General features: G+C 35.3%; 31 protein-coding genes, 1 tRNA gene and 6 pseudogenes (1 of these 38 cut by a window edge). 29 read left to right on the forward strand and 9 right to left on the reverse strand.

Annotation, left to right across the window (positions count from 1 at the left end; all coding sequences use genetic code 11):
- The 4 genes from ACFIL3_RS03325 to ACFIL3_RS03340 all read left to right on the forward strand — a co-directional run.
- Positions 1–129 carry the end of a hypothetical protein gene (locus tag ACFIL3_RS03325; protein ID WP_375681835.1) on the forward strand. 231 nt of this gene lie to the left of the window's left edge, so the window shows 129 of its 360 coding nt (coding positions 232–360); its start codon lies off the left edge, out of view; it ends in the stop codon at positions 127–129.
- A gap of 684 nt (positions 130–813) precedes the next feature.
- Positions 814–2,649 carry an outer membrane beta-barrel protein gene (locus ACFIL3_RS03330; RefSeq protein WP_375681836.1) on the forward strand — a complete coding sequence of 612 codons (1,836 nt, stop codon included), beginning with the start codon at positions 814–816 and terminating at the stop codon, positions 2,647–2,649.
- Positions 2,650–2,898: 249 nt separating this feature from the next.
- Positions 2,899–5,814, forward strand: coding sequence for an isoleucine--tRNA ligase (gene ileS / locus ACFIL3_RS03335; protein ID WP_375681837.1), 2,916 nt, complete (start codon positions 2,899–2,901; stop codon positions 5,812–5,814).
- A gap of 177 nt (positions 5,815–5,991) precedes the next feature.
- Positions 5,992–6,483 carry a hypothetical protein gene (locus ACFIL3_RS03340; protein WP_375612104.1) on the forward strand — a complete coding sequence of 164 codons (492 nt, stop codon included), beginning with the start codon at positions 5,992–5,994 and terminating at the stop codon, positions 6,481–6,483.
- 656 nt (positions 6,484–7,139) lie between these two features.
- Here ACFIL3_RS03340 and ACFIL3_RS03345 read toward each other — a convergent pair.
- The gene (locus ACFIL3_RS03345) at positions 7,140–7,586 is read right to left on the reverse strand and encodes a nucleoside deaminase (RefSeq protein WP_273790416.1); all 447 of its coding nucleotides are present in this window, start codon (positions 7,584–7,586) and stop codon (positions 7,140–7,142) included.
- 269 nt (positions 7,587–7,855) lie between these two features.
- Between ACFIL3_RS03345 and ACFIL3_RS03350 the strand changes: the two genes are divergently transcribed.
- The 8 genes from ACFIL3_RS03350 to lpxK all read left to right on the forward strand — a co-directional run bounded on the left by ACFIL3_RS03350 (position 7,856) and on the right by lpxK (position 18,129).
- Positions 7,856–9,256 carry a pseudouridine synthase gene (locus tag ACFIL3_RS03350; RefSeq protein ID WP_375612105.1) on the forward strand — a complete coding sequence of 467 codons (1,401 nt, stop codon included), beginning with the start codon at positions 7,856–7,858 and terminating at the stop codon, positions 9,254–9,256.
- Positions 9,237–9,803 (forward strand): 16S rRNA (guanine(966)-N(2))-methyltransferase RsmD, encoded by a 567-nt coding sequence (gene rsmD / locus ACFIL3_RS03355; RefSeq protein ID WP_375612106.1) that lies wholly within the window; start codon positions 9,237–9,239, stop codon positions 9,801–9,803. The genes ACFIL3_RS03350 and rsmD overlap by 20 nt, the downstream gene beginning before the upstream one ends.
- 543 nt (positions 9,804–10,346) lie before the next feature.
- A complete protein-coding gene (locus ACFIL3_RS03360; protein WP_375629733.1) occupies positions 10,347–10,796 on the forward strand; it encodes a hypothetical protein in 450 nt (149 codons plus the stop codon).
- Between the two features lie 1,191 nt (positions 10,797–11,987).
- Positions 11,988–13,319: a TldD/PmbA family protein gene (locus tag ACFIL3_RS03365; protein ID WP_375612375.1), complete on the forward strand. Its 1,332-nt coding sequence runs from the start codon at positions 11,988–11,990 to the stop codon at positions 13,317–13,319.
- Positions 13,306–14,112 (forward strand): 3'(2'),5'-bisphosphate nucleotidase CysQ, encoded by an 807-nt coding sequence (locus ACFIL3_RS03370; RefSeq protein ID WP_375612376.1) that lies wholly within the window; start codon positions 13,306–13,308, stop codon positions 14,110–14,112. The genes ACFIL3_RS03365 and ACFIL3_RS03370 overlap by 14 nt, the downstream gene beginning before the upstream one ends.
- 46 nt (positions 14,113–14,158) lie before the next feature.
- Positions 14,159–14,404, forward strand: coding sequence for a DUF4170 domain-containing protein (locus ACFIL3_RS03375; protein ID WP_375612377.1), 246 nt, complete (start codon positions 14,159–14,161; stop codon positions 14,402–14,404).
- A 1,372-nt stretch (positions 14,405–15,776) separates the two neighbouring features.
- Complete coding sequence (waaA, locus tag ACFIL3_RS03380; RefSeq protein ID WP_375638580.1) at positions 15,777–17,099, forward strand: lipid IV(A) 3-deoxy-D-manno-octulosonic acid transferase; 1,323 nt, start codon at positions 15,777–15,779, stop codon at positions 17,097–17,099.
- Positions 17,089–18,129, forward strand: coding sequence for a tetraacyldisaccharide 4'-kinase (gene lpxK / locus ACFIL3_RS03385; protein WP_375668557.1), 1,041 nt, complete (start codon positions 17,089–17,091; stop codon positions 18,127–18,129). Before waaA ends, lpxK begins: the two co-directional genes overlap by 11 nt.
- Before the next feature lie 19 nt (positions 18,130–18,148).
- Here the strand turns inward: lpxK and ACFIL3_RS03390 are convergent, their stop codons facing one another.
- Complete coding sequence (locus ACFIL3_RS03390; RefSeq protein ID WP_375608064.1) at positions 18,149–18,385, reverse strand: DUF2093 domain-containing protein; 237 nt, start codon at positions 18,383–18,385, stop codon at positions 18,149–18,151.
- A gap of 109 nt (positions 18,386–18,494) precedes the next feature.
- Entirely contained in the window at positions 18,495–20,363 is a 1,869-nt protein-coding gene (mutL, locus tag ACFIL3_RS03395) for a DNA mismatch repair endonuclease MutL (protein WP_375681838.1), read from the reverse strand.
- 238 nt (positions 20,364–20,601) lie between these two features.
- Here mutL and ACFIL3_RS03400 point away from each other — a divergent pair, with 238 nt between their 5' ends.
- From ACFIL3_RS03400 to ACFIL3_RS03410, 3 genes are all read left to right on the forward strand, one after another.
- On the forward strand, positions 20,602–21,690 hold the full coding sequence (locus tag ACFIL3_RS03400) for a 2'-deoxycytidine 5'-triphosphate deaminase (protein WP_375613513.1): 1,089 nt from the start codon (positions 20,602–20,604) through the stop codon (positions 21,688–21,690).
- Positions 21,691–22,843: 1,153 nt separating this feature from the next.
- Entirely contained in the window at positions 22,844–23,995 is a 1,152-nt protein-coding gene (gene lldD, locus ACFIL3_RS03405; protein WP_375632491.1) for an FMN-dependent L-lactate dehydrogenase LldD, read from the forward strand.
- 1,621 nt (positions 23,996–25,616) lie between these two features.
- A complete protein-coding gene (locus tag ACFIL3_RS03410) occupies positions 25,617–26,093 on the forward strand; it encodes a hypothetical protein (RefSeq protein ID WP_375681839.1) in 477 nt (158 codons plus the stop codon).
- A 1,659-nt stretch (positions 26,094–27,752) separates the two neighbouring features.
- Here ACFIL3_RS03410 and ACFIL3_RS03415 read toward each other — a convergent pair.
- Positions 27,753–27,980 (reverse strand): hypothetical protein, encoded by a 228-nt coding sequence (locus ACFIL3_RS03415; RefSeq protein WP_375612386.1) that lies wholly within the window; start codon positions 27,978–27,980, stop codon positions 27,753–27,755.
- On the reverse strand, positions 27,977–28,639 hold the full coding sequence (locus tag ACFIL3_RS03420; protein WP_375612387.1) for a lysozyme: 663 nt from the start codon (positions 28,637–28,639) through the stop codon (positions 27,977–27,979). The genes ACFIL3_RS03415 and ACFIL3_RS03420 overlap by 4 nt, the downstream gene beginning before the upstream one ends.
- 1,028 nt (positions 28,640–29,667) lie before the next feature.
- Between ACFIL3_RS03420 and ACFIL3_RS03425 the strand changes: the two are divergent.
- Positions 29,668–29,868: pseudogene (locus ACFIL3_RS03425) on the forward strand (helix-turn-helix transcriptional regulator).
- A gap of 87 nt (positions 29,869–29,955) precedes the next feature.
- Here ACFIL3_RS03425 and ACFIL3_RS03430 read toward each other — a convergent pair.
- Positions 29,956–30,031 (reverse strand) — tRNA-Thr (locus tag ACFIL3_RS03430).
- Positions 30,032–30,484: 453 nt separating this feature from the next.
- Here ACFIL3_RS03430 and ACFIL3_RS03435 point away from each other — a divergent pair.
- The 6 genes from ACFIL3_RS03435 to ACFIL3_RS03460 all read left to right on the forward strand — a co-directional run bounded on the left by ACFIL3_RS03435 (position 30,485) and on the right by ACFIL3_RS03460 (position 35,876).
- Positions 30,485–30,661 carry a SlyX family protein gene (locus tag ACFIL3_RS03435; protein WP_375668660.1) on the forward strand — a complete coding sequence of 59 codons (177 nt, stop codon included), beginning with the start codon at positions 30,485–30,487 and terminating at the stop codon, positions 30,659–30,661.
- 1,031 nt (positions 30,662–31,692) lie between these two features.
- A complete protein-coding gene (locus ACFIL3_RS03440; protein WP_375674747.1) occupies positions 31,693–33,120 on the forward strand; it encodes an amino acid permease in 1,428 nt (475 codons plus the stop codon).
- A gap of 40 nt (positions 33,121–33,160) precedes the next feature.
- Positions 33,161–33,841: an energy-coupling factor ABC transporter ATP-binding protein gene (locus ACFIL3_RS03445; protein WP_375613810.1), complete on the forward strand. Its 681-nt coding sequence runs from the start codon at positions 33,161–33,163 to the stop codon at positions 33,839–33,841.
- On the forward strand, positions 33,838–34,494 hold the full coding sequence (locus tag ACFIL3_RS03450; RefSeq protein ID WP_375681840.1) for an energy-coupling factor transporter transmembrane component T family protein: 657 nt from the start codon (positions 33,838–33,840) through the stop codon (positions 34,492–34,494). The genes ACFIL3_RS03445 and ACFIL3_RS03450 overlap by 4 nt, the downstream gene beginning before the upstream one ends.
- Complete coding sequence (locus tag ACFIL3_RS03455; protein WP_375681841.1) at positions 34,495–35,052, forward strand: biotin transporter BioY; 558 nt, start codon at positions 34,495–34,497, stop codon at positions 35,050–35,052.
- A gap of 257 nt (positions 35,053–35,309) precedes the next feature.
- Entirely contained in the window at positions 35,310–35,876 is a 567-nt protein-coding gene (locus tag ACFIL3_RS03460) for a biotin transporter BioY (RefSeq protein ID WP_375640985.1), read from the forward strand.
- 51 nt (positions 35,877–35,927) lie between these two features.
- On the opposite strand, the pseudogene ACFIL3_RS03465 reads toward ACFIL3_RS03460, so the two are convergent.
- Positions 35,928–36,074 (reverse strand): annotated as a pseudogene (locus ACFIL3_RS03465) (single-stranded DNA-binding protein); the annotation flags it as partial.
- A 726-nt stretch (positions 36,075–36,800) separates the two neighbouring features.
- On the opposite strand from ACFIL3_RS03465, the pseudogene ACFIL3_RS03470 reads away from it, so the two are divergent.
- From ACFIL3_RS03470 to ACFIL3_RS03480, 3 genes and pseudogenes are all read left to right on the forward strand, one after another.
- A pseudogene (locus ACFIL3_RS03470) lies at positions 36,801–36,851 on the forward strand (hypothetical protein); the annotation flags it as partial.
- A gap of 246 nt (positions 36,852–37,097) precedes the next feature.
- The gene (locus tag ACFIL3_RS03475) at positions 37,098–37,502 is read left to right on the forward strand and encodes a hypothetical protein (protein WP_375681842.1); all 405 of its coding nucleotides are present in this window, start codon (positions 37,098–37,100) and stop codon (positions 37,500–37,502) included.
- A gap of 110 nt (positions 37,503–37,612) precedes the next feature.
- A complete protein-coding gene (locus tag ACFIL3_RS03480; RefSeq protein WP_375629702.1) occupies positions 37,613–37,900 on the forward strand; it encodes a hypothetical protein in 288 nt (95 codons plus the stop codon).
- Here ACFIL3_RS03480 and ACFIL3_RS03485 read toward each other — a convergent pair.
- Positions 37,884–38,422 (reverse strand): annotated as a pseudogene (locus ACFIL3_RS03485) (hypothetical protein). The gene ACFIL3_RS03480 and the pseudogene ACFIL3_RS03485 sit on opposite strands and share 17 nt — an antisense overlap.
- 1,011 nt (positions 38,423–39,433) lie before the next feature.
- On the opposite strand from ACFIL3_RS03485, the pseudogene ACFIL3_RS03490 reads away from it, so the two are divergent.
- The 4 genes and pseudogenes from ACFIL3_RS03490 to ACFIL3_RS03505 all read left to right on the forward strand — a co-directional run.
- Positions 39,434–40,380, forward strand: a pseudogene (locus ACFIL3_RS03490) (DUF637 domain-containing protein); the annotation flags it as partial.
- Positions 40,381–41,144: 764 nt separating this feature from the next.
- Positions 41,145–43,718: a DUF6990 domain-containing protein gene (locus ACFIL3_RS03495; RefSeq protein WP_375629699.1), complete on the forward strand. Its 2,574-nt coding sequence runs from the start codon at positions 41,145–41,147 to the stop codon at positions 43,716–43,718.
- Positions 43,719–43,806: 88 nt separating this feature from the next.
- Positions 43,807–44,157: an HNH/ENDO VII family nuclease gene (locus tag ACFIL3_RS03500; RefSeq protein WP_375618707.1), complete on the forward strand. Its 351-nt coding sequence runs from the start codon at positions 43,807–43,809 to the stop codon at positions 44,155–44,157.
- Between the two features lie 270 nt (positions 44,158–44,427).
- Positions 44,428–44,898: an SMI1/KNR4 family protein gene (locus tag ACFIL3_RS03505; protein WP_375675818.1), complete on the forward strand. Its 471-nt coding sequence runs from the start codon at positions 44,428–44,430 to the stop codon at positions 44,896–44,898.
- 951 nt (positions 44,899–45,849) lie between these two features.
- Here ACFIL3_RS03505 and ACFIL3_RS03510 read toward each other — a convergent pair.
- Positions 45,850–46,291, reverse strand: a pseudogene (locus ACFIL3_RS03510) (type ISP restriction/modification enzyme); the annotation flags it as partial.
- Positions 46,292–47,103: the final 812 nt, after the last annotated feature.

Raw genomic sequence — 47,103 nt, forward strand, 5'->3', positions numbered from 1 at the left:
GAAAATCATAAATCAGACAACCTTCCCATTTGTCGTCCAGGTGCTGTCATGCCTCAGCGAAGTATTGAGAGACGCTTAAATAGCCCTTATTGTAAAAAGCATTCAGAACAACTTGAATGCAAACCTTAGGTCTTGCTTCAGCAGAGAAAGCCTTGTCCGTCCTTACGAAAATTTCGCTTGTAACGTGCAAGCAAGTGATTTTAATTAATACAACATGGAACAGATTTTAAATGATAGAATCCTACAGAATTAGTTTTTTCATTCAACATGAAAACAATAAGTTATCTTTATAAATCAATGTGATGTAGCAGGATGAAGATGTTTATGCAAAGAATCTAAAAGTTTTTTTGCGAGTGTTTGAATAATTTCTTTGTTTTTCTGAATTTTAGATACAAAATACTATTGCTAAAGTACTAAAAGTAGATCATGCTGGTAAATAGATGAAACTTTGATGGCGCTTGGTTTTAAAAAAGGCAATATTTGATTTCACTGTTTGCGCTGGTATTGATTTTGCAATAACAGATAATAGTTTATCGTATGCAAAATACTGTTATTTAGATTTTGGTAAAAGAAATTTATAAAGAATATTATCATTAACAGTTATGCGAAACTTTAATGAAAATGAATCCAACTTTAATACACATAATTTTAGTGTGATTTAGTTTACAAATTCTTATTGAATGCAAAATTAAAAGTTTAAGAAGCCTTATTTGCAAAAATTCTTTATTTTTTTGTGAGTGTGTCATTTTTGCTACAGATCTTTCAGAAAAGATGCTCTATATGAATTTCATTTTGGATATTTGGAGAGATTTTATGAATACAAAACGTTTAATAACAGCGTCTATTTTTTCTTTAATTTCAGCGTCTACAGCACTAGCTGCTGATGTTATGATTCCTCATCAGCCAGCATCATCGACTGCTTCTACCATTGTTGCACCTACTTTTTCATGGACAGGTCTTTATTTAGGTGTCCAAGCTGGTGGTTTTTCGAGCAAAGCTGATATGGCTCTTGTTGGTCAAGAAAAGAGTTTACCACTGGATAAAGAGTTTTCTCCTAAACTTTCAGGTTTTGTAGGTGGTTTTTATGCAGGTTCTAATATTGATCTCGGTGATAACTTTATTTTTGGCATCGATACGGATTTAATGATATCTGGAAAAAAACACACAAAGACCATTACCATAGGTGCGGCTGATAACACTACAGTAGAAAATGCAGTCGTAAGATCCCGCAGATCCGCAAGCCTACAAACACCTCAAGCACCACAAGCAGCAACATCAGAAGAAACACAAAGAATTGCCTCAGGAACTGCAGGTGCAGGAGCTACAACAGGAGGGACTCTAACAGCAGTATCCGCTTCAGAAAAATCTGCTGGAACGCGATCCAGTCAAGCACCAGCTAAACCAGTAACTGCAATTCAACCGTCACGAGCAGGAGCAGCACAATCAAATCAAGCAGCAACAACTGGAGATTCTAGCAATGTTAATGCAACACAAACAGTGGCTGTGGAGGTAAAAAATCCAGGAGTTTCAACAATATCATCACAAACACCAGCTGCATCGCCAGTAGCACAATCAGCCTCCTCTAGACAGACGGTTAGATTAGTGCAATTGCCATCGTCTTCATTGGGAAGATCAAATACAGGAGGGACATCGGTAGGTGTGGTAAGTCGATCACAGTCAGTTGCATCTAAATCTTCCTCCCCCGACGCAGGGGGTAGAACACCAGAGCGGTCAGCATCGCTCTCATTGGCAAGATCAGCTATAGGAGGTCAGTTATCAGGGGGAAGGGCAAGTGAAGGAACAGTGTCTGAAAAACCAGTTGCTATAAAAACCGCGTCTTCTACCTCATCAACAGTATCAGGTGCAAGTCAGCCAGCAGTAAAAGCACCTACACTGGTACAACCTGTATCACAACCATCAGCAGCAGAAAAAACAGTACCGAGTTCATCACTTGTACTCGCGAGATCAGGATCATCCAATGGTTCAGAGACAAAAGTTTCTAATGGAACAAGCGGAGCCCAACAGGGAGGTCATCATAGTTCTTCCCATAGTAGTGGAAATGCTAATGCACATGGTGCACCTCATGCAGGTGGGCATAGCTCTGGTGCTCATCCGAATGGTACTAATCCACATGCTTCTCGTTCTCATGGTGGACAGAATATGTCTGGACACGGTGCACAAAGTACACAAGCGGTGGATAAGAACGCTTCCAGTGTATATGGTATAGAACAAATAAAAAAGATGGCTTCTGAACTTGGTCTTGATCAAGAGGATGCAGTTGAAACTTTAAGTCATACTTTCAAACAAAATTGGGGTGGTGCTACACGGGTACGTATTGGTTTTGCTGCTGATCGCTTTATGCCTTATCTTGCTGGTGGTATTGCTTATGGACAATTCCAAGACACTGTATCAATATCCGTTAAGGATGAGGATGGAAGAGTCGTTTCTTCTAAGAACTTAGCTGATGAAACAAAAACTATGATTGGTTACACACTTGGTGGTGGCGTTGATTTCTCGCTTCTAGATAATGTGATTGTACGTGCAGAATATCGTTACTCTGATTTTGGTAAAAAGAAATTTGCAAAGGAAAAACTTGAAGTTAACTACAAAACCAATGATTTCCGTGTTGGTGTAGCTTATAAATTCTAATTTTTTAAAGAGTAAATTTCTAAGAGGCTCCACTGTCAGTGGAGCCTTTATTTTTTTTTAAGATCACTTTTTGGTTTCTTTTCTTGTGAATTTCATGATAAAGCCCATAGAGTGTGATGATATATTTTCCTGATCGCTGCTTAATACGAATGATAAGCTCGGCTTTCCCTATAGATAAAAACCAGAGTTGCAGGGTTCAGGGAAGTTATGCAAAAATGAAATCGTAAAAGTGGACAGGGATATTTCACAATGGCTGTGAAAAATGAAACAATAGATTATTCAAAAACTCTTTATCTCCCACAGACAAATTTTCCTATGCGTGCAGGGCTTCCGCAAAAAGAGCTTGAATTGATGGCGCGTTGGGAAAATATGGGGCTTTATGCGCAATTGCGTCAACAAGCAAAAGATCGTCCATTTTATATTCTTCATGATGGTCCGCCTTATGCAAATGGTCATATTCATATCGGGCATGCTTTAAATAAAGTTCTAAAGGATGTGGTTGTTCGTTCATTCCAAATGCGCGGTTTTAATGCAAATTATGTACCTGGTTGGGATTGCCATGGGCTTCCAATTGAATGGAAAATTGAAGAAAAATATCGAGCACAAGGAAAAAATAAGGATGAGGTACCTCTTAACGAGTTTCGTCAAGAATGCCGTGAATTTGCACAGCATTGGGTAACTATTCAAAGTGAAGAATTTAAACGCCTTGGTGTTGTGGGAGATTTTAACACGCCTTATACTACAATGGCTTTTCATGCAGAAGCACGCATTGCCAGTGAATTGATAAAATTTGCTATGTCAGATCAGATTTATCGTGGTTCCAAGCCAGTGATGTGGTCTGTTGTGGAACGTACGGCTTTGGCAGAGGCTGAGATTGAATATCATGATCATGAATCAGAGGTGCTTTGGGTTAAGTTTCCTGTTTTTGAAGCAAATTCTGATGATTTATATGGTGCTCATGTCGTCATTTGGACAACAACACCGTGGACGATTCCAAGCAATCGTGCAGTGAGTTATTCTTCGCAAATTTCTTATAGTATTTACGAAGTTGAAAGTGCTGAAAATGATTTTGGTCCTCAAGTGGGAGAAAAGCTTCTCTTTGCAGACGCTTTAGCGATGAGTTGTGGAGAAAAAGCCAAACTTGTTTTGAAGCATTTGCGTGTTATTTCTTCTGAAGAGTTGAAAGCTCTTGTTCTTTCTCATCCACTCAAAGGTTTAGCTGGAGGGTATAATTATAAAATTCCATTGCTTGATGGTTCGCACGTAACAGAGAGTGCTGGTACAGGTTTTGTCCATACAGCACCAAGCCATGGGCGTGAGGACTTTGAAATTTGGAATGATTATAAGTCCTTACTGGAGCAAGCGGGGATTGATTCATCTATACCGTTTCCTGTTGATGATGCAGGGTTCTATACGAAAGATGTTCCAGGTTTAGGACCAGATCGTGAAGGAGGACCTGCACGTGTTATTGATGATAATGGAAAAATGGGTGATGCCAATAAAGAGGTCATTAATGCTTTAATTAAAGCAGATCGATTGTTTGCACGGGGGCGTTTAAAGCATTCCTATCCCCATAGTTGGCGTTCAAAAAAACCCGTTATTTTTCGCAATACACCGCAATGGTTTATTTCAATGGATAAAGATTTTGGGGATGGTTCAACTTTACGTAGTCGGGCTTTGGAAGCTGTTTCAAAAACGCGTTTTGTGCCATCTTCTGGACAAAACCGCCTAGCTTCTATGATAGAAGATCGTCCTGATTGGGTTCTTTCTCGTCAGCGTTCTTGGGGTGTTCCTATTTGTATTTTTGCAAATGAGGATGGTGTTATTCTAAAAGATGAAGGTGTGAACGAGCGTATTTTACGGGCTTTTGAAGCAGAAGGGGCAGATGCATGGTTTGCTGAAGGAGCACGTGAACGTTTTTTAGGTGAGCGTGCACATGAGCCTTGGGTACAGGTTTATGATATTTTGGATGTTTGGTTTGATTCTGGAGCCAGCCATAGCTTTGTGTTAGAAGATCGGGCTGATTTGAAATGGCCTGCTGATGTTTATTTTGAAGGTTCAGATCAACATCGCGGATGGTTCCAATCTTCTCTTTTGGAAAGCTGTGGTACGCGTGCTTGTTCTCCCTATAAGTCCGTGATTACACACGGTTTTACTTTGGATGAGAATGGTAAGAAAATGTCTAAATCTTTAGGCAATACGGTTGTTCCGCAAGAGATCATTAAAACATCTGGAGCTGATATTTTTCGTCTCTGGGTTATGACAACCGATTATTGGGAAGATCAGCGTTTAGGCAAAAAAATACTTCAAACAAATGTGGATTCATATCGTAAACTACGCAATGCAATTCGTTGGATGCTAGGAACTTTAGCACATGATGATGGAGAAGAAGTATCTTATGGTGCACTGCCGGATCTTGAAAAATTTATATTGCATAGGCTTTTTGAACTTGATCAGTTGATTAATCGCGCTTACGATGAATTTGATTTTAAAAAGATTATGCGTGCATTATTGGATTTTTCAATCATTGAGTTATCGGCATTTTATTTTGATATCCGCAAGGATTCTCTTTATTGTGATGCGCCTTCATCAAAAAAACGCAAGGCCTCCTTGCAGGTTGTCCGTGAGATTTTTGAGCGTATGGTCACATGGCTTGCTCCAATGTTGCCTTTTACTATGGAGGAAGCTTGGTTAGAGCGTTATCCAGAAAGCCAATCGGTGCATTTGGAACAATTTCGCTCTGTACCAGAAGAATGGCAAAACCAATCTTTGGCTGAGCGTTGGAAAAAAATTCGGCAGGTCCGTAAAGTTGTGACAGGTGCTTTAGAGCTTGAACGTGCTAATAAGCGTATTGGATCCTCTTTGGAAGCTGCGCCTATTGTTTTTATTTCCAATCTGGTTTTACGAGAGGCATTAGAAAATGTGGATATGGCGGAGATCTGTATTACCAGTGCGCTCACAATTACGCAGGACACGATACCTTCTGATGCTTTTACTTTGAATGATGTTGAAGGTGTTGGTGTATATCCAGAGAAGGCATTAGGAAAAAAATGTGCTCGATCATGGCGTTATACACAAGATGTTGGAAGTGATCCAGCTTATCCGGATGTATCTGCTCGTGATGCAGCTGCTTTGCGGGAATTGCAGATTCTTGGCAAGATTTAAAGTTTTAGATCAAAGGAAAGAAATGCAAGTAAATTTCTCATATTGATGAATATAGTTTTTTGTGGTACGAAAAAAATTCCGTTGTTTTATCTGCAGGGGGGAAATTTGTGTATGGACCGTTCTCTCATAAATAACGGGAATATTAATCAGCCATACACCTAGGAAATGGAATAGGCAGTGAGAAAACGTGAAATAAAAATATTTCCAATAGGAATTTTAGGGATGTGCTTTGTTTTAACGGGATGCAATTTATCCGCTCCTACCTATGGTACCAATAAACCAGTTTCAATACAGTTTTTTGAAGATGTTGCTAATATCACTTCATTAACACCAACAAATAACAGCAGCCAGATTGTTATGAAACCTCATCCAAAACTTGTAATACCAAGCCCTAGTTCACGCAGATTTTTGCCGGTACCACAACAAGATAGATCTGTCAATGAAATGGCAGCATCGAAGAAGCATCAAGGAAATACTCCTTTTCCTCACAAAGGATCGTCAGTTAATGGCGTTGGTTCAGAAAATCCTTCACAGTTGAATGCGAAGCAACGACAGGAATATTTACGTCGTCAGAGAGCACAAGTTGGAAGTTCAAAATACCGTCGCTATCTCACTGAACCACCTTTAAGTTATCGCCAACCGGCAAAAACCGCACCTATTGGTCGATAGGGAAAAGACAAAACATTTAAAGTAAAGTATTTTTCCAATTACTTATGATACCAAGCTCTCATTCGCGCGCAGTTATAATGCTGCTGTAGGAGGGGGGTATTCTCATGAAATAGCAATATGACAACAGCATCGAGAGATTCCTTATGCGTTTCCTTAACACGAAACATTTCTCAAGCTCATTTTACAACATTGCTCATGTGGCTAGTATAACGTAAAATCTATTGTGCTCCAATACTTTATGCTTAGGAAGGAGAAAGTGGATACCATCATTTTATTTTACAGACTCCAATGTTGCGATAATTTTTGCATTTGAGAGCTTTCATAAGAGACATTTTTAGTCTTTTCTAAAACGTTCTTTATCCAGACGATAATTCCGCTTATGATGTGCAAGAAAGTGATTTTTACTGTTTCAATGTAATTTGAAATGAGAGCATATCTACGATATTTTGGACTTTATATTTTATATACAAAATAATGAATTATTCTTTTGAATGAATGTACCATCTAATAGAAACAATATGCAGAATTAAAAGAGAGAAAAAATGCTTCGAAATAGCTTTTGCTATATATATATATATATAGCAGAAGAATTAACAGTCTTTTTTGAGAAGTAGGATAGTTTTTAAAGAGTGAAAGTTATGGAAGAAGAATTATTTTTAGTATCGCTTTTGTACAAAAAAGTCTTTAAGTAATTGAGCTGCTTCTTTTTCCTTGAAACCAGAATAAATCTCAGGTTTGTGATGGCAGGTTGGTTGCTGATAAAAACGTGGGCCATTTTCTATAGCACCTCCTTTGGGATCATTTGTTGCATAATAGAGACGTCGTATGCGTGCAAATGAAATGGCAGCGGCACACATAGCACAAGGTTCAAGTGTTACATAAAGATCGCAATCAGGAAGCCTTTCGTTTTGCAATGTTTCGCAAGCCATACGGATTGCGCGTATTTCTGCGTGTCCTGTAGGGTCATATGCAGATTTTATAAAGTTACCAGCGCGTGCAATGATAGCTTTTCCACGTGTAATGACAGCACCTACGGGAACTTCATCTTTTTTTGCAGCCTCTTGCGCTTCTAAAAGGGCTATTTCCATGGGCGTCAAAGTCATAATATTCTTTCTACTGAAGGTATAGAAAATCTAAAGGTTATCTCGATAAGGAATGCTATGGAATGAATAATTTATTACGCTTTTATAATGAAAAGAATACCTCTATTTTTTAAAGAGTTTAAAACAAACTTGCAAGTCGACAGATACATTATTGTCGTTAAAGGATAGAAAATGATAAATGATTATGCTACTTCCTTTTTCAGGATAAGCGGTATGGTGCATGTGAATAATTTTCTGAACATACTTGCAAAGATTGGTTTGAAACGCAAATGAATGAAAATAATGAGAGTGAACGAATTGCTAAAAGGTTAGCGCGTGCTGGTATTGCTTCGCGTCGAGATGCAGAAATGATGATTGTTGCAGGTCGTATTTCTGTGAATGGTAAAGTCGTGACAACGCCTGCTTTTAATGTTAGCCGCTCTGATGTTATTAAAGTTGATGGCAAACCTTTACCTCCTATAGAACGAACGCGTTTATGGCTTTACCATAAGCCAGCAGGTCTTGTCACCACGAACCGTGATCCTGAAGGCAGACCTACAGTCTTTAGTAATTTACCAAAAGGAATGCCGCGTGTTCTTTCTGTTGGAAGGCTTGACATTAACACGGAAGGGCTTTTGCTTTTAACCAATGATGGTGGCTTAGCGCGTGTATTAGAGCTTCCTGTAACGGGGTGGGTCCGCAAATATCGTGTCCGTGCTCATGGAAGAGTCAAGCAGAGCGCGTTGGATAACCTTAAAAATGGTATTGCGATTAATGGTATTTTTTATGGTTCGATTGAAGCATCAATTGAACGCGAACAAGGGTCGAATGTATGGCTTTCTGTCGCTTTGCGAGAAGGAAAAAATCGTGAAATAAAGAATGTTTTAGGGGCATTGGGATTATCAGTTAATCGATTAATACGTGTATCTTATGGTCCATTTCATCTCTCTGATTTAGAAGAAGGAGCCGTGCAAGAGTTAAAAGGGCGGATGTTACGAGATCAGTTGGGGGAGCGTTTAATTATGCAAGCCAATGCAGATTTTGATGCTCCTATTCTTAAGCCATTTTCAAATTCTGCAGTTGTTGCAGAAAAGCAAAGCCAGAAAGATCTTTCTGTTGCAAATGATGGTTGGGTTTTCTCAAGTGAAAGGGCGATACGACGCCGACCAAGAGATGGTTCTGTTGAACATAGTCGCGCACGATTAAGTACAAAGTCTCATGAGAATGTAAAGAAGGAGAAAAGTGAAGAAGGAAAAGCAGAGCGTTTTCTACCGCGTTCTCGCCGTGCTAATGTTTGGATGGCTCCTGGTGCACGTCCGCAAAGTGCACGTAGAAAGCCTTCCTATAGTGAGGAGAAATCGCATGATCATAAGAGCGATTTGGATGGTAGAAAGTCCTTTCATCGAGGCAAGGAAAAACTAAAAGAAAATCCGTCATACAAAGAGAAGAGGGAAAGTTTTGTTCAAAAACATGGCAAAATATCTTATGACGAGACGCATCCCTTTGGTAAGAAAGATCGCTTTTTAAAGGATAAAGAGAAAATGATAAAAGGTGGTCATGATGAGCATTCTTTTGAGAGAAAGAAAAAGGTAAAATCGTTTGGTGGTGCTATGAAAAAATCTAAACCACATAGGGACGGTGCAAAAACTTCGAAGCGATTTGGAGGTCCACGTGCGGATCATAGGCGGTAAATTTGCTGGGCGTGTTTTGTTTTCGCCTGTTAATCAGTCGATTCGCCCAACGAGTGATCGTACACGTGAAAGCCTTTTTAATATTCTTTCTAGCCGTGAAGAAGAATTTTGGACCAATAAACGCATTCTTGATCTTTTTGCTGGTACTGGTGCTTTAGGCATCGAAGCACTTTCGCGTGGAGCAAAGGCGGCTGTTTTTGTTGAAAACTCGGTTGAGGGGCGTGGGTTGCTTCAAAAAAATATAGAAGCCTTTGAATTACAGTCGATAGGACGGATTTTGCGTCGTGATGCGACCAAACTTGGCAATATTGGCACAATGCTGCCATTTGATGTTATCTGCGCTGATCCTCCCTATAGCCGTTGTTTAGGTGAACGTGCTTTTGTAGAAGCTTTGCGAGGAGGGTGGGCAAAAGCTGATACACTCTTCATACTTGAAGAAAAGAAAGATACAATGATTTATTTACCTGACGTCTTTTATCTAGACGATGAGCGTTTTTATGGTGAGACAGCAATACGTCTCTATAAATTACGATCGCTTACATCTTGAGAAAGTTCTTGTTTTTATCCGATAGGATGAAAAAATGCTTTTTCACAGTTTTCTTCATTTTATATGGTTTTTAAAAGGTTAAGCAGAAAATCAATAAAAGATTCTAATGTTAAAGGAATTGATGAATTTTTATTAGCTTTAATACAGAAGGATGTTTTTTCTCCAATAGGATATATATTCCTCGATAATAGTTATGATCTTTTTTATCTAATTTCTTTCTGCCATACCTTAATCATCACATTTCATCAGCAGTTGAAAGCTTTAAGCTATGCAGTCTGCATTGATATCTTATATGATGCGTAACTTCTATTTTTGCTATTGTCTAAACTTAAAAAAGATATTTTGTTTAGTATTGAAAATATTGTTCATTTATCCTGAATACTTGTGTGTTTAGTTTAGTAATATCGCTTGTTGAGTTAGTCATTACATATTAAGTAAATCTGAGAGTATTAAGTATCTTATCGTTGTGCAGCTTTAAGGATACTTTTTTATATTATTCTTTATCACTAAAGATAAGTAATTTGTAAAAAAGGGGAGATTATCGTGTTTAATTGGATATATAGTGAAGAGATTAGTACAGAAGCAAGTGCTGAGCAAATTTGGGCTATATGGGAAGATGTGGCATCATGGCCTTGCTGGGATAGTGAACTTGAGTGGGTAGAACTTTCTGGTCCTTTCAAAGAAGGCGCTATAGGACGCATGAAACCTAAAAAGGGACCTACAGTAACTTTTACACTTGATAAAGTTATAAAAAATGTTTGTTTTTCTGATTATGCTAAACTTCCTTTTACACGTATGAGTTTTAATCATGAATATATTTGTTCAACAAAATCGGGTTCTTCAAATAACAAAATTCGTCATACTGTAACCATGTCTGGTTTATTTTCTCCTTTCTTTGGAATGATTATTGGGTCAAAAATTAAGTTACATCTTCGCGATGCAATGATTGAAATGAGCAGACGTGCTCTTACTGAAAACAAAAGCATTTTGTAAGGGGGTGCATTTATAAAGAAGTTAATACCTTAAAAAAGGTGCAGAACTCTTAGCCTTGTTAGAATGAAATCAGTTATGAGTATATAGCAAATTGATGAGCTATGATTTGGTTTTAGTTAGCTGTTGAAATCGTGTCAAAGCATCTTACGGGATTAATTTTGCGCTAAAAATCTTATGAAATTCATTGAATTTTTTTATATATAAAAGCTTATAAGATGCTCTCTTCATTGAAAATGAGAAAGGTTCAGAAGTTCATTACTTCTCTTATGATGTAGGTCCATATCGTCATAATATTTGCCTGTTTCTAATGTTGCAATATTTTTTGCATTTAAAATCTTCATAAGAGGCATTTTGATTTCTTCTTAAATAGTTTTCATTCATAGGCCCCTTACTTATGATTTGCTCGCAAATAGTTGTGATTGACTCAACATGAATAGGTTCGAAACAGAGAGAATTTTATGATATTAGGCTTTTTTATACAAATTACAAAACAATAAATTATAAGTATAAATCAAACTGTTAATTTTATTGAAAGATTACAAGATAATTTCTTGATTACTTTTAAATATAAAAATGAGTTCTTTATGATATTACGTCCATTAGGGTAAAGAAGTTTATGACTGCTCATTTTGTTGAAACCATAATAGAAGGAAATATTTTTTACTCTGTTTAAGTTTTGTTTCATTTACAAGAGTGCCGTCTCATTATGAGAGAGTTTATAGAAGCAAAGAAGTGTATACAAATATAAGGTATTTTCTTGATTCTTGCTTGGAAATTAAAGAATGCTATAGGAAAGATATGAGATAAGTTTTTTACTACCCAGAGGAAGGAAGACCTGTGATTTAGATCATTTTATGCTTTTCGAATTTTTGAGGATTTTGGCTTAAATTCAAGTGTTATAGCTAAGACTTTTGTTAATTGCCAATTGTTCTGTTGATTTGATTGTCAGTGGAGATTTGGCTCCTAAAATGATAAGGGCCCATGAGAAATCTTGAAACTAAAGAGATTTTACGGCATATTACGTTTTTTCATAAAGAAGCTAAAAGGGAAATGATTTAATGCATTAAAAGAAAAAGAATGCATGAATGTGCATAATCTTATGAATCAATACACAAGAGTTATATTCTGATTTGTATAAATTTGTCAGAATGCTTATCAATGTAAATAATAAAATATTTTAGGGAGTCTATAATGACTGACAAAAACCAGATTGAGAAAGCTGTTTCGCTGGTTGAAGCAGCAAAGCGTTCTGGGGCAGATGCTGCTGATGCTGTTATTGTTCATGCTCATTCTACCAGTGTATCAGTTCGTTTTGGGAAAGTCGAATCGACAGAAGCAGCAGAGAGCAATGATTTTACTCTAAGGGTTTTTGTTGGAAAAAAAGTAGCAAGTGTTTCTGCTAATTTAGGATCTTATCCGCAAGAACTTGCGGAACGTGCTGTTGCGATGGCTAAAGCTTCTCCCGATAGTTTATTTGAAGGTTTGGCAGATAAAGAGTGTTTGGTTAAGTATCCTAAAGATCTTGATCTTTTTGATGATTTTGTACCCAGCAGTCATTTTTTAACAGAAGATGCTTTAAAAACGGAGGCAGCAGCTCTTGATGTTAAAGGTGTAAGCAATTCTGGTGGCGCTGCAACAGCTTATGGCCGTAGTGGGTTTATTCTTGTGACCAGCGATGGTTTTTGTGGAGCCTATCGCTCAAGTTGTTTTTCACGTTCTTGTAGTGCTCTTGCAGGTGAAGGAACACAGATGGAGCGGGATTATGATTATACAACAGCCTTACATTTTTCTGATTTAGAGGCAGCAGAAACTGTGGGAAAGAATGCAGGGCTTGGTGCTGTTCGACGTTTGGGTGCAGTTCGTGCGGCGACTGGGAGCGTTGATGTTATTTTTAATCCGCGTACGGCTCGTGGAATTGCAGGGCATATCGCATCTATGGTCAATGGAGCCTCTGTGGCTCGAAAAACGAGTCTTTTACAGAATTTCCTAGGCAAGGAAGTGATGAAGCCTAATGTTAATGTAACCGATCAACCTTTGCGATTACGTGGAAATGCTTCTCATCCTTTTGATGGAGAAGGGGTAGAGGGGCAAACACTCAATATTATTGAAAATGGTATTTTAAAAAATTGGCTTCTTTCATCATCTACAGCACGTGAATTGGGACTTAAAACAAATGGACACGGTATGCGTTCGGCATCATTAGTGCAGCCGACCAGTACAAATTTTGCTATTGAACCGGGTTTAGTATCACCTTGCGATATGATAAAAGATTTGCGAAATGGATTTTATGTGACCGAATTATTCGGTCATGGCATTGATTTTATTACTGGTCAGTATAGTCGTGGGGCTTCCGGTTTTTGGATTGAAAATGGTGAAATTGCTTATCCGGTAAGTGAAGTAACGCTAGGTTCTGATTTGCTTCATATGTTAGCACATTTAACACCTGCCAATGATATTGATCGGCGTTATAGTACAGCTGCTCCAACATTGTTAATTGAAGGGATGACACTTGCAGGAAAATAACACGCATCATTCTTCTGATTTAAATCTTTTGCGTGATGTTTGTCGAGAGGCAGGAGATTTAGCAATGCGGTATTTTGGATGCACGTTGGATGTCTGGATTAAAGAAGGTAATTCCCCGGTTAGTGAAGCAGATTTTGCTGTTGATCATTTCTTGAAAGAGAGGCTTCTTGGAGCTCGTCCAAATTATGGATGGATTTCAGAAGAAACAAAAGATAATCGAGAAAAACAAGATTATTATGAGCGCTCTTTTGTTGTTGATCCTATTGATGGAACGCGTGGTTTTCTTTCTGGCAATCCTTATTGGTGTATTTCGGTTGCCATTATTGAGAATGGGCGTCCTATTGTGGGCGTTCTACAATGTCCGGCTCAAGGAGATGTTTATACAGCTGTAACAGGTGGAGGGGCAACATTAAATGGGATAAAACTTCCTCGTTTAGCCTTTGAGGTTCATCGAAAATATAAAATTTCACTTGATAAATCGCTCGCACAAAAATTACCAGATGATTTTCTCAATCAAGTCAGTCTTTACCATTATCTTCCTTCTCTTGCTTATCGTATTGTTCTTGTTGCTCAAGATGAAATTGATATCGTATTAGTTCGTCCAAATTGTCATGAATGGGATATTGCCGCTGCTGATCTTATTTTGCAGGAGTGTGGAGGGTGTTTTTTATCGCTTGATGCCCCTTTACTATCTTATGGAATTGAACCTTACCAGTATGGACTTTTAATTGCTGGTAAAAATAATTGCTGTCAAGATATGATAGATGTTGTTCGTCAAACAAAGTTAGTTTAATCACGTAAAAGCGCGCTAAGATAATCTAAATGATATGGAGGCACATATGACTGAAACCAAAGAAAAAAAACAATATTTACATCTTGTATTTGGTGGGGAATTAAAAAATCTTAACAGTAATCAATTTAAGAATCCTGATGAGTTAGATGTGGTTGGTATTTTCTCAGATTATCAATCCGCTCAAGAAGCATGGCAGGCAAAAGCACAAAGCAGTGTAGATAATGCATTACAACGTTATTACATTGTAGATTTGCATCAGTTTCTTGATGCTGAGTTAGGCGATGCAGAATAAAGCTTGAATATTTGGTCATTATAACCTGTAGATTGCTTCATGCTTTTGTTTAGTCGTCCTTTTCATAGGTACGTTCTTCGGGTAAAATAGAATGCCGTAAAAAAGAATATGCTTGTTGTTTAAAATTCATATGTTTTTTTAAGAAACATCTCCCAAAGCACCCAAGCCCATTTCATAATAGCGTCCGTGCAAGGTATAAAATCCATTATTGCACCACCATCTTTACGCTTAATAAAAATGCAAGACAGTTTCTATCAACCTATTTACAACAGCAATATTATCATGACAGCTATCACTCGAAGTTTATGATTATATTGTGAATAGTCACTCTGCTTTTGAATGGGGTATGAGACACTAATGCGTTAAGATTAATAAAAAGAGTAGCATTATTAATGATAGCAATTATTACTCTGTTGAGATTATTAGCACTCGTTACTTATCTATTGGAATTTTTTCAACGAGTTATTACTATAAGCTTAGAAACCATGAAAGTCGTTAGAAACTTTACCAAAATTAGAAACTTAGAGAAACTGAATAGATTTATGAAGTTAACTTACCTCATAAGGATTTCTTGAGTACTCATTTAAAACTACAATCTATAAGTTAATCATTTTGTGTTGATTATATACAATCTTAAAAGGAATAATATATCATTGCGACCTCCTGAAAAGAGAGGATTTAAAATTTTGAAAACTCTTATTTAAATTGCTTTAAGACTTTTAAGAAATTCTCTATTAAACAAGATTAGATTTTTCTGGATTACCTTTAAGAGATTATATCACAATTTAAAATGAGAACTCTATACTATTCAAAAGTTTTTTAAGATTAGTTTGACATATTCATTTTATTGAAATGAAATAATAGAGATTGAGCTTTCTTTTAAACACATTTTATTTGTTGTATTTATATTAGGTTGTAATGTCTATATGGGTTATTTTTTTGAAAAATTGACAATACCTAACATATGTAAAAATAAGCTTTTTCTCTAAAATACCAACGTGCAAAATTCAAAGTCTCATTAAAATCATAAGAAGTATTTATTCAGTGAGTTGAAAAAATTGATACAATCTATGTCATAGGTTTATCATTTATATTTTAAAAATTATAATCGACTGAAATGTAGTTTTGTTATTTTTGAGTAAGATTTTTTATAGGGTGCAGAATGAAGTGATAAAATCGATATAAGTTACAAAATTTAATTAAAAGAGATTTAAATAATGTGTATATGTATTGAATTTTCTCATGGATTAAGCTTTTTTTATTTAAGATATGAATGATATTAAAAAATATGGATGCAACCAATAGTGTTGATGAATTTTTTAACAAAATAAGTATATAGATATCTTAAAATAGCTGGATGAGGTGATTTTAAATGGTAGAATTAAAGGCACATACGGCTCTTTTAAGCTATCGAATGATTGGTTTTTGCTTATGTCCTGTTATTCCTTTTTATTTGTTCTTTCGTGCTATTCGTGGAAAAGAAGAGTGGTGTCGCAAAAAAGAGCGTTTAGGTAAAAGTTCTCATATACGCCCCCAAGGTTCGTTAGTTTGGTTGCATGCAGCAAGTGTTGGAGAAACACTTGCACTTGTTCCACTTATAAATTATATTTTATCATTGGAAATCAATGTATTAATGACAACTGGGACGGTGACATCTTCTACTCTTGTGAAAAAATATTTTGGTAATAGGTTGATTCATCAATATGCTCCTTTGGATTTAGATTTTGCAGTGCGCCGTTTTATTCGTCATTGGAAGCCTGATCTCGTCTTAATTTGTGAATCAGAAATTTGGCCTCTTCGTATTAAAGAACTTGCAAAAATGCGTATTCCGCAGATTTTGGTTAATGCCCATATGTCTGAACGTTCTTTTAAAGCTTGGCAAAAACGACGTGTTCTTGCCAAACATATTTTTAAGGATATTGATTTGGCGATTGGTCAAAATGAAAGAGATGTAGCTTATTACCATACACTTGGCGTAAAATCTGTTACGTTTTCTGGTAATCTCAAGGCTGATGTTTTTCTGGTTGAAAATCAAGAATTGCTTGCACGTTATCGTAATGCTATCGGCAATCGCCCAGTTTGGGCAGCTGTTTCAACGCATGAAGGGGAAGAGGAGATTGCTTTTGAGGTCCATAAAATTGTTAAAAATTATTTGCCAGATTTATTAACAATTATTGTGCCTCGTCATCCAGAACGTTCAGAAGATCTTATCAGAAAATGCGATAATAAGGGGTTAAGTTTTATTCGTAGGAGTAGAGATGCTGTTCCAAACATGAATACCGATATTTTATGGGGAGATACCATTGGAGAAATGGGACTTTTTCTTCGCTTATCGAAAGTTTCTTTCGTTGGTAAATCGTTATGTGGAAATGGTGGACACAATCCATTGGAATTGGCTTTGCTTGGTTCCGCTATTTTGACAGGGCCTCATGTTTCAAATTTTCAAGAGATGTTCAAACAATTTCTAACGCGTGATGCAGCATATATGGTTCAAGATACAAAACAGCTTGCTATTCAGGTGTATAAGCTTTTAACAAATGAAACATTGCGGCAAGAAATGGTTGATAAGGCTCATGAAGTGGCAACAGGTATGGCAGGTGCATTTGAGCGCACATTAAAGATTTTAGATCCATTTTTACAACCCCTTGTAATACAAACAGGTTTACGTCAGCGTCAGGGTAGATATGCATATTAGCGCCCCTCGTTTTTGGTGGAAAAATAAAAGCTTTTTGCGTTTTGTGTTAGCTCCAGTTTCATGGGGGTATGGTTATTTTTCAAGTCGTTTTATGACAAGACAGCCTCCCGTGATTGATCTGCCAGTTTTGTGTATTGGAAATTTTACATGTGGTGGTGCGGGTAAAACGCCGGTTGTTATTGCTTTTACAAAAGTGGCTAAAGAACTTGGTTTCGTACCTGGTATTATATCTCGTGGTTATGGTGGATCAGTTAAAGGGGTACATCTTGTAAATGAAAAATATGACAATGCACGCGATGTTGGAGATGAGGCACTTTTACTTGCACGGCATGCTTTTGTAGCTGTATCACCTAATCGTTATGCAGCGGCACAACGGCTTAAACAAGAGGGATGTAATCTTATTTTAATGGATGACGGATTTCAAAGTCGCCGTCTTTATATGGATTATGCGTTACTCGTTGTTGATGCGATGCGCGGTTTTGGTAATGGAGCTGTCTTTCCAGCAGGACCTTTGCGCGTACCATTAAAAACGCAGTTTTCTTTTATGGATAGTGTTTTATTGATTGGTCACTCCGATGCGCCTGATAATGTCGCTTTTTTTGTTTCGCGTACTGGAAAGCCTTTATATCGTGCTCATCTTAAAGCCAGTGCCTCTGATGAGGTTTCAGGAAAATCATTTTTGGCATTTGCTGGTATTGGCAATCCAGATAAATTTTTTAAATCTATTAAAGAATTGTCTGGTCATGTGGTGCAAACTTATATATATCCAGACCACTATTTTTTCACAGATAAAAATTTAAAAAGCCTTATACAAAAGGCTAAAATGCACAATTTATGGCTAGCAACAACAGCTAAAGATTATACCCGTATACAGACAATTCACATGCAAAAAGATTTGAAAAATCTTATTATCTTTGATGTGAATGTCGATTTTGTTCAAAAAGACTTCTGTCGTATGGTCCTTGAAGAGGTCATAACCCGCTTTAGAAAACGTTCCCTTGAATTTTCTTGTCTAAAAGGCAAAGGCTAAATTTATAGCTTTTGAGGGGTTATTTTTCTTTTGTTTTTAACAATTGCTTGAGATATGGGTTGCACTCAAGTTCGCGCTGATAGGAGATTTCACAACTAGCATATGCTTCTTGGCGGTGATGATTCCAATATTTTAAATCATCTATAGGGATTTTTTGCCCGCTAACAGCACAAATGGTATAGGTACCATATTCTATAATGTCATATCCATTATTAGAATAATGAATTTTTGCTTCGCGTTCACCATTGGGAAACATTATAACTCCTTTTTACTTGATACAAGAGATTCAAGAAAAGTGCCATAAAATATATTATAAAGTCGAGAGTTAATTTTAAAATATTTTTCTTGTAAAAATGATGAAGGGCTTATTTTCTGCCAAAAAGCCGTTCTATATCTGCCAATTTGAGTTCAATATAAGTAGGGCGTCCATGATTACATGTACTTGTATTAGGTATTGCCTCCATTTGTCGTAATAGTGTGTTCATTTCTTCGGGGCGTAAAAGGCGCCCTGACCGTATTGAGCCGTGACAGGCCATCGTTGCTGCAACATAATCAAGCATTGCTTTTAAATTATTTGTTGTATCATACTCAGCAGCCTCATCTGCGAGATCTTTAATAAGGGCTTGGACGTTGATCTCTCCTAACATGGAAGGTGTTTCACGCACAACAATTGCTCCTGGTCCAAATGGTTCTATTCCTAATCCAAATTTCTGCAAAGCATCTTTATGCGTTAAAAGGCATGTTGCATCCTCTTCAGAGAGTTCTACAATTTCAGGAATAAGTAATAACTGTGAAGGAAGTGGTTTGGAATAAAGTGCATTTTTGAGTGCTTCATAAACCAATCGTTCGTGAGCTGCATGCTGATCGACAATGATCAAACTATCTTGTGTTTGGGCGATAATATAGTTTTTATGGATTTGTGCTCTGGCCGCTCCTAATGGATAAGATAACTCTTCTGATGAAGATGTCGTGCTTGGAATGTATGCATCCCCACTTGGTGTATTTAAGCCCTCCATAATAGGAGCGGCATCTTCTTTTAAATCAAAAGAGTGAGTACTATCCAATGGTTTTTGGACCATTGGAGCGCTGGTAAAATGATGAGGTTGTGAACTGTAAGAAGAGAATTGGTGCGTGTTCTTAAAACTGCCTAATGGTTGTTGTGCCAATGATTGTTGTGCCAATGATTGTTGTGTTTGAAATGCAGCAAGCATTGCTTCAGAACGGGTTGAAGTAGGACGAATACCAGATTGCTGCAATGCTTCACGAATAGCTCCAACAATCAAACCACGAATTAATCCTGGATCACGGAATCGTACATCAGCTTTGGCTGGGTGAACATTAACATCTACCTCAGCAGGTGGGAGGTCAATAAAAAGAATAGCGACAGGATAACGATCTCGTGTTATGACATCAGCATAAGCGCCTCGGATAGCGCCCCATAGAAATTTATCACGCACGGGACGTCCATTAACATAAGCAAATTGATGAAGGCTGTTATTTCGGTTGAAAGATGGCAAACAGGCAAAACCTGTTAAGCGCACCGCTTCGCGTTCAGCATTCAGCGCAATGCTATTAGGGGCAAATTCTTTTCCCATAATCTGCGTAATACGTTGTAATTGTCCTTGAATATTATTTTCTGTAGCAGACAATTCCATAGATGTTCTGTCTAGTCCTGAAAGAGAAAAGCGGATATGTGGAAATGCGATAGCAATTCGCTTAATCATATCGCTAATAGCATTTGTTTCAGCCCGATCAGTTTTCATAAATTTTAATCGTGCTGGCGTGACAAAGAAAAGATCACGAACTTCAACAATTGTTCCAAGATTCGCAGCAGCTGGTTTGGGTCCTACAATTTTTCCTGCAGTAACGGAAATTTCAGCAGCGCTCTCAGCATCTTTTGTTCGTGAAATGAGTTTAAGTTTAGCAACAGAACCAATAGAGGGGAGGGCTTCTCCTCTAAATCCAAGGAAGCAGATATTGTGTACGTCATCGGTAATCTTTGAGGTACAATGGCGAGAAACTGCTAAAGTTAATTGATCTGCAGGAATTCCATAACCATTATCACTCACCTTTATAAAATTTTTTCCACCATTTGCTGTAATAATTTCAATGCGTGTTGCACCAGCATCAATAGCGTTTTCAACAAGTTCTTTGACAACATTTGCTGGTCGTTCAATAACTTCACCGGCGGCGATTTGATTAATAATATTTTCGCTAAGATGGCGTATAATCATAATAAATTCTAACAGGAATCTTAAGGGTTCTATAGAAAATTATGATAACATCATTTGCGAGACATTCAAGAATAAGAGAGCATGAGAGGTATTATTTTTACAATACCTCCTATTTTATTTTATGTTAACAAGTCGGTTGGAAAAAACATAAAAATAGTTTTTATCACTTTAAAATAGCTTGCACCAGTTTATCATCTAGGTCAAAAAAGAAACAATGTAAAAAGGGAAGGCAATATATATGGCGCGTATAAGCGGTATTTTAGCAGATAGTGATATACAAGCTTTGATTGAGAATAACTTTCTCAAGGCTCAGTATCCATTTGATAGATCTCAAATACAACCAGCAAGCCTTGATCTTCGTTTAGGGGAGAAAGCTTATCGTATACGTGCTTCTTTTATGCCGGGACCTGATACAAAAGTTTTGGATAAGCTTGAACGGTTAAAGTTGCATGAGTTTGATTTACGAGACGGAGCCGTTTTGGAAACGGGGTGTGTTTATATTGTTCCTCTTTTAGAAAGTTTAGCTTTACCAGAATTCTTATCTGCTGTTGCCAATCCCAAAAGTTCTACAGGACGATTAGATATTTTTACACGTGTCATTACGGATAATGCTCAGGAGTTTGATAAAATTTGTGCTGGTTATCATGGTCCACTTTATTTGGAAATTAGTCCACGCACATTTCCAATTTTGGTGCATACAGGCTCACATTTATCACAGCTTCGGTTTAGAAAAGGGCAAAGTTATTTAAATGAAATAGAGTTGCACACTTTGCAAAGGCAAGAAACACTGATATCGGATGATTTTCCTAATATTAGTGTTGGTGGTATTGGTCTTTCCATTAATTTAAAGGGAGACAAAAACGGGCTTATAGGTTATCGTGGTAAACATCATACAAGTGTTATTGATATTGATAAACGTGCCGTTGCCCACGTTTTAGATTTTTGGGAACCTCTTTTTGATCGTGGTCAAAGGGAGTTGGTTCTTGATCCTGATGAATTTTACATTTTAGTTTCACGAGAGTCTGTTCATGTGCCTCCGCTTTATGCCGCAGAAATGACACCTTTTGATCCTTTAGTTGGCGAGTTTAGGGTGCATTATGCAGGCTTTTTTGATCCAGGATTTGGGCATAAGGAGGCGGGTGGAAAAGGAGCAAGAGCGGTTTTAGAAGTGCGGAGCCATGAAGTTCCTTTTATCTTAGAGCATGGTCAAATTATTGGCCGTTTGGTCTATGAGCATATGCTTAATCGACCATCAACCCTTTATGGACATGATGTTGGATCACATTATCAAGCACAGGGTTTAAAGTTGTCCAAGCATTTTAAATGAGTTGGGAACTACGAATTTTGATAACATGTATGCAGAAAGCGTATTTTAGATAAAAGAAAATTTTGTGCTTCGCAAAACTGGCGTCATGCATTCTATTTTTAATTTCCAAGGTTATCTCATCTCTTGTATTTGAGAGGGTATGAGAGGCATTTTTACTTCTTTTTTCAAGAGGTTCTATCTATACGAACTCCATTTATGATGTGCAAAAGAATAGTTTTGATTATTTCATCGTGACAAAATTTACAATGAAAGAATTTTACTATATTCAATATGTTATTCATATTTATTATTATAATAAATCAATAGGTTAATAAAATTCAACATAACAGTAGCTACTCACTTTTCAAAGTAAATATGCGAGATTGGATGCTGCAATTGACTCAATTTTTCTAGAGTGTAATAACCAGTATATTTTATTCCGCATAAAAATTATCCTTAAGAGTTAATAAATAAGTTTTCACTCCAGTTTAGTAACAATTATTTTCAATAAACATTATTCTAATTTTAGTAACTCATTTATAGCCTCAAGATATAATATTGCTAGAAAATTATTCAATTAAATATGAAGGTTTCTATTGGTATGAACATTAAAAGTTTTTATGCTTTATATGAATTAGGCACTATATATTTTTATAAACTTTCATGAATAAGTAACAGATCTCAGTTTTGAATATTGATATAAGAAGATTTCTGCATGTATGCGACAGCTTTATTTCCAGTATTAATAAAGGATTTTTTCATCTTTTGGAGGAGATTATGATTTATACTTAATGACACTCTATATTCTTAATAACTGATAATGTAAGGATCTTTGGAGGGAGAAGCGACTTTAAATTATGACTAATTAAGCTACGGAGCAATCGCTTTCGAAGAGGGATTGCTTTAAAGAGAGTATAACAATTTTAATTGCACATGAAGAATATATGAGTAGATACGTTATTAATGATACTTCATACTGTGAGATTTTAAATTTGGATAAGAGCAATAAAGACGTTGTTTTTATCAATTAGTTTTTTTAGAAAGTGGCAGTCTCTGTTGCTTCTATCTATTCAATAGAGTGCTTTGGGAGAATAGCGAATAGGTAGGTACATGGATTCGCTTTTATGCGTTTTAGGATGTTTTCTCTTTTCATTTAGGAACAATGGTGCCATCAATGATTATTTCTTCAACACTTGATTATCGTAAGGCAGCAAAGCGTCGTCTTCCTCCCTTTCTTTTTCACTATATTGATGGTGGGGCTTATGCTGAAGAAACGATGCGACGTAATTGTACAGATCTTCAAGCACTTGCATTGCGTCAAAGGATTCTAAGGCAAGTTGGTGAAGTTGATCTTTCAATCAAGCTTTTTGATCAGACACTTGATTTACCGATTGTACTTGCGCCTGTTGGGCTAACGGGCATGTATGCACGTCGTGGAGAGGTAAAAGCAGCGCGTGCCGCAGCGGCAAAAGGGATTCCTTTTACTCTATCTTCTGTTTCAGTTTGTCCTATTGCGGAAGTGCAAGAAGCGGTTGGAGGTGCATTTTGGTTTCAACTTTATGTTCTCAAAGATCGCGGTTTCATGCGTGATGCACTAGAACGGGCTTGGTTGGCTGGTGTACGCACGTTGGTTTTTACAGTTGATATGCCAATTCCTGGTGCACGTTATCGTGATGCGCATTCGGGAATGTCTGGTCCTTATGCTGGTTTACGTCGTTTTTTACAAGCTTTGACTCATCCATATTGGGCTTGGAACGTTGGTGTTATGGGGCGCCCTCATGATCTTGGAAATGTCTCTGCTTATCTCAAAAAGAAAATTGCATTGGATGATTACGTTGGTTGGCTTGGTGCAAATTTTGATCCATCAATTGGTTGGCATGATTTACAATGGATTCGCGATTTTTGGAAAGGAAAAATGATTTTGAAAGGTATTCTTGATCCAGAAGATGCACGAGAAGCAGTAAAATTTGGTGCGGATGGTATTGTTGTTTCTAATCACGGCGGACGTCAGCTTGATGGTGTATTATCAACAACACGAGCGTTGCCTGCAATTGCGGATGCTGTAAAGGATTATTTGACTATTTTAGTGGACTCAGGTGTTCGTTCTGGTCTTGATGTTGTACGCATGATAGCACAAGGTGCGGATGCTGTTATGATTGGCCGTGCTTTTGTTTATGCGCTTGCAGCAGCAGGTAAGAAAGGTGTTATGCATCTCCTTGATCTTTTTGCCAATGAAATGCGGGTAGCTATGACACTGACTGGTACTCAGACAATCAAAGATATTACACGCAAGAGTTTAGTAAATATAGATGTTTTTAAGCAATGAAAGCAATATGTTATACTTCTTTCAGAAAAAGAAAGTCTTTTTATAGAGGAGCATAATTATATATTTTAAAAAATATGTTGACAGTTAAAGTTAAATAGAAAAGATCAATAAGCTCCTCTATAAAATCACAGAAAATACTCAGTAACTACAATAATATTAAGTATTAATAATAATAAACACGAAAAAAAACAATAATAACATTGCATACATATTTTATTTACTTTATTAAAAGCTCATTCTACGGATAAAAAGGAACAAGCGCTGATATTAAAGGTAAAACAACTGTTGATATAGAAAAAATAGCTATAAATAATGCTGTGAGCATTTTTCCCTCCTGTATATAAAAAACATTAAAATATAATATGTTAATTACTTCTTTTCCATATTGGCATAAAACGTAAATTTATAAAATCCATTTAGTTTTATTTTAATATAAATAATATTAATTATAGTATATAAATAAAATTATTAAAAATGTCAATATGTATTTATTTTAATCTATAATTATAATAAAAAATGTATCTAATAGATAATATTTCTATAATCTATATATTATTTATATTAAGTTCATTGGATAATATATTATATGGATATGATATTGTTTTTATGGAGTACATTTTTAAGCAATGAAAAAAATATCCGTACTATCTTTAAAAAAGCTCGTTTACTGAGAGCAAAACTGCGTGAATTAATGTGCTTTTCTTTCTTATTTTCTTGTATTCTCAATGATTTATGATGTTTTTGAACTGACGAGCATATTAGGAAGCAGTTGAATATTTTTTGTATAGTATGTCATTTCTAACACTATTTATGCGTTCTCGATTGATTTTATAACTTGTTAAAATATCCAGTTCGTTTTTATTGCAGATGGGGATGGTGGGGGGGGCAATGATACAAATTGGCATAGAATGTTTTGTTCCATAAGCGATTTAACAATTGCATCTCCAAGCTTCTCCTTTGATACTATGCTCTTCACAGACAACAACAGATTGGTGAGATTGGCATAACTCACTGATCTATTATCTCAAAGTTGAATTGTTGGCACACTTGTAAGCGTTGGGATAACTTCATGTTTTTTGAAGCTCTTCAGCAACATCAAGACAAATCTGAATAGTTTCTTCAGTAGTAGGTAAGAGAACATCTTTTCCTTTTTTAAACAGAAGTTTTGCTGATATCAATTTTTGAAGCATTTTTATGAATATTTATAACAACACGCTTTCCTAAACCTATATAAATGGGTACAAGATTACTTAGAGTAGAAAGAATTACAGTTTCCATTTGATCCAATTACTTACTCATAAGTAATTGGATAATATTTACTTTATCGCTGAATAAAAAAGAAAAGTTTTTCTCTCTTTAAATAGAGGATGGATTGCCATCTAGCCAATAGGGATAGTTTGCGAGAAATTTGTTCGATGCAAAACGACTTAACATTGCAGTTACTTTTTATCATTTGAAGCTGTGAAAAGAAGGCTAAGATAGATGAAAGAATGTAAAAAATGATGGATACATTTTAAGATAAAAAATTATAATTTTGTTAATGCTACACCAGTTGCTGCTGATATTGGTGACAAAAGAAATTCGATCAAAAAAATATCAAAATTATTTGAGTATATTCCTCATGGCATGTAGAACAAACCTTTTTGTTGGTATGAGTGATATTTTCTTTGAACAGAAATTGATTCTATCCCCTGAAATCAGCAATAATCTCTCAGGTTATGTCGTAAACTTTTTAGGGATGTTACAACGCCACTATCGTCCTTTTATGAAAATGTTAGCATTTCAGATGAGCAGTTATGAGGAATTTCAACGTTTAATACAGCAAGATCCAGAAACTCTCACGGATTTAGAACGGGCGTCAAGATTTTTATATTTACAGCGATTAAGTTTTAGAGGGAATGTAAATCTTACGATGAGAGTAGAAACCCATCGTAGCGCGCGGGGGCTTAAGCCCTTCCAATTTGAATGCGTGCTAAAACTTATTTTCCACTGTTTAGCAGGTGTTAGCATTGAACATTTAGACTGGTCTGATTTTATTGTGCGTTATGATTGCCTAAAAATCTTGTTTTATCTTTCACCACTTTTATTGTGGTTTTGAAGGTTATTAAAGAAAGGATTTTTATAAGCGGGAGGACTATCAGCCGATGTCTAAGCTGCTTGCATAATAAGAGGGAGTTTTTTGTCTTTAAACAATATGCTAGAAATTCAAAAAACTTTAGTTAACTTTATAAAAGAGGTTACATCATTATAGACTGCTCTGCAAATAACACAATTGCTGGTGAGGAATGGGGCATCACCAATTTTGATTTCTAAAAAAGAAACAATACGTATTAAATAGTCTTTAACTTTGCAGACTTTTTGAGAATCCTTTCAGAATCTTTTGAAAAAAGTGAACTGATAGAAGATATTTCTATCAAAATATAAAAACTTTTCTAACAAGTTAGGAATAAATATAAAAATATATATTAAATATAAAAACAGTACGATATGTAGGCAATCTGGGCTTTAGAAACAAGAATCAAAGCGTATAAAGATGCATAGAGGTGAGATTGAGACATATCATTTTTATGATTCAATAAAAAATAAAAATTAAAGAAAAAATTTTATATCAAAAATTTAAGGTGGTTTAAAAGGTGGATGGGCAATGCATGGAAGGATGAGTGAGAAGGTGAATTAGGGGAGAGTGATTTATAGATTATCAGTATCTTTGTAAAAGTATCTTCTCAAGATAAATATTGGGATGAAATAAGATTGTGGTTGAATGTTCGAAAAGATAATACGCGCTCTTAACTTTTCCGTTATACACATCACAATAAACGCCGTGAAAGACACGGTCCTATTACAAACTTTCTCTAAAAGCAGTACATGAGTTTACAAGCTATTACAGTAATATTTTAAAAGAAAGATTTTATTTCAGGAAAAAATTATCTTAAAATAGTAAAGCAATATTTTTCAAGAAATTGCTAGGCAACTTTTGAAAGTAAAAAAGCTAAGTTAAAAAATAAAAGAAAAAATGGTTATTGGTTTTCTCAATTGGAGTTGCATGTCATTTCCCACATAGGGAATTTACCTATAGAAAAATTAACAGCCAAGATTATTCACAATGTTTTCCCGCCACTTTAGCATGAAAAAGCAGATACAGTGCGAAAGTATTTTCCTTATCGTCAACATCATTATTATAATTAGGAAGCTGAAGCAACGTCATTTACAAATCACATAAAAGCCTTACCATTATTCATTATATAGCTCCGTAGATTGCTTTTCTTCAAGCATGCAAGCTTCTAGATGTTATTTTTGTTGAAAACAGAACCTTTGTGTATGATCAGTTCTTTGAACGACGATAGTAGTGCAATCCATAAAATCTTTTCTCATCTTCTTTTGATAGGATAACAAAGATGCCCATAGAATACATCAATAGACTCAATCATTTTACACAAACATAATCTGTTGAATCCTTTCGCTTCAACTCAGACATCTCCGTTACTCTAATTAAAACTAATCGACCACCAGAGTGTTTTAATCCTTTAAGTGCTTTTACTTTTAATCTGAATGTATCCACCTCTTTCAAATCTTTTCATTGATTGATGTTTCAGAGGAATTATATTTTTATCACTTTATTTTCCGTTTATCTCTCCAACCACATAAACGTTCACCTTGTTCGTTATGTTTTAAAATATCTCTCGCCAAATTTGGACTAATGACATTGATATCTTGTCGATTCAAATAAATTGGCAGCCATCCAATACAAGAAGTTCGTTCATTGGTCGCGCAACCAGCTAGAAAGCTTAGTGCGCACATCAGCATCACTTTTCTTATTAATTTCATTTTCTACCTCAAGCCGTGTTGTCGCTATCTTGAAATCTTCTTTTGTTTGCTTTTGCTTCTCAACTTTTTTCCCAAGAAAAAAGGCTTTGACTAAAGCTATAAGAAAAGCTGCTATGAGCGCTGACGTCATTGTCAGATATTTTTTTATCCATAAAATCATAGGCGGTGTTCCTGAAAACGTTTAGCAATGTATATCATAGCTGTACAAGCGGCTAAAACCATAATGCCTGCTAGAACCCATTGAACAGGACCATTTCCTGCAAAAAGACCTCCAAGCCCTGAAAAAGAACCTATGATTGGGGCAAGAGCTTCTACTTTGCAAATACCTGTTACGCCTTCTGGTTCTACTACATGATAATTGGGGGCAACATGAGCTCCTTTTGCCCATAATCCTGCTTCGGTTGCTCGGCGATTGACAAGACCTTGGATACGTTTTCCTCCCACTCTTGTCCATTTTTGCAATTCGGTTGGTATCGCTTCATATTCACCTTTATTAAGCTTTTTTAAAAGTGTAGAACTGCGAAATGCTGTGATTCCTACATTATAGCAAAATGATACTAATGCCGCGAATTGTTCATCGTTTAAAGGAACGGTAACGGCTTTTTCAACAACAGCTTCATACTCCCTCAAGTCCTGACAAAGGATTTTTTCAGCTTCTTTTTCCGTAATTTGCATATCTTTGTGAACGCTTGGGGCACCAGCAGCACTTGTATGTCCATAACCAATTGTCCAGACACCACCAGAATCTTCATAAGCTGATAAACGCAAGCCTTCCAATTGCTTAATCAATACAAGCCCTTCTTTTGATATTTTTCGCATTATTTTTACCTATAAAAAACTACACAAAGCAGGATATGAATTAAAAACTTACATCTACTCATTTTTAAGAACAGAACAGCGAAAGGGCATAATAAATTCAAAACATCCATAGTGGATTATTTTAAGATCCATATCATTTTTTTTGAATAAAGGTTATGCTAAATACTATTCATTTTGCAGCAATTGATCTCCATCTAAAGACAATAACTTTATAATAATTCCATTTATAATCAGATAGATTTCACTCATAAATTCTTACATTTGATCCAGAATGATTTAGAAGAACTTTACTTGAAAAAACTTCAATAATTCCGATGACAAAAAGCATTTTTAACAAAAAATAAGAGACATAATAATTAATGAAATAATTAGGTGTTAATTTTTAAGTAATTTCAAAAGTCATAAATTGCACCACAGAATTTTTTTATAAAAACAAAAAAACATTATAATTTAATATTATATATCTAAAAATTATCTTAGAATCAATAAGACATATACATAACGTGTTATACATATTTAATAAAAAAATCTATAGTTAATTTAATTATTCTTTGTTTTTTTTCCTAATTGCTTAATTTCATTAAAAAATACCTTTATGAAGGATTTTAAATAAACTGTTATATAAAAAACATAATGAATGTTTCTCCTCTCTTACAGTCTGTTTCCAACTGAAACAATATATTAGTGGAGCATATTCAATATATAGACCAATGATATTTGATAGTTTTTTAAAGAATATTGTACTGTAATAAATTTGAACAAGTAGTTCGGTTTCATATATTTTCTTTTTCATATGAAGCATTTAGTGGGGCGTTCGGGTCCAATGGTATCATCTTTGTCTGGTGTTGTATTGGCTACGTTTCCAGCAGCCTCTTAAACAAATCAATCAAGCTATTGAAATCTTTTTAGAGGCAATAGCACAAGAGACACAAAAGATTTTGACAAAAAGCTGCTTGACAATATAGGAAGCTCTCTCCTCCTAGCATCCCAGTCCATTCACATAACATAAAAAATAAAAAGGCAATGAGATGATATTTGATGATGGCAATAGATATGTAATAATACGTGAGTGTGCACAGCTTTTTAGTATATCCACAACAACGATTCGCAATTGGATGCTTCAAAGGGGGCCGGAGCCATATAAGCTAGGGTGAGCAGTGAGGTGGAGAAAGAAAGAGATTTTAGCATTTACTCCAGAGAAAAATACGGAGCAAATAACAATAGATTAGATAAAATTGCATAAACCCTAGAAGGTGGTCTTCAAACAGATAATTAATTAAAAAAAATATATATTTCAATATGTTTAAGAAATAAAATGGTGCCGCATGCCGGATTCGAACCAGCGACCCCATCATTACGAATGATGTGCTCTACCAACTGAGCTAATGCGGCATAGGTTTGTAAGTCAATGAGACAAAACTAATTTGAGGGTAATAGCTAAAAGTACGTATAAAAGCAAGAATGCATTTTTTCAATAATTTATACATATGATAATAATTTGAAGGAGAATTATGTAAAAGTCAGAGGAAAGTATTCTTTGACCTTAATGCTATAAAATGCTTTTCAATTTACGATAGCACTTAAATTAAGAAGCTGGGAATGTAGATCTTTAGGATGAAAAATGGTGTCAAGATAACTTAGTAAAGATAAAAACATTTTCTGATTCTTAAGAAAGAAATTGTTGCATAGAGTGATTGGGAAAATAAAGATCATCATAAACCTTTTATAATGTGCAAATAGATGAGTAGAATTAGTTGAGAAGTTACTTCTCATTTTTATGGGAAGAAAAAGGGAGGAGGATTAATAAAATTAATCACGTTTTTTATTTAAGAGGGAGTAAAAATCATGTCGGATGAAGATCGGCTGATAGAACTAGAAATGAAGCTAGCTTACCAAGAAAAATTCATTGAGAAACTTTCTCGAGAGGTAACTAATCAATGGAAAAGTTTGGATGAGATATCTAAAAAAGTTGATATTTTAGCGAGACGATTTTCAGATTTAAAAGAACTAGAGTGTTACTGAAGCTGTTATCTTACCATTTTCTCAATAGGGAGAAGGTGCGAAATATTTTTTATCACAATTGCAATTATTTACAGAGGAGTTTTTATTTCACGCATTTTGTTAGACTTGTAGAATAATTTTTATAAGCTTCTTCATTAATTTTAATAAGTTCCAATCTTATAAGGATAGCTGATATTAGAAGACGTTTTTTTATATGGGGTTTCTAGTACGAAAATTAAGAAAAGTTTTTGTAGAGTATTAAAGAAACAGCCATAGAAAAATATATGAACTGCAATATTTTAAGTTTTTTCTGTACAGAGTTTTCTTATAGGTGGGAGGTAGATTTATTCGCTAATTTTTTTAAATTGATACAAATAAAGTGATGTTATTGTTATCTATAGAAATCATAAGTGAGCGCCTATATTTATAATGAAGCGTTTTAATTTTTTCTGATGATCAAGTGATCTTCAGTTGTTTTAATAGAGTGAGGGGTTTTAAGCGACATCGATTATGTTATAGTACAGAGAGCTCTAGAAGTTTTTTTCAAGATCAAATGTACTCTTCGTTATATGTATATGATATTTTGTGAAAAGGCTTTTGTTTTTCGTAATTTAAGATACAAAATACTATTGCTAAAGCACCAAAGATAGACCATGCGGGTAAATAAGTGAGAGTAATGCAAATTGAGGACAGAAAATCAGGCATTACCTTGCATAGAGATTGATTAAGGTGATAGATATCTGTTTGCAGAAGGTTTGTTAAAATTTTATTAAAGGGGGTTGTTGTCCAATGTGATGTGATTACAGAGTGTGCGTTATCAATGACCAATGCTATAATGGTTAGTGTAACGAAAATGAAGGACATTAATTTAAATAAAGGGTGGAGCATATTTTTTCTTAAAACTTCAACGGGACATACGTATAATGCACAAAAAAATAAGGAGTTGCATTATGATAAGAAAATAAGTTTACGTTTGTTTTGTGTTTTTTGAAAGAGGTGCCTAATTTTTCAATAAAAGTTGAGGTTAAGTTCAACAAAAGTAGTGAGGCATGATGTCTGAAAAAAAGCACGAGGAATTGAAGCGTAGCCTTCAAAATCGCCATATTCAAATGATTGCTTTGGGTGGCGTTATGGGGACGGGACTTTTTTATGGGTCAACCGAGGCAATTCAATTAGCTGGTCCCTCAGTTATTTTATCTTATCTTGTCGGCGGGCTTATTATGTATTTCATTATGCGAATGCTTGGTGAAATGTCAGTAGAAGAACCGTCTTCAGGAGCATTTAGTTTTTTTGCTTATAAATATTGGGGGAGATTAGCTGGTTTCATAACAGGTTGGAATTATTGGTTTCTTTATATTCTTGTGAGCATGGCTGAACTTACAGTGATAGGGTTTTACCTTGATCATTGGATTTTGATTGATCATTGGAAGACATCTTTCATTGTTCTTTTATTTGTTACATTTGTTAATTTGTTTAATGTTCGTTTTTATGGAGAATTTGAATTTGTTTGCGCTTTGATCAAAGTGGCTGCTGTTATTGGTATGATTATTTTTGGAATTTTTCTCATTGTCACTGGACTAGGGGAAAATCAAGCGAATATTCATTATCTTTGGGACCATGGTGGTTTTTTCCCTTATGGAGCAGTAGGGGTTGTTTTAGCAACTTCTGTAGTAATGTTTTCTTTTGGAGGAACGGAGCTTATTGGTATTGCTGCTGGAGAGGCATCTAATCCACAAAAAACAATTCCAGCGGCTATCCGTCAAGTTATGTGGAGGATTATAATTTTTTATATTGGATCTATCAGCATTATTATGATAATCAGCCCTTGGAATATGATTGGAAAAAATGGTAGTCCTTTTGTCACAATTTTCGAGACTATAGGAATTCCTGCTGCTGGTCATATTTTGAATTTTGTGGTGATTATGGCTGCTATTTCTGTTTACAATAGTGGCATTTATTCTAATGGCCGTATGCTTTATAGTTTAGCTGTACAAAAAAATGCACCACATATTTTTAGTAAACTGAGTGCTGCTCGTGTTCCTTATATTGCTATCCTTTTTTCTTCATTATGTACGGCGTTGATTGTCGTTGTTAATGCTCTTGTTCCTGATAATAGTTTCATGCGGATCATGGCTCTTGCAACTGCAGCAGCAGTGATTACTTGGGCTATTATTGTTATTGTTCATTTGAAATTTCGCAATGCCCATAAGAACAGAAAGGGCGATTTTATTTATGCGTTTGGTTTATATCCTTACGCTAACTATCTTTGCCTCTGCTTTCTTGTTTTATTATTTTGCATTATGTTTGTCAGTGGTTTTGGGAAAAATGGATTGATGACTCGACTTTTTGATATGATAGGAATAAGCTTGCCTTTTCTTGAAGCATATATTCCTGTACAGATGCCTGATATGAGTTTGGCAGTCATTATTATTCCTCTATGGTGCTTGTTATTACTTTTAGGTTATAAACTGAAGCGATAGAGAAAGAAGAGCTAATAAAAGGGATTGATTGGAATAAACCTTGGGGATTATAAAATTTGATAAGGTAACACAAGTTTTTGGTGATTTGTGTGTTTTAAGAAATATTACTGTACAGCTTACCGAAAGACGAGTTGCTATTATAGGTGCGAATGGTTCTGGAAAAAGTACATTTGTTCGCCTTATTAATGGGCTCCAATTACCATCTCATGGTTTTGTAAGCGTTGATGGGCTTGATACAAAACGCGATGCAAAAGCAGTAAAACGTAAAGTTGGATTTGTTTTTCAGAATCCCGATAATCAGATTGTTTTACCATTAGTTGAAGAGGATTTATCCTTTGGTCTCAAAAATTTAAAGCTTAATAAAGATGAAATTAAGGAGCGTGTAGATGAAATTTTACAGCGCTATGAACTTCAAGATTTCAGAAATCACGCTGTCCATTTATTAAGTGGTGGGCAAAAACAACTTGTTGCTATTTCTAGTGTAGTTGCAATGAAACCAGACTACATTATTTTTGATGAGCCGACGACATTACTTGATTTGCGAAATAAGCATCGCGTTACGCAAGTGATAGAAGAATTACCGCAAACGGCAATAGTTGTATCGCATGATTTAGAGTTTTTGAAAAAGTTTGATAGAGTGCTGGTTTTTGATAAGGGGGAGATAGCAATTGATGATGTACCTTTTGTTGCTATAAAGGAGTATATAAGAAGAATGTCATGATCGGTTTATATATTCCGAGGGATACATTTATTCATAGGTTAAGTCCTGGAGTTAAGTTATTATTTCTTACGGCCTGTGGAACTTTTATAATAATGGTTTCTTCCATAGCGCTTCTTGGTTTATTTTTATTGTTGGTCATCTTATTCTATAGAGTCGCCAAAATCCCTTTCAAAACTGTGATAAAGCAATTTAAATCGATGGGATTGCTTTTAGTTCTTCTATTTGTATTTCAAACTATTTTTAGCGGTTGGCTTACGGGGGTTGAGGTCATATTACGTCTTGTTATCCTCTTTTCTTTATCATCAGTTATTTCATTCACAACAAAAGTGTCAGATATGGTGGATGCAATTGAAGCAGGCCTCCAGCCCTTTCGTTGTTTTGGTATAAATCCATCAAAAGTGAGTATGGTTATCTCTATGGCGATCAGGTTTATTCCTCTTTTGAGTGAAAAGTTTAATGAGGTGCATGAAGCACAGCAAGCACGAGGACTTAATACTAACATTGTCGCTCTTGCGATACCTTTAATTATACGGACTATAAGAATGGCGTCAGAAGTGGCTGAAGCATTGGAAGCGCGTTCTTATGATGCTGATACTATTGATACAGCATCTCGTAATAATCAGAGTTTTTATAGTAAAAAAAAGAAGAATTAAATGAATACAAAAGATTTAGTTTATATTGCTTTATTCGCCGCTATTTATGCTATTTTGGGCCTTTTTCCTTCTATTTATCTTCCTTTTCTTCTAGGGGTACCTATTACAGCTCAATCGATGGGACCGATGCTAGCAGGGTCTATTCTTGGGGCAAAAAGGGGTGCTTTAGCGTCACTCCTTTTTCTTGTTCTTGTTGCGATTGGATTGCCTCTGTTGCCTGGTGGTCGTGGTGGAATCAGTGTCTTTTCAGGAATTGCAAGTGGTTATTTAATAGGTTTTCCATTTGCCGCATTTTTTATTGGTTTAATGGTAGAGTTGTTTTGGCAGCGGTTAAATTTTATAACATTATTTATGATAAATACTTTTGGTGGCATTGGGATAGTTTATTCTTTTGGTGTTCCATGGACAGCGTATATGATCAAAGTTTCTTTACTGAAGGTTTTAATGGCTTCATCAGTTTTTTTGATAGGCGATTGTTTAAAAGTGTTGATTGCATCCTTTATTGCACTCGCGATTAAAAGATCTGTTCCTCTCATTCATTCAAAGCATAATAACTAAAATAAATGTATTATTTTGTTATATTGTTATTATATAATATTCATATATCACTATTATTGAATTTAAATATAGTAATTTATGATGTAATTAAACATTGTAGAATCTAATATGATTCATATAAGTGATGTTATTAAAATAAATTATTATAGTATTTTTCTCTATATCTAAGGCATTTAAAGTGTACTTTTATAAATATGATACTTTTTATTAATTATACAACAATAACGAAAGCTTTTCCCTAGTGAAGGAATAATTCAGTGAATACAAAAGATTTAGTTTATATTGCTTTATTTGCCGCTATTTACGCTGTTTTGAGTCTTTTTCCTCCTATTTATCTTCCTTTTTTGCTGGGTGTCCCTATTACAGCTCAGTCTATGGCTCCGATGTTAGCAGGCTCTATACTTGGAGCGAAAAGGGGAGCTTTAGCATCACTTCTTTTCCTTGTTCTTATTGCGATTGGGTTACCTCTATTGCCTAGTGGTCGTGGTGGAATTAGTGTTTTTTCAGGAGTTACGAGTGGTTATCTGATTAGTTTTCCATTTGCTGCATTTTTTATTGGCTTTATGGTAGAATTATTTTGGCACCGGTTAAATTTTATAATATTATTTGTGATAAATACCGTGGGTGGCATTGGGATAGTCTATTCTTTTGGAATACCATGGGTGGCTTATATGACACAGGTCCCTTTGCTGACAGTTTTAATAAGTTCATTAGTTTTTTTTGTTAGTGGTTTCTTGAAAGTGCTGATTACATCCTTTGTAGCGTTGACCATTAAAAAAACCGTTCCTCTCATTCATTCGGAAAAAGGGGCAGTTTTGTACTGAAGAACAAGTTTTTCCAAATGTATGTAGATTAAAAAGCACTACGGAATATCATTCTGTTTTGTTTACTTTTTTATTGGTATTTTTATCTGCATAGCTCTCAGAGGTAGCCATACAAAAATTGAATGTTGCGGCACCAAAATTCTTTTTTCTTTCAGGAGCAGCTCTCAAATAGCCAATTAATATCATTTTATTCAACATGCTTGTAAGTTTTATTCGATTTGCATATTATATGCATAAAGCCTTAGAATAATTTATTATTTTTTTAATATTTTTAGTTAATTAATCACTAATTTTTAAATTATATTAATTGTACAAAAACATGGATAATTAAGTGTTCATCTAAAACTCTTGATGTATATAATACCCTTATAAATGTATTAATATAAGGTATAAAAATGAGATTTGAATGGAATGAAGCTAAAACAAAAAGTAATCTTAGAAAGCACCGTGTAAAGTTTTGAAATAGCTGCATATGTTTTTTCTGATCTATTCTCCATAGCTAAACAAGACCGTGTTGAAAATGGAGAGTATGGTTAGCAAGCTTTAGTGCTTGTGGAGTTTTTTTTTATTACTATTCGTAGTGCATACTGTCCATGACGATAAAGATGGCATAGAGGTAATCCGTATTATTTCAGCACAGAGAGCCAACTCGAAAGAAAAGAAACGTTATAAAGAAGAAAGTTCGTTATAAAATCGAGGTAGGTAACTTATCGGCTTTGACAGATGAACAGAGAGTTGAAATTGATAAATTGGCTGTAATGTCGGATAGTGCAATTGATCATAGAGATATTCTGTCACTCAATGATGAGTTCTGGAAAGACGCCGTTTTCAATCCATTCTGTAAACCCATGAAAACTGTCACAACTGTGCGTGTGGATTCAGACGTACTAGCGTGACTTTAAAAGTCAAGGGAAAGGATATCAAACGCGGATTAACGCTATTTTACGTGATGCCATGCTTCGTTCAATGCACTGATTTCTCCTCCACTTAAAAGCAGGGAAGGGGGAGCCCATATTCTAAAAATCTAACTAGCTCTCACTGCAGAGTTCTCTAAAGTTCGTATTGCTTTTGCAATTAAAATTTTATAGCCTTAATTTTCAGCCAAACGATTCTAAATGACCCAGTGTATTTGCGATACACTACACTCCCATAGTCACTAAGATAACTTAGGCAACATCTACCACCCGATAAGACTATAGACATTGTAATTATGTTAATTTTATGAATACCCTTAACTTTCTTTCTTATAAATATAAAATAGATCCAGCCTCAGAATTAGTTAATATCAATGATGCTGATAAATTTTTAGAGGAAGGAACATACCGTTTTAACCGTGATAATCAATGTGTTACCTTAATAATTGAAAAGTTTTCTGTGAACTCGAAGATCTGCTATTGGATTTATGTTTTAACGGGAGAAAATAGTCCTTATAATCCGGAAGTGATTGATTCTGAAAATGACTTTCATAATATTCCTAACCAACGTTCTAGAAAATATGTTGAACAGAATAAGCAATATTTTGGAATTTTGATTCCTATAGAGTTAACTCTTTTCCCCCGAAAACGATTGATATCTCACCTGATATTGTTGGTAAGGAAGAGTTCGAAAAAAATTGCTTTTAATTAAAGAAATAAAACTGAAATATACACAACCAAAACAATTAGATTTTTTTGCAATGCAATCAGAAGACAACTTGCTAAAGATGGCTAAACTTTTGTTGGGTGAATTTCCCACGGATGATTATTCTGAAATGGAACTTGACTTGGGTATCAAATTTAAAGAAAAAAATAATTTTAAAGAATTATTTTTTGAATCTTTTTAAAAAATATAAATTAAATCCAGCATTTAAAAACATAAGTTTTGTTGGAAAGACACATAATAATTTTGATATAATCTTTAATACTGAAACTTTTCAACATAAATTTGCTATTAAAACAAGTAAAAATGATAATGGTATGTATAATGAAGGAAATATAAAAGAAAAATTAAAGCATGAAATTGTAAATTTTACTGTATCTCTTTAATAGAGCACTGTAGCGTGTAAATAGATATATTTATTAAACTGCGTGTACGCAACATAAGGAAGAATACACAGACTAAAAAAAGTACCAAATTATAATATTTGAATATCCAAGAGCAATATCTAAGTACCAAAGTACGGTATCCAATAAAAAAGAAAACTTGTGCTCCACGTACTTAGAAATGACAGGCAAAGAAACAGTTTCTTTATAACTACTTGGGAAAATTAAAACGACAAGCGCTAAAATTATTAACTTTAGGAGACTGTGCATATACTGATGTAACTCACATGTTAATCTCTTCCAACCTGTTGTATTGCCGCATTTATATTGTGGGTTGTTTTGCAACTCAGAAGGGATATTAGAATTGCATAAAATTGCAAAAACAGTTGTTACGATCACCAAAGAAATAGACGCGAATGTCAAAATACCCTGAATAAAGTCAAGATTTTTTCTTATTCCTAAAAAACATACAAATATAAAAATTATAACGCCAAACAAGGCTTTTCTCTTCTTATCTGTAAACATATTTATTTCCTGTGAAAAAATTATGATCTCAATTTCTTAAATTATTTTCTGATATAAAAACACAAACTACCTTTTAGTCTTTTTAGCATTTGCTTTTCTTTTAATAGCAATGTCTTCTATTGCATCCAGTTGCTTTTAATATTTTAGTTAACCTCGTCTATGATTTATCTATAGTTGATGATAGCTTTAAACACAGAGCTCCATAATCCCAAACTCTTGCTTGCATTTTGATACCCAAATCCACCTTTCAACAAAGCCCATCGCACTGGCAATCCTTTCATAAAGATTAAAGAAAAGCTCTGTTATTTCAAAAGTACACGAAAGGGAATCATAATTGCCGCAACATTTTTTGCGCTGATGCTGGCTACTCATGTTTTAAAAAACAAATATTTTGAAATTCGCGTATCCTAAAATCCTTAATTTGTATTAATGGATTTATTTACTTTATAAATTTGATACTATAGAGCTATTTTAGCTTCTAGAAATATATTGTACATTAAAAAAACTTTTTAATCACTCTTTAAATGCATATCCAATCCAAAAATGATCAGCACTTTTCACTATTTTGCTATTTTTTAGAAATCTATTTTAAACTCTCCTCATTATTTCATGAGGAGTTTTGGCGCGTGAAAGAAGATCTTTTTCAGTCTCTTCACAATACTTAGAAAAATCTGTTGCTCTTGGAATGATTTTTTTTAGACATGCTTTCTACGTTGCTCTGCAAAATGCGTTTTAAGAACTCTTTCAAAATCAATAAGGAAATACCTTTGAGTTCAGTTTGATAAGCTTGAGAAGAGGTATTATAGTCCATATATTTTTGCATGTGGAAGCTACCACAAGAGAACAAGCGAAAAGTATTAGAGATATCATCATTTGAAGCTTTTACAGCAATAAACCTGTGAAGCCATATGCAAGTCTCAAGTGCGTTTTCTTCATTCGGTTTTTGTTTTTAATTTTCCATACGACACACGGCTATTTCAGGCTATTACTTTGGGTTGATTAAGATTTGTAAGGAAAGTTGATTGGCAAGCAGTTAAGGCTGAATTTAAAGACTGGGATTATAAAGCCCAAGGGCTGACAGAAGCCGGTGCGGCTATCCGTGGCATTGGCTGTCACGGCGGTTACAGGCGGAGCAGCCTCGGGCGCTGCTAGTGCCATTACCGGTGCTTTGGGGCTTGGCTCGAGCACCGCCATGAATGCAGCGATACAGGCAGGTGTCCAAGCGCTGATTAACAAAAGCGCTGTGGCTCTTGTCAATAATCGCGGCAATATTGCCGGCGCCTTGCATGAGTTAGGTTCTTCCAAGAATGTTCTCAGCATTGTCTCATCGATGTTGACAGCGGGCTTAACCAGCCAACTAACGGAAATGGCAGGTGTTGGACAATCTTTGCCAAAAACCGCTCCTTTTGTCGATCGTATCGCCAGTGAAGCGGAAAAGAACCTGATCAAAGCCGCCATTGGCACAGGCGTTCAAACGGCTCTTGAGGGTGGCTCTCTTGACAAGAACTTTTTTAACAATCTGCGCATCGCCCTGTCTGATACGGTTGGCAAATCGTTGGCGGAAGAAATCGGTACCGCCAAGGCTGAAGGCAAAATAGACACGGTCACGCAGATCGTTGCCCATGCCGGTCTTGGCTGTTTAAAAGGCGCGGTTGCGAGCGGTGCTTGCTCTGCCGGTGCTGTGGGGGGTGCTGTGGGCGAAGCCACCGCTATGCTCCAGTTTCAATTATGGGTGCAAGGCATTGTGAAAGAGGAAATGGGGGATCTAAACGGTCGCACCCCAACTGCGGAAGAGGAAGCGCGTATAAACGCAAAGATTGATGCGCAGTTTGCTGACTTTAGAGACCACACCATTGATGTTGCACGGGCTGCGGGGGGGTGTTGCCGCTGCCATTGCCGGTGGCGATGTTGATGCCGGCGCTGATGCCGCTGGTAATGCTGCGGAGAATAATTTTCTTCCTGCGGTAGCAGCATTAACAGCATTCATTGTGTCGCTTACACTAGAAGAGTTGGCGGCTCTGTCTCTTTTTATGGCTGGCGGAGCAACTATTTTATTGGATCCTCTAGTAATGGGACGGCTATAACGGATTTCCTTGGCTATTTGTTTGCATCGAAAAATGCAGAAGAAGACAGCGAAAAAACAAACTAAAGTCACAAAGAAGAAAAAAACAAAGCTTCTCAGAAGGAAAGTAAAAATAAGACAAAAAACCGAAACAATAAAGAAACACAAAACAATAATGATGGAATGGGTAATATATTTGAACAAGTCAGGAAGCATCATGATAAAAAACGCGATGAAAAAAACAAGAATTAAATGATGAAGGATGTATAGTATGCGAGACAGAAATAGTATTCAAAACTAAGACGGGTAAGGGGTAGTAAAATTTCGTGCGGAATTTGTTTATATAAAGGATGGTAAAATAAACATTGGAGAAGTAAAAACGGGAAAGAATGCTAAATTAAGTGAAAACTAAAAGATTTTGAAAGAAGCATATAAAAAAGGAAATGCTGAGTCCACAAAAGGAAAATTTATAATTTTTTTAAAGATAACAAATAGTTATTAGAGGCATATCAAGAATCGTTCAAAGATTTTAAAGGAAGTGATAAAGAATTAAACCAAGCTAGTAAAAAATGGGTTAAAGAACAATTGAGTAATAAGTTAGACAAAACCGACATTAACGTTTTTCATTATCCAGGACTTTTTGAATGAAAGTGAATAGCGATGCAGACCAAAAACGTAACAGAGATGTTAAAAACGCTTGGCTGGGAACCTTATCGTGCTGAAGATGCTAGTATGTTTGCGCATTATCATCTTCCCGATCGCATTGTAGGCATTAGTTATGATGTTGTAGATTATGGAGATGATGGGGGAAAGTTTCGGCTATCGGCTAATCTTACCACTGCTGCTTATTGCCTTGCTTGGGAATATGCTAGTGGTGAAGTATCACAGGATAAGTATGAAGATACGCTGTTTTCTGAGAAAGAGGATTTCGATGTTACAGCTTCAGATCTTTCAGAAAGCCATGTTAAGGAATCTTTAAATAGGGTTATCGCTTGGGCGCAAGCACAAGATATTGAACAAAAATTACGTGAAAAAGCAGCTAATCATTCTGCTGTTGCAGAAGCATTACTTGGTGATATTGATGCTTTAAAAAGTTCTAAATTTACACCCCAATTACATGTACCAGAATTTGCAGATTACAAAACAATAGGGTGGATTGAGCGCCTCATTCTTTTTGCGCAAGCTTATAAAAACGGGGAGTTAGATGACATTTTAGCGCGTAAAAAACCTAAACAGTGGTCGATGAGTCTTACAGCAGCAACTCGCATTTTTAAAATTCAAGGGTGGTTTGCCACAGAGCTTGGGAAAATGTGGTTGGTTTTGCCGGATCGTTTTATTAAGTTAGATTTTGGCTTTGTACATCTCTATGATCAGTATAATGTTCATCTCGAAGCTGAAATATCTAATGAAGAGATTTCTTTGGCTTGCTTGTATATTCATTTTTGTGGACAACGTAATCTTGTACAACCTATGGATATTTATCGATCTTTTAATACGATTGGAGGGGAGAATTTTCGAGGGGTTGATAAAGGAATTGATATTTGTATAGAGATATTGAATGAGCAAGAGTTGACAAAAATCTCTGAGCGGATAATGCAATGGGCACGTGCCCAAGATTTACAAGCATCAATAGAAAGCAAAACGCTTATCCAAAAATATAGCTATTATCCAGCTGTGATTTGGCATTTGGCTTGTTTAGCATTGAAAGGTCAAATTGATGTCCTAAAATCCTATCAAGATTCTATCGCAGAGGGTAAGCTACCTGACCATTTGCAAAATCTTGATAAAGAACTGGAGGGGTATGTTAACCATGCCGTTAAATTTGCTGAAAAACATCTGAAAATCCTTAATGAGCGAGAGGCAGCAGAAGCACATCTTAGTCCACAAGTTTTGATTACTTTCAATAAAGTTGCAGAGCAATTAAAAGAAATGGGGTGGACAGTTTATCGTGATAAAGACTACAATCGCAATGCTTATTTTATAAGTAAAGACCGTATCATCAATATAATGTATAACCTTCAAAGTGATGAAGAAGAGCCGATTGTTGCATTTAAGGCTTCCCTTTCAACACTTGGCTTTTCTTCTGCTCATAAAGAGATTTTCTATAATATGCCTCAATATATAGCCCTCAAAGAAGAAGTAGAAGAAGTTTATACAGTTTCTAGTACTGAATTGGCTGAAGACAAGGTGAAACAGATCAGTGCGGATATTCTTGAATGGGCTGATCGGCAAAATATTAATCAAATCATTTATGATTATGCAGCTTTGCCAACAAACAGTGAATATGATCTTATAATGCACCATTTTATTGCGCTTATTCTTATTGGGGATGTTGAAAAGCTCAAATCTTACAAGGAGAATTTTAGAAAGGGAAATTCTTTAGGTTTTGTGAAGGGTGTCACGAAGTACATAATCGACAATGCTCTTACGCTTGCACGGTGTTATCGAGCAGGTTTTCCTAAAAATGCTCCGATTTTAAGCTTGGATCCGCAAACAGCATCTGTTGCTTCCAAAACTATTGCTGTTGAGGCGACAGAGGAAGCGGATGACACTGATGATCATCTTACCATGGAAAGTGCTCATGCACTTTTAAAAAGCTTAGGCTGGTTAACCGAGAAAATCAATGAGAATGACCATATGGCAAGCTATCAATTGGCTGATCGTGAAGTAGATATTCTTTATAACGACGAAGTTGCCAAAGATTGCCCGCAATTTGATAGCGCCTTTATGATTAGTACCGGTATTCTTTCCGCTGCTTGTAAATTCATTGATCCTACCCACACGGAAGATATTCCAGATATACAGCTTAATTTTGAAGCCAAGGGATTAGAAATCTTTGAACCAGAAGTCACTACGGATCGTTTAACACAGGCGCTTGATGATGCGCTAGAATGGTCAGTCAAAGAGATTGACCTTTTTAAAAGGCTACGCTCTGATTATGGCACTGTTCCTTGGCAACGGGATGCAACATCTAAAGCAAACGATACGGATTATGCTTTACTTCATTTTGGCGCTCTTGCTTTATTGGGTGATGTTGAGACCTTACAATCTTATCAGAAAAGCTTTACGGCAGGTGATCACCTAGGCTTTGACGAGAGCACCAACAAAAACCACCTTGAACGTGCATTAGCTTTAGCCAAAGAAGTAGCAAAGGTGAAGCAAGTGAGCTACGCTTTGATTGAACGGGTAGCAAAAGATTTTGATGATCACTCAGAGCTTTCTAGCGAGGAATAACCTCGCTCTTGGAAGGAGAGTTTATTTAAGTCTATTTAGAACAAAGAATAAATTGATTATTTTGAAAAAATCGAGGGGATTATGAATCATGAAATGGATAAAGAAAAAAAGTATGGGGGCAGCTGAGCCGGTGGAATTTAAAAGTCAAAAAGTTTATCAGGAAGATGAACTGTTTGAGCCTGAAACAGTTTCTTCTTGGAAAGAAGAAGGACAGATAGTAACGGGTACAAATGTGGAAAGAATGGTATCAGGAAGAGCACCTATTGGAGTCGATTTTAGACCTATTATGTTACATCCTGTGACACAAGAACAAGATAGTCCTCTCGTTGAGGTTCTCTACTCATTTTATCAAGGCAGGAGTTTGGTTGCTCCTATGAATCCAAAGACAAATTTTATCAGAAAAGTTATTTGTTGGATTTCAAAAAAAATTCCTAAGTAGGAAAAAAGAAAGAGTAATTATTGCAAATATTGAAATAATATCCCTAAAAGGTGCTCTCTAAACTTTAATGATCACCTCCTTTAATTCCATCATATATTGTAAATGCGAGATGATTGTACAGAGACAGATGAGAAAAGAGCTCCGTCAAGAACATATCTCTTATGATTTTATCAATCTCATCTCAATTCCATTGGCTAGAGTAGAAAAAGATTGATCATTAGAAACACTCATTATGAGTAAAAACACGCTGTGACTTATGGAGAAAAATTTATGAAAAGTTATACTTTATCAGATGTTGCACAATATGTTGATATGCATAGTCATGTTATTAATTTTGGTACTCAAGATAATGCACCTGATGAGGTGCGGATTAAAACAGCTGAGAACACTCTTGGTTTACAATTTACCTCTTCCTATAAGAATTTTTTAAAAAATTATGGAGGAGGAGAAATTGGAGGTGAAGAAATATTCAGTATTTATGAAATCTTCGCAGGTATTCCTGCTGGTGATATTGTTTACCGAAATTTGCTCGATAGAAGAGATGGCTTTACGGCTCCCAAACAACTTGTTATCTGCACAACTGATTTTGGTGAAACCTTTTATTTTGATTATACGCAGTTTCGGGATGGTGAATGCCCACTCTATCTTAAGTATACATCTGAAGATTCCGAATATTACGCGAGTAATTTTTATGAATTTCTCTGCAAAAGAATTAAAGAGTATGCAGGGGAAGATTCATGAAAACTTATACCTTAGATGATGTTATACAACTAGTTGATAAATAGGATAATTGCGATTTATTGCTTGTTATGAAAACATCTAAAAAGAGATTGATCATTATAAAGATTAGCAAAATCCCTTTTAATAGACCGTGTCAGTGTTGTCAGTTCTTTTTAGAGCCTATATTATTTTTTTAAATGAGTAAAAATTAAAAACTTTATATTTCAATAGGTTAGTATTTTAAAAACATAACTCATATCAAGAGTACAATCTTTAAAGATAACCAATGATGTGAGTTGAATAAAACTTATCAGTTATGTGTCAGTAAATTGAACTGACAAAATAGATTATTTTAGTGAGTAATTAACGCGTGTCTTATGAAAAGCGTATGAAAGTAAAAACTGATTACGTTATTAAAATCCCTTTTATGAATTTTATCAGTTCATTTGAATAGATAAACTTATGATTTAGAGAATGATTAAGACGTGCTTTATAAAAAGCATATGATCCTTTAAAGCCTTTCAAAAGAAAGGGGTTATAATCATAAGAAATGTTATCAAGACTATTGTGGTTATGAGTTTTGAGGTTTTTGAGTATTCCTTTTGACCCCCTTTATATATTTTTTTAATAAACAACCTATATCAAGATACAACCTATAAACACAACCCACGATATATTTTTGAAGGTATTTTGAGGGTTTGAGAAACCTTCAAAGCCTATAAGTAATATAAGAAAATGAATATACATAACTCTCTTTAAACAAAGCTTTTGAAAACAATAAAGCTATCATTTTAGATTACGGTATAAGCTTTGCAATCCAAAATACAGTGTTTTAAAAGTCAAATGATTTCTTTTTAGAATAACGCATGATAAATTATCCTTTTAAAGATTGTATGTAAGCTATTTATAAAGGGGGTATAGAGCCTATAGGTATAAGACCTTATACCCCTTTGTGAGTTTAGCATGCCAAGTCTATTCAGTTCCTCTTATTTCTAATTTTGGTAGTTTTTTCACGATTTTCATTGTTTCTAAACTTACGCTAATAACCCTTTGAAACAAATCCAATGGATAAGCAGGATTTCCAACGGTTTTAACAGCATAGTGATTGGCATCATTAACAATGCCACTCTTTTTATCTGTCTTTACACATTGATGCCCCATAATCCATTCAAGAGCGGGCTTGCCATTGACGATATACTCATAAGCTTCAAGAGGGATATCTGTTATTATAAATAACAGTGGTTTAATTTTTCTCTTTACCTGCTTTTGCGAATTCCATTTCAGTCACGTAATAAAACTTTTCGGAATTAGGGATATCAGTTAATTTGGGATTACCCTTTTTAAAGGTCACTGGATAAGGCTCTACATCTTCATAATTCACGTGCAAATGATCCAGTTCATGCCCTGTTACAACAGAGCTCCGTTTTCATATGAGGGGGTTAATTCTTATCAAAAGAATCAAAACGAAGCTTATTAAATCCATTTTGAATGAATAGTGAGAAAACTGGAAAAAATGCTAAAAAAGCCGATAATTTTTTCAAAAGGGTTTTTAAAGGTACTTATCCACAGCCCATGGCATAGGATAAGATCAGCAAAGTAGTGAAATTTGCTGTTTATTTTATGGAAAAAAGACAAATGAAGCATGTGCTTTTAAAATATCATAATGATTATTTTGATAGGTTTTATGAATCACTAAAATAATCTAGTTTGTTAGTTCAATTTACAGACACAAACTGACAAATATATATTATTGATTGTATTTAAGGTTGTATTGTCGATATAGGTTGTATCGTTAAAATGCTAACCTATTGAAATATAATGTTTTTAATTTTCTCTCATTTAAAAAAATAATATAGGCTCTAAAAAGAACTGACAAGACTGACAAAACTCTTCTGATAAGATCACTCAGATCATTTGCTTTTGGAAAAAAGTTCCTTGATGAGAATGCCATAAAAAGAGTTTTGCGTGATTGTCTTGAAAGGCTCTCAAAGAGATTTCTTATTGTTTTCTATGATGGTTTTTGACGACAGAATGTGCTTGATAGCACGATGTCTCGTTTATATGCGTGTTGAGTGGTTTAGAGGAGCTGGAGAGTGAATTTATCTCTAATTATTGATAAATATATTGTAGCATTAAACTGGGGATATTAATGTATTAACCATTGACGGGCTAAACAGTTTTGTTTAGAGGTTTTTCCATAGAAATGTGGGGGAGAGATCTTCAGCA

The sequence above is a fragment of the Bartonella sp. CE47NXGY genome, assembly GCF_042195415.1.
In the GTDB taxonomy this organism is placed as follows: Bacteria; Pseudomonadota; Alphaproteobacteria; order Rhizobiales; family Rhizobiaceae; genus Bartonella.

Bases quoted from the DNA above. Each gene is read 5' to 3' on its own strand.
- ACFIL3_RS03330 (WP_375681836.1), top strand. From the start codon at position 814: ATGAATACAAAACGTTTAATAACAGCGTCTATTTTTTCTTTAATTTCA.
- ileS (WP_375681837.1), top strand. From the start codon at position 2,899: ATGGCTGTGAAAAATGAAACAATAGATTATTCAAAAACTCTTTATCTC.
- ACFIL3_RS03345 (WP_273790416.1), bottom strand. From the start codon at position 7,586: ATGACTTTGACGCCCATGGAAATAGCCCTTTTAGAAGCGCAAGAGGCT.
- ACFIL3_RS03350 (WP_375612105.1), top strand. From the start codon at position 7,856: ATGAATGAAAATAATGAGAGTGAACGAATTGCTAAAAGGTTAGCGCGT.
- ACFIL3_RS03365 (WP_375612375.1), top strand. From the start codon at position 11,988: ATGACTGACAAAAACCAGATTGAGAAAGCTGTTTCGCTGGTTGAAGCA.
- ACFIL3_RS03375 (WP_375612377.1), top strand. From the start codon at position 14,159: ATGACTGAAACCAAAGAAAAAAAACAATATTTACATCTTGTATTTGGT.
- waaA (WP_375638580.1), top strand. From the start codon at position 15,777: ATGGTAGAATTAAAGGCACATACGGCTCTTTTAAGCTATCGAATGATT.
- lpxK (WP_375668557.1), top strand. From the start codon at position 17,089: ATGCATATTAGCGCCCCTCGTTTTTGGTGGAAAAATAAAAGCTTTTTG.
- ACFIL3_RS03390 (WP_375608064.1), bottom strand. From the start codon at position 18,385: ATGTTTCCCAATGGTGAACGCGAAGCAAAAATTCATTATTCTAATAAT.
- mutL (WP_375681838.1), bottom strand. From the start codon at position 20,363: ATGATTATACGCCATCTTAGCGAAAATATTATTAATCAAATCGCCGCC.
- ACFIL3_RS03400 (WP_375613513.1), top strand. From the start codon at position 20,602: ATGGCGCGTATAAGCGGTATTTTAGCAGATAGTGATATACAAGCTTTG.
- lldD (WP_375632491.1), top strand. From the start codon at position 22,844: ATGATTATTTCTTCAACACTTGATTATCGTAAGGCAGCAAAGCGTCGT.
- ACFIL3_RS03410 (WP_375681839.1), top strand. From the start codon at position 25,617: ATGGCATGTAGAACAAACCTTTTTGTTGGTATGAGTGATATTTTCTTT.
- ACFIL3_RS03415 (WP_375612386.1), bottom strand. From the start codon at position 27,980: ATGATTTTATGGATAAAAAAATATCTGACAATGACGTCAGCGCTCATA.
- ACFIL3_RS03420 (WP_375612387.1), bottom strand. From the start codon at position 28,639: ATGCGAAAAATATCAAAAGAAGGGCTTGTATTGATTAAGCAATTGGAA.
- ACFIL3_RS03435 (WP_375668660.1), top strand. From the start codon at position 30,485: ATGTCGGATGAAGATCGGCTGATAGAACTAGAAATGAAGCTAGCTTAC.
- ACFIL3_RS03440 (WP_375674747.1), top strand. From the start codon at position 31,693: ATGTCTGAAAAAAAGCACGAGGAATTGAAGCGTAGCCTTCAAAATCGC.
- ACFIL3_RS03450 (WP_375681840.1), top strand. From the start codon at position 33,838: ATGATCGGTTTATATATTCCGAGGGATACATTTATTCATAGGTTAAGT.
- ACFIL3_RS03455 (WP_375681841.1), top strand. From the start codon at position 34,495: ATGAATACAAAAGATTTAGTTTATATTGCTTTATTCGCCGCTATTTAT.
- ACFIL3_RS03475 (WP_375681842.1), top strand. From the start codon at position 37,098: ATGAATACCCTTAACTTTCTTTCTTATAAATATAAAATAGATCCAGCC.
- ACFIL3_RS03480 (WP_375629702.1), top strand. From the start codon at position 37,613: ATGATTATTCTGAAATGGAACTTGACTTGGGTATCAAATTTAAAGAAA.
- ACFIL3_RS03495 (WP_375629699.1), top strand. From the start codon at position 41,145: ATGCAGACCAAAAACGTAACAGAGATGTTAAAAACGCTTGGCTGGGAA.
- ACFIL3_RS03500 (WP_375618707.1), top strand. From the start codon at position 43,807: ATGAAATGGATAAAGAAAAAAAGTATGGGGGCAGCTGAGCCGGTGGAA.
- ACFIL3_RS03505 (WP_375675818.1), top strand. From the start codon at position 44,428: ATGAAAAGTTATACTTTATCAGATGTTGCACAATATGTTGATATGCAT.